This window comes from Pseudoalteromonas sp. CH_XMU1449-3, from assembly GCF_037027245.1.
Classification (GTDB): Bacteria; Pseudomonadota; Gammaproteobacteria; order Enterobacterales; family Alteromonadaceae; genus Pseudoalteromonas; species Pseudoalteromonas shioyasakiensis.
In genome coordinates, this window is sequence record NZ_JAYMDY010000021.1 from 1 (window position 1) to 57,671 (window position 57,671).

Here is a 57,671-nt window from a genome sequence, read left to right on the forward strand (position 1 = left end):
GCGCGTCATGAAATCAACACCCAAAGAGCAGACATACACATCACCAACATACCCCACCGCTCAGCTAAAAACTGACAGCTGAAGGCTGACAGCTCCTAAACAACGCGCGAAATAAATTTCACGCCTACAACAACACGTCGGCATGAAAAGGTGTAGATGGATTATGTTGGGTTTCGCTCCGCTCAAACCAACCTACCCGAAGAATAAACAAAGCATGTAACGTCGTAGGCTTCACACTTACTTGACGCGTCATGAAATTCCCCCCCTACGAGCAGACAAATATATCACCAACATACCACTCGGCTTGGAACTTTACTCTCGCTAACTTGCAGCTGACAGCTATAAAAAAAGCCACTCATAAATGAAGTGGCTTTGGTTGAGTCGATTTTTTACTTATAACTTAATTTGGTTCACGCAGATGGAACACTTGGCACTTGTTACCTAAATCCGGTTGTTGTGCGAAGTTAGTGTTTTCAGCTAAACCACAGTTACTTAAGCCAAGCGCTTGTTTTGTGTAGCGGTTGATAAGCATCACACCACCACCTTCTACTGGCGCAATGCGCCACTGTGCTGTTTTCGCCGCACAATAAGCCATCTCTACGTTGGCACCTGGTACTAAGGCGTTATCAGCTACCGCAGCACAGAACTCGCTGTCAGCGCTTTGTTTAAGACTTACATAGCCTGTATCTGTTGGTGTGAAGAACCATTGCTGTGCATCTTTATGCGTGTAAGCTTGTTGCTCAACATTGGTACCTGCTTTAACTGTATCTGCCACGCTAAGTGCTTTACCACTTTGTTGGCTTAATACTACAACACTACCCATTGGGCGTAATTGCCAATCACCACACGCTGTTGCCTCGCTTTGCTGTAAAACAGCTTGGTTTTGCGCAGCAGAACAACCAGCAACCGCTAATGGTTTGCCTGTGTAACGGTTAGTAATAGATACATTACCATCTGTGCTTGGTGCTACTTTCCATTGCTGGCAGAAGTTATTACGCCATGCTGCAGATTGTACTTTAGCGTTATCTGCGTCATTACAGCTTTCAAGCTCTAAGAACTTGCTGTCTTCACGGTTAGCTAAACGAACAAAACCATCTGTTGTTGCATCAATAACCCATTGACCATTGGTGCTTGCGCACTGACGTTGTACTGCACGTGCATCTTGTGGATCAGCTGCAATGTCTAAACATAAGCCGCTTGTTGCATTCACTAATTGGTAACGTTGACCTTGCACTCGCGTTACCAGTGGGCCGTATTCACCTGATGGCGGAGCTACTTCAACGCCTGGTGTTAATGGTTTACCAAAGCTTGGTGTGCCATCGTCGTTCCAAGTGAATTTTTGCGCACGTAATGAACGAGTCGCACTACAACCGTGCTCTACCGAATCATTACCGTGATAAACTAACCAGTCTTCTGTGCCGTCTGGCGATGTGAAAAAGCCGTTGTGACCTGGACCAAACACTTCTTCTGTACGCTCAAATACTGGCTTGTCGTATTTTTTCCAGCTGCTAGCTTTAAGTGGGTCGTCACCAACAAGCTCAAGCATACCTAGTTTGTAATCTGGGGTATTACAGAAGCTTGCTGAGTACGTCATAAACGTACGGCCATTGTGCTGTAAAATTTCAGCGCCTTCGGTTACTTTACGACCACTGATTTCCCAATCTAGCTCAGGACGCGTGATCACCGTATGCGGTGAGTTCTCTTTCAGTGTCCACGGATCTTCCATTTCAGCAATAATGTTTAATTGCTGATCGCCTTGCCATTGTGAGTAGATCACATACAGCTTGTCTTTGTATGTTAGGTAGTTACCGTCGATGTTCCATACGTTAGGCATTAATGCGCCCTTGTATTCATATGGACCCATAGGATCGTCACCAGCACTTTCTAATACATTTAAGTGTTGGTTATCTAAAGTGCCATCAGTACCAGCTGTGTACATCATGTACCAACGGTAGCCGTTTGGCCCTTTTAGGCGGTGGAACTCAAACGCCCAGAAGTTACAACAACGCTCAGGGTTTGAATCAGACCAAACATTGACAGGTGTTGCATCAGCAAGGCCAGCTAGTGTTGGTGATTTACGCATCACTAACTCAGATGTCCATGTTGTTGTGGTTAGGTAATAGTTACCATCCCAGTATTCAAGCCATGGATCGGCGCCATTAGGAAAAAGTGGGTTGGTAAAAATACCATTATCTTGGATTGGCGCTTTTTCTGTGGCTGCCACGTCAGTTGTTTTAGCTGTGTTGTCTTCAGCTGTAGCCTGACAACCAGTCAGAGCACCAAACGACAAGGCAAATACGCTGGCTAAGCCAGCCTTTTGCATTGCGCTTTTAAGCTTTGTTGTTTTCACGATTGTGTTCCTTTATTTTGTACCAAATTCGTACACGATGCGTGTTGAATACACGTCACCCGGTAATAATGTTGTGCTTGGGAACGTTGGCTGATTTGGTGCATCAGGGAAATGCTGTGGCTCTAAACAAAAACCACTTCTGAAATTATGCACTAAGCCAGACGCTTGCTGAGTACTACCGTCTAAGAAGTTACCTGAATAAAACTGTACTGCAGGCTCTTCTGTGTAAACTGTTAACGTACGGCCAGAGTTTGCTTCGTAAACCGTCGCTGCTTCAATAAGCTCATTGCTTGGCGTGTCTTTAAGCACAAAGTTATGGTCATAACCTTTACCAAGTTTCAGTTGTTCATTGCTAGCTTTGATGTCTTGACCAATTGCTTTAGCAGTACGGAAGTCAAACGGTGTGCCTGCAACATCCATCAACTCACCAGTTGGGATCAAGCCGCCATCCACAGGGGTAATTGCTTTTGAGTTAATTTGCATTTGGTGATCAAGAATGTCGCCTTTACCTGCTAGGTTGAAGTAGCTGTGTTGCGTCATATTGATGATGGTAGGCTTACTTGTTGTAGCAATAAACTGCATATCTAACGTGTTGTTATTCGTTAGCGTGTAAGTTACTTCAGTCGTCACTTCACCCGGGTAACCTTGGTCACCATCAGGGCTCACTAAGCTTAAGGTAACACCAGCACTGTTTTGCGTCGTGAACGGTGTCATGTTCCATACTTTCTTATCGAAACCTTGCACACCACCATGTAAGTGGTTGTCACCATCGTTAGTTGCTAATTGGTATTCAGTGCCATTTAGCGTGAATTTACCGTTTGCGATACGGTTACCAAAACGACCGATGATTGCACCGTAGTAAGTTGTCGCTTTTGTGTATGCTTCTAGGTTATCTAAACCCAGTACAATATTACCCATTTCGCCTTTTGCATCAGGTGTTTCAATACGCGTGATAATGCCGCCGTAGTTGATTACATCAACGCTAATACCATTGCTGTTAGTCAACGTTACTTGATTAACCGGCGTTTGATCAGCAAGTACGCCATAGGCCGTCATTGATGCTGAAGGGGAAGTAGTCATATTGTCTCCTTGATGAGCACAAGCTGGTGTAAGGGCAATCCCACATGTCACCAACAATGCATAAAGCCCGCGCGACTTTTTCGTGTTCGAACTGGCTGTTTGATGAGTTGTTTTTAAACCTTGGAAAACACATTGCAATGACATATGAATAACCTTTTTGTAATTGTATTTATAGTTTTATAATACAAATAAGGGTGTCATTGCAACTTTAATCGCTAAAGTTGGATTTTTCCGTCTTTCACCATGATGCAATCCATTCCCGCACTTTTGGCAGCTTGATAACCAATTTGCGTGTCTTCAAACACCACACATTGGCTTGGCTCAACACCTAATTGCTCTGCTACTTTTAAGAATGTTTCTGGGTTTGGCTTGCCTTTACTTACATCACTGGCAGTCACTAACGCACCAATTTTATTTATTAAATTGGTATCAGTTAGATGATCAATTGCATGTTCGCGGTCAGCACCTGTGCCCACACCCATTGGCAATACACCATGGTACTTTTCAAGTACAGCAACGGTTTCGTCAATCACCAGCGGTTGGTGCTGTAAATCAACCCAAAACTGGTGTTTATCTTTTGCCACAACTAGAGGGTCGTGTTCTAAACCAAATTTTTCGTTAAGCATTTCAATTGTTTTAACGGTCGGAATGCCACCTAAGCTGTACATGTAGTCGTAATCGAATGGGTAGCCATAGGCTTCGCAAGCTTTTTGCCATGCCTGTAAGTGACTGCCCATTGAGTCAATTAAGGTGCCATCCATATCAAAAATAATGCCTTGGTAGGCGCTTAAATCGATCATATCTACTCCTAAAATGTTTCGCTTCACAATAGCATAAGCCAGCGAAGAGCGAGGCTCATCACTGGCTTAATCGACAACAAAATTTGGGGTGAACGTGCTCACACACAGCACGTTCTAGTACATAAAGTACTAATTCTTACAGGCCACGTTTTAGCATGTAGTAAGCTGCGTTATGACGAAGCTCTGTTTTGAAACCACGGATCGTCGTATCGTTATCGATGATCATAGTTTCAACGCCAGCCATTTCAGCAAAATCGATAATCATATCGGTTGTTACTGCTTGGCTGTATGCAGTGTGGTGTGCACCACCGGCGTGGATCCATGCAGCTGATGCTACAGATAGATTTGGTTTTGGTTCCCAAAGCGCTGAAGCAACCGGTAAGTGAGGTAAATCAGCTGGCGGAGCCACTGTATCTACTTCGTTGATTAGAATACGGAAACGGTTACCCATATCAATTGGTGATACGTTGATTGCAGCACCCGGTTTTGCAGTAAACAATAAACGACCTACATCACATTTCACACCGATAGTGTGCTGGTGAACTTCAAGACGTGGTTTTTGTGCTGCAATTGAAGGACACACTTCTAACATGTGCGCGCCAAGTACTTGGTCAGTCTCACCCATGTTGTAAGTGTAATCTTCCATGAATGAACAACCACCGTCACGGCCTTCACCCATTACTTTCATGATGCGAACCATAGCAGCTGTTTTCCAGTCACCCTCACCACCGTAACCATAGCCTTTCGACATTAGGCGCTGTGTAGCAAGACCTGGAAGACCAGAAAGACCTGATAAGTCTTCAAAACAGTTAGTGAATGCTTTAAAGCCGCCTTTCTCTAAGAAACGCTCCATACCAAGCTCTAAACGTGCTTCGTTGCGTAGCATTTTCACTGCGTAATCGTCTTGTAGAGTTTCGTCAGCAATTACGTAGTCTTGCTTATAAAGCTCTAACTGTGCATCAACTTCTTCTTCAGTGATAGTATCAACCACTTTTACAAGCTCAGCGACACCAAAGGCGTGTACTTCATAACCAAAAGTAATTTGCGCTGAAACTTTGTTACCTTCAGTAACTGCAACTTGACGCATGTTGTCGCCAAAACGCGCAACTTTAAGTGTTTGGCTTTCTGCCCAACCTTTTGCCGCACGACACCAGTCATCTAACTGCTGTTGTACGTCAGCACGTTGCCAGTGACCTGCAACAACTTTACGCTCTTTACGCATTACAGTACCGATGAAACCGAACTCACGGTCACCGTGTGCACTTTGGTGCGTATTCATGTAGTTCATGTTGATGTCAGACCAAGGAAGGGCTGCATTGAACTGAGTATGAAGGTGTAACCAAGGCTTACGTAATTCGCTTAGGCCAGCAATCCACATTTTCGCAGGTGAGAAAGTGTGCATCCATAAAACTAAGCCAACACAGTTAGGATCCGTATTTGCCGCTTGGCAAACAGCGTGAATTTCTTCAGGTGACTTAACGGTAGGCTTACATACCAAGTTTACTGGTAGATTAGCTTCGCTGTTTAAGCCCGCTACAATTGCTTCGCTGTCTTTGGCAACCGTTTCTAACACCTTAGGACCATAAAGATGTTGTGAGCCGGTAACAAACCAGACTTCTTTCGTCATCGTCGTCATGTTAATAATCCTCTAAATTCTTGCTATTTGCTCTGACCGTAATACGCGTTTTTACCGTGCTTACGTAGATAATGTTTATCCATCACTGCTTTTTTAAGTTCAGCTGCGTGTGGATCTAAAGTGCGTGTTAAATACGCCATGCGTGCAATCTCTTCGAGTAGCGCGGCATGGTATACAGACTGAGCGGCATCTTTACCCCACGTGAAAGGCGCATGACCCGCAACAATCACCATAGGTGCAGCTTTCGGATCGCGGTCTTGATACGCATCAGTAATTTGAATACCGGTTTCTAATTCATAATCGCCATTCACTTGCTCATCGGTTAACTCACGAGTACAGGTGATGTCACCGTGTACATAGTCAGCGTGAGTTGTGCCAAGGCAAGGAATGCTTTGTTTTGCTTGCGCCCATGCAGTTGCATAGGTCGAATGCGTGTGTGTTACACCGCCAATTGAATCAAAGTGGCGATATAAATGAACATGTGTTTTTGTGTCAGAAGACGGACGCATAGACCCTTCAACAATGTTGTTTTCAAGGTCAACGATCACCATGTCGTCGGCTTTCATTTGGTCGTACGAAACACCACTTGGTTTAATCGCAATCACGCCTTTGTCGCGGTCGATTTGCGATACGTTACCAAAGGTATAAATTACTAAGCCACGACGTTGCAGCTCCATGTTCGCTTCATAGACTTCACGTTTTAGTTCAGTAAAACTCATGCTTTGTCTCCGTTTACATAGCTTGCAAGTGCTTGGTAGTTGGCATAAAGCTCGTCATACACAGCAACGCGCTCTGGGTTTGGTAAATACTGATGACATACAGACGACGCCATCACTTTTTGAGCATCTGCCACTGTTGCGTGCTCACCCGCAGCAACCGCAGCCATAATTGCCGCACCCAATGCACAGCTTTGCTCACTTTCTAAAACGTCGATTGGGCAATTCCAAACATCAGCACAAGTTTGCATTACGTAGTCTGATTTTTTAGAGATACCGCCGATAACGACCACTGACTCGATTGGTACGCCTTCGCTACAGAAACGCTCAGTGATAGCACGTGCGCCAAAGGCAGTTGCTTCAACAAGTGCTTTGAAGAACTTAGGTGCATCAGTGCCCATTTTTAAGCCTGTTAATGCCATGGCAACGCTTTGGTCAGCATCTGGCGTACGACGACCATTTACCCAATCAAGCGCAGTTACATCGTTGCTTGTTACAGGCAGTGCTGCCGCTGCTTTTGATAGATCAACTAAGATTGAATCTTCTAGCTTGTTAACTAACGCTTGTTCAGCGTCAGATAGATTTGTAAGTTGGCGAGTTGGCCAAAGTACTAGGTTTTTGAACCATGCGTATAAGTCACCGAATGCAGATTGACCGGCTTCTAAGCCAATTAACCCTGGGATCACTGAGCCATCAACTTGACCACAAATACCTTTAACGCAAGTATCACCTAGTTGTTCTTTAGACGTTACTGTGATGTCACAAGTTGAAGTACCCATTACTTTAGTTAGAACGCCAGGACGAACATTGGCTGCTACTGCGCCCATGTGACAGTCAAATGCACCGTAACCAATCACGATACCTTGTGGTAAACCTAGCTTCTCGGCCCACTCAGCAGTTAAGTTACCAGCAACTTGGTCGCTTGGCTCTGTAGTTGCATTTAACGTATCAACAACACCATCTAATAGTGGATCGATATTGCTGAAGAAACTGTTTGGTGGGAAACCGCCCCACTGCTCGTTCCACATTTGTTTGTGGCCCGTTGCACAACGACCTAGCTTTAATGCTTCAGGGTGTGTTGTGCCGCACATTAGCGCGGTCATCCAATCGCAGTGCTCAACCCATGAATAAGTGGCTGCTTTAACACTGCTATCAACGCGGAAAATATGTAATGCTTTGGCCCAGTACCACTCAGAAGAGTAGATACCGCCCATGTGTGAAAGGTAGTTCACATCATTGTTAGTTGCAGCTTCAGTGATTTCATTTGCTTCTTTAATAGACGTATGGTCTTTCCACAAAATGAACATTGCATTTGGGTTTTCTGCAAATTCTTCAGTTAATGCCAGTGGTGTACCTTGGCTATTAATTGCTACAGGTGTTGAGCCTGTCGTATCAAAGCTCATACCCACTACTTTGTCTGCAGTACCTGCTGGAACTTGTGACCAAAGACCATTAACTACTTCTACAAGGCTATCAATATAGTCTTGTGGATGCTGACGAAACTGATCTTTACTAGGGTCACAATATAAACCTTGTGCCCAGCGCGGGTAGTTTACTAAATGGCTGGCAAGTTCTTCACCAGTCGCAACATCAACGAGTAATGCTCTTACCGAGTCCGACCCGTAGTCTAATCCCAACGTATAACGAGACATAATTACCTTTCACTAATTGCTTACTAACATTGTTAGTCATTATCTTTATTTGTATGATAATATCAACAATACCAGATTGTAAAGGTATTATAAAAATATTATTAACAGGATTATTTGCTGCTGGCGGGCGATTTATTGCGCAGTTTCTCTGGTAGATTAGATTGTTTTTTCAGCACAAATAATAGGTTAAAGCCACTACATTAACTTTTGTATGATAAGAATGGGATAACTATGTCTAGTCAATTAGAACAACTTAAAGCAGTGACAACCGTTGTTGCTGACACGGGTGATTTTGAAGCAATCAACGAATATAAACCGCAAGATGCAACAACAAACCCATCACTAATCTTAAACGCGATTCAAATTGAGAAATATCGCCCACTTGCTGCCGAAGCCGTATCATGGGCAAAAGCACAAAGCAGTGACGCAGCTGAAGTTGTAACAAAAGCAGCCGACAAGCTAGCGGTATTAATTGGCTCTAAATTAATGGAGCAAGTGCCAGGTTTAGTTTCAACAGAAGTGGATGCGCGTTTATCATTTGATACTCAAGCAACTGTTGATAAAGCACTTGAGCTTGTTGCTTTATATAAAGAGCAAGGTATCGACACATCGCGCGTGTTAATCAAAATTGCTTCAACATGGGAAGGTATTCAAGCAGCCAAGGTACTTGAAGCACAAGGTATCCGTTGTAACCTAACGCTGGTATTTGCATTTGCTCAAGCACGTGCTTGTGCCGAAGTGGGTGCTTACCTAATTTCACCATTCGTTGGTCGTATTCTTGACTGGTACAAAGCACAAGATGCAAGCGCTGATTTCGACGGTGCTAACGATCCGGGCGTTAAGTCAGTAACGCATATCTACAACTACTTCAAAAAGCACGGCTACGAAACGATTGTAATGGGCGCAAGCTTCCGTAACATCGGTGAAATCCAAGAATTAGCAGGTTGTGACCGTTTAACTATCAGCCCTAAGTTACTTGCTGAACTAGCTGCAACTGACGCACCATTAACTCAAAAACTATTACCAGCAACAGAAAAAGCAGAAGCGCCAGCTGCAATGACTGAGCAAGCTTTCCGCTGGGAAATGAATGAAGATGCCATGGCTACTGAAAAACTAAGCCAAGGTATTCGTCAGTTCGCAATTGACCAAGAAAAACTAGAGTCAATCTTAAGCGAATTAGTTTAAACCGATTGTTTAAGCAGCAAAAAGCCCGCAAACCAAAGTTTGCGGGCTTTTTTATTGCCTGCACATCATCACAAAGGCAGGCTTATCGTGTTGCGATTACGATAATTTTTAGCCAGTCACATTATTCAGCAAGTAATGCGTTTGCTTTTGCAACTAGGTTTGCCACTGTGAAACCAAAGTGCTCAAGCAGTACTGCGCCAGGCGCTGATTCACCAAATGTGTCCATGCCTAGTACATCACCATCTTGGCCAACATACTTGAACCAGAAGTCACGGTGTGCAGCTTCAACAGCAATCTTAGGTGTACCCGCTGGTAACACGCTTTGACGGTATGCTTTATCTTGGCTATCAAACTGATTCGTTGATGGCATAGATACCACGCGAACTTGCTTGCCTTGTGCTTTTAGCTCAGCAGCAGCATTCACAGCTAACTCTACCTCAGAACCCGTTGCAATAAGGATAAGCTCTGCAGCTTGTTCGCTATCAACAAGTACATAACCCCCTTTTGCAATGTCAGCAACTTGCTGTGCATCACGTGCCATTGCTTTGGTACCCTGACGGCTGAAGATAAGTGAACTTGGGCCTGTCTCTTTTAATAACGATTGACGCCAAGCTACTGCTGTTTCAGTTTCATCACACGGACGCCATGCAGTCATATTTGGTGTCATACGAAGGTTAGCGATTTGCTCGATTGGTTGGTGAGTAGGACCATCTTCACCTTGACCGATTGAGTCATGGGTATACACAAAAATGCTTTGCGCTTTCATTAATGCTGCCATACGTACTGCATTACGTGCGTATTCCATAAACATTAAGAAAGTTGCGCCAAATGGGATAAAGCCACCATGCAATGCAATACCATTCATGATTGCGCTCATACCAAACTCACGTACGCCATAGAATACGTAGTTACCATCAGCTGCATCTTGTAAACCTTTTGCTTCTGGCCATAAGGTTAAGTTAGAACCGGCAAGGTCAGCAGAGCCACCCATTAATTCTGGAAGCTGGTTAGCAAAGAAGGTGATCGCATTTTGTGATGCTTTACGTGTCGCAATGTTTTGCATATCGGCTTGGCATTTAGCAATGTACTCATCAGCTAATTCAGCGAAGTTAGCTGGTAATGCTTTTTCAAGAACACGACGTGTATATTCTTTTGCAAGTTCAGGATGTGCTTTGCTATAAGCTGCAAATTTTTGCTGCCATGCACCTTCAAGCTCTTGGCCTTTCGCTTGATTATTCCACTCGTTATAAACTTCTTGTGGAACTTCAAATGCAGGGTGCGGCCAGTTTAGCTGCTCACGTACTGCTGCGATTTCGTCGTGACCCAGTGGTGCACCGTGACAGTCGTGGCTACCTGATTTATTTGGCGAGCCAAAACCAATCACTGTTTTACAACAGATTAGTGTTGGTTGCGTAGTGTTGCTTTGTGCCGCTTCGATTGCACCCGCAATTGCATTCATATCGTGACCATCAACATCACGGATAACTTGCCAACCGTAAGATTCAAAACGTGCAGGTGTATCGTCGGTGAACCAACCTTCTACTTCACCATCGATAGAGATGCCATTGTCATCCCAAAATGCGATTAGCTTGCCTAGGCCTAATGTACCTGCCAGCGAACATGCTTCGTGCGAGATACCTTCCATTAAACAGCCGTCACCCATAAAGCAGTAAGTGAAGTGATCAACAATATCAAACTTTGGCTTATTGAATTGTGCTGCTAAAGTTTTTTCAGCGATTGCCATACCAACTGCGTTAGCAATACCAGAACCTAATGGGCCCGTAGTTGTTTCAACACCCGGAGTATAACCATATTCTGGGTGACCCGGTGTTTTTGAGTGAAGCTGACGGAATTGCTTAATATCTTCGATGCTTACGTCGTAACCGCTTAGGTGTAACAATGCATATTGAAGCATTGAACCATGGCCATTTGATAACACAAAGCGGTCACGGTTAGACCAGTCTGGATTTAATGGGTTATGGCGGTGAAAGTTTTGCCACAATACCGCTGCAATATCAGCCATACCCATAGGCGCACCTGGGTGGCCAGAGTTAGCTTGTTGAACGGCATCGACAGCAAGTATGCGAATAGCATTTGCAGATTGAGAACTAGGCAGAGTCATCTTATTAGCTTCCTGTTAATATTATAATATAAATAATATCGCAAAAACTCACTCAAATAGCAACTTAATAAACCGCCATGCCAGTAATGACGTGTATTTAGGGCCATTTTGTACCGCTAAGCGCAGGTTTTAACACCATTTTATTGTTAATAATTTTTTCTAACTAAAGAAATGACGACACCGCTCAAAATAACCAAACCAAATTAGTGAAATATACTTATTTATCAAGCAATTTCCTTAACTAATTTAGGTTACAAAAACCAGACCTTGCTACAATTTGGTACATTATTTCATTGTTCAAGCCATTAATAACAACTTAATGTTAACAGGATTTTTCATTAAGGTTGTTTATTTGTGACTGTTCTAGGTAGTTGCTCACTTGGGCTACGAGTTTTATTTCTAATTAGTGCATTTTGCCTTTCACCAATGGCAAGCAGCACTGACTCTGCGTATTTAGCAGATGAAGGAGTAAGCCTTGGTTTAAGCTTAGGTTATGGCCAACTCGACAACCCGGTTTATAAAAAAGACGACATTCCTCTTTATGCCCTACCGCGCATTGAGGTATTTGCCGGTGACTTTTCATTTGCAAATACTCAGTTTGCTTGGACACCCGTGTGGGGCGATAACTATCAAGTGTCGTTATTCACCCAACTCAATGAAGATGGGCTGTATTTTGCTAAACACTCAGCAGCACTGACCGCGATTAGAACAACCGGCGGCCGCCCCTCAATGACACCGCCACCACCCGGTTCAGGTATCGAAACACCAGCGGTGACAAAGCGCCGCGGTGATATTACTAAAATATCAAAACGTAAACTGTCTGCCATGAGCGGTATTGAAGCTATCGTTGACTGGCAAAGCTGGCGTTTTAGCGCGCATTGGTCAATGGAGCTCACCAACTATCACAAAGGGTTACAAGGCGCATTATCAGCACAGCGCTTGTTTTTGTTTGATCAGCATCTAGTTTTGCTCGGCGCAGAAATACAACATTTAAGTGCTGGTTTAGTGGATTACTACTATGGCAGCGCACAACAAGAGATACGAGCCGGATTTAGCCCTTTTTTAGGTCACTCTAGTCAAAAGTACAATCTAAAAGCCAGTTACCAATATCAGTTTAATCAACAATGGCAATTTATCAGCGATATAAAATACCAACGCTTATCATCGGGTATTGCCGATAGCCCCCTTATCGATGACAGCAACTTACTGTCTTTTTATGCTGGCTTTGCATGGAATTACTGATGATGTTGCGTACGAAGCTTTTTTCACTCTTATTCATTTGTAGCCTCGCGTTTGTTGGCAGTACATTCGCACAAGCCGGTTATATCGAGGCAACACCAGAAAACTGTGTAACGATAGAGCAAGACTGCGTGATGGATGTATCGATTAATTGGTATACCGAAGTCAGCAAAACGGTGTGCATTCGCGTTACTGATCAACAAATTAGGCTGTTCTGCCAAAAGCCAAATCAAGGGCAGAACTTTGCAATCACAGTGCAAAACAATCGCAACATTGTATTAGAGCTACTTAGCGAACAGCTAGAGCCATTAGAAAGCACTGAAATTAGTTTATTCCACCAGCATGTTAAAAAACGCCGACGTGATATCGCATGGAGTATTTTTTGATGAGCCAGCATACTATTTTATACATTGAAGATGATTTAAAACTTGCCCAACTAGTCTCTAATTATTTAACTGATCATGGCTATACCATTGAACACTTTGAAAGTGGTTGCCATGCCTGTTACCAAGCAAGCTGCAAAAAATATGACCTAATTTTGCTTGATATCGGATTAGGATCAGAAGATGGCTTTGAGGTATTTAAAGAGCTAAAACAATATCAAGATACGCCAATTATTTTTATGACCGCAAGGCAAAGCCAAGTTGATCATATCACTGGCCTTGAGCTAGGCGCCGATGATTACCTTACCAAACCTGTTTCCCCGTCTATTTTATTAGCGCGAATTAACAATACCATTCGCCGCAGCCAGGCTGTTAAGCCAACAAGTACCACCCATAACGCCCATAATATTCGCTTTGGCTCTTTGAGTATTAATACAATTCAGCGCGAGGCTTATTTGCATAGCCAGCCACTAGAATTGACCAGTGCAGAGTTCGAAATACTGATCCAACTAGCTCAATCAGCGGGTCAGTTGGTCAGTCGAGACCAATTATTTGATGGCACCATTGGCCGTAAATACGATGGTCAAAGCCGCACTATCGATGGCCGCATTAGTCGCTTACGCAAAAAGCTCGGTGACGAAGCGGTGCCGGCACAAAAAATCGTCACTGTTTGGGGTAAAGGATATATTTTTTCTCCACAAGCGTGGGGTTAATGCAGTTTGCTACGCCTGTTTTGTTATTTGTATTTAACCCTCGCAGTTTGTCTAGGAAGTGCCGCTTGGTTACTAGAAACCTATTTTCCAAACCCACCGAGTTACAGTACAGAGCAGCAGTTAGCAGAAAACATCTTGAGTATTGCCCCCAATAACCCTGATATTAAACAAACACCTCTGGCGAACTTTTACCTTGGTGAACAATTACAGGCATCTCTTTTAGCAGGTCAGGTAATTAGTGTTAACGATGCCAATAACAACCTTTACTTTCATAAACTTGCCGATGATAGACAGACCTTATTAAGCATTGGCCCCTACAGCCAGCCTGCTGATCAGGGCTATCAGTCTTTAGTGAGCCTTCTATTTTACTCTAGCCTTGCCTTAGCTGTGGTGATTTTTACAGGCCCACTGCTGTTTGACTTAAATAAGCTACGCAAAGCCAGTAGTAAAATTTCAAATGCCGACTTTACAGCACAAGTCCACTTCACACGTTTTAGCTTGCTAAAGAGTATTGGCGATACTTTCGATAACATGGCATTAGCGCTTCATAACCGCAATCAAAGCCAACGCGAATTGATCAATGCTGTTTCTCATGACTTTTTAACGCCTATATCGCGGGCTAAATTCGCCCTCGAAGCAGTCGTTGATAACAACGCTTATCGGCACAGTGTGTTGCAAGACATTATTGAACTTGAGCTTTTAGTCGAAGAGTTTTTAACCTATGCCGAGCTTGAACAATGCGAACCCACCTTGTTAGTGAAAGACTACTGCCCAGAAGAGCTATTACAGCCCTGCATTACTAAGTTTCAAAGCTATAGCCCTTTGGCTATTCGCCTTGATTGCGAATTAACAACAATTTGCGTTGATAAACAAAGCTTTCAACGCTTATTGCAAAACTTACTCGGCAACGCGGTTCGCTTTGCTAAAACGCAAATTCATATCAGGCTTTCACAATACGAAAGCGGCACTTTGCTAGTGATTGAAGATGATGGCCCAGGGATCCCAGAACACATGCGCGCCAGCCTCATGCAACCATTTTCTAAAACCGCTTCGGTGCACCAAACAGGCTACCAAGGTGTTGGCCTTGGCTTATCAATCGTTAAGCAACTATGCCTATGGAATAACGCAAAATTTAGCTTAGATAACGCACAAACCTTAAGCGGAGCAAGAGCAAGCATCTTGTTTCGATAAACAGTTTTTCGGTAAAAATGTACCAAGCTGTAACAGTGTGTGCCAATTGTTTACATTTCATTGATGTTAAAGTCACAACTCAACACTATCCCTACTGATTAAACCGTTCGCCGTTAGCGCGAGCTCATAATTATAATCCTTCGAGGGAAGTTAGATCACATGTTCAATATGAAAAAAGTATCAGTGATGGTCGCATCTGCACTTTACTTAGGTGTAGGTACGTCTGCTGCTGCGCTAAATGACCAGGCATGGCCAGAACAGCCAGCAGGCTATGCGCCAAAGCAAACCGTTACCAATGAATTTGTGTGGGAAGACAAGGTTAATAACACAGTTAAAAAACAAAGCCGCGTTTTCACACCAGAGAAAGATATTAGTGGTATTCAAACTTATATCGTGCAACTGGACGATGCACCAATTTCGACTTACCAAGGTGGTGTTAAAGGGCTTGCGAGCACTAAAGATGTGGTAATGCAGACGCAACAAGCAACAACACGCTCAACGCTTAATATGGCGCAGCCTGCTATCGCAACTTACGCTAACCACCTAGCAAGTAAGCGCCAATCAGTACTGAGTACTGCGATGAGTCAACAAGGCTTACAGCTAAATGTTGAGCGCACATTCAATGTGACATTAAACGGTTTCACCACCCAAATGACACAAGATGAAGCGAAGCGCCTTGCTAAAGTGGCTGGTGTTAAGAAGATCACTCGCTCAAAAATCTACAGCCTAAATACTTTTAATACCATTGAGCAAACCGGTGCTTCTGCTCTTTGGAGCACAAGTGCTAGCAACCCGAGCAGCAACAAAGGTGAAGGCACGGTTGTCGGTATCATCGATACGGGTATCAATACCGATCACCCATCATTTGCAGCTGTAGGTGGCGATGGCTACACTCACACCAACCCTCTAGGCGACAAGTACCTAGGTGACTGTGCAACTGCTGAATTTGCTGATCTGTGTAACGACAAGCTAATTGGTGTGTACTCATACCCTGAGATCACCGCAGCTTATGTGGATTCTGTATTTGAAGAGACTCGCCCAGAAAATGGTGAAGACTATAATAGCCATGGTTCACACGTTGCAGGTACAGCGGCAGGTAATATCCTTTACGATATTCCTTACAAACTGACTGAGTATGAAAGCCAATCATCTGGTTTAGAAACCAATGTAACTTTCCCGCAAGTATCAGGTATGGCGCCACACGCTAATATCATTTCATACCAAGTATGTTGGCCGGGTGGTTCTGGTGACCCTTATGCAGGCTGTCCAACAAGCGCAATCTTAGCTGCTGTTGAACAAGCTGCTATAGATAATGTTGACGTACTGAATGCTTCATTAGGTGGCCTTGAAGAAGACCCATGGAGCGACCCAATTGAGCAAGCGTTCATGAATGCAGCTGAAACTGGTGTATTTGTGGCGGTAGCGGCAGGTAACAGCGGCCCTGAATATTCAACGGCTGACCACTCTTCACCTTGGGTAACCACAGTTGCAGCTCATACGCCTTCAACTAAAGTCAATTTTGGTAACAAACAACTTAAAAACCTAACTGGTGGCGATACTGCAGCGCCAGGACCATTTGCTGGTGCAGGTGTAAACTTTAACGAGCTAACAGGTTTAATCGTTGCCGCAACTGACTTTGAAAATCCAAATGAAAGCTCAAGCTATGCGCTTGCCAACTGTGACAAGCCATTCCCTGAAGGGACATTTGATTTAGTTGATGACCCAGCAACCGCTATCGACGAAAGTGCGCAAGATGTGATTGTCGTATGTAAACGTAGTTCTTACCCGCTGTACTCTAAATCGCTAAACGTAGAGGCAGGTGGTGCTGAAGGTTTAATTATTTATAACCATGTATCATTCTACGATCGCTACACGATTCCTTCAGTCACTTACCCTATCCCTACCATTCACATTAAAAACGTCGATGGTACGAGCTTACTTGACTGGCTAAGCACAGGCGACAGCCACATGGGTACCATTGAAGCAACCGAAGGTACTGTAGATGCTGTAGATAAAGACCGCATTGCTTACTTCTCTGGCCGTGGCCCATCATACTTTGGTTTTGACACCTTACTTGTAGACGTTGCGGCTCCGGGTGTTGATATCTATGCGCCATCATCTGACGATCAACCATTTACTAGCAACCCTGCAACTTCAGACTGGCAATCTATGTCTGGTACATCAATGGCAAGCCCACACGTTGCGGGTGCGGCAGCATTGTTAAAACAATCTCATCCTGATTGGACACCAATGCAAATTCAATCAGCATTGATGTTAACTGCAAACAATCAAGTTGCTTTAGCACAGTACCTAAACAACTACACCGATGATGGCTTTGATGCTGCCCTTGCTGAAATGGGTTCAGGTAAAATGCAAGTTGAGCGTGCTGATAAAGCAGGCCTATTGCTTGATGAAACCATTGCTAACATGAGTGCTGCTAACCCAAGCCTTGGTGGCCGTGAAAAAGCACTAAACACAGCTTACATGGTTGATAATGACTGTGGCTTTAAGTGTACGTTTATCAGAACCTTTACGGCGACAGAAGACGCAAGCTGGACACTTCATACAGAAAACTGGATTGGTAATAGCAAAATTAGTGTTGAGCCAAGCAACTTTGATATTAAAGCAGGTGAGACACAAAGCATTGTTGTTACGGTTGAAGCAAGCCAACAAGCAACACCACAAGAAATTGTTGATTACACAGGTAACCAAGGTCAAATCGTAATGACCTCAAGCAATCCTGAATCACCAATTTTAGAAATGCCTGTATGGACTTTCGCTGGTGATACCGGTTTACCTGAGTATATTCAAATTGATGCTCACCGCCGTTCTGCAACGATGAAAGTGGGTCCATTCAATACTGATGAAATTAGCAACCTAACCACACAATCGTACGGCTTAGTAAAAGGCCAAGTTGAAACAGTACACCTATTCAACGACACCACACCAGGCGACCCATTCGATAGCGTAGAGGTTGAAGGTGAAGGCGAAGCTGTGAACAACAACCACATACAGTGGACGACAGTGCCAGAAGGCGCAAAAATGCTAAGCGCAAGCGTGATGAACGACACGTCACGTGTACTTGTGTTCATGGGTAAAGATAGTAACGGTGATGGCATTGCGTCTTATGAAGAAACGCTATGTATGTCAACGAGCTACACCCTAACTAACTTCTGTAATATTGTTGACCCTGAAGCGGGTGAATACTTTACGTTATACATGAGCCTACAGACTCTATCGTATGGTGAAGTTGATGAAGGTATCGAGGTATCATTTGCGACAGCGGTGACCACTGAAGACAATGGCTCACTCACTGTAACAGGCCCAAGCAGCGTACCAGGTTATGACCAGCTTGAGCTTGACCTTGCTTATAACTTACCTGATATGGAAGTGGGCGATATCTACTTTGGTGGCTTTGATATTGGTAGCAACCCTGAAGATGCGGGTAATCTTGGTTTTGTGCCAGTGATCATCGAGCAAGTTGATAAAGACGTGACCTTTACAGCTAACAAAGACAAAGCATTTGTGGGTGATTTAGTTGACTTCGAAATCAGCGTTATTGCTAATAACGAAGATGAAGCGCGTCAATTTGCACTAAACACTGAGTTCCCTGCGGGCGTAGACATTGTTCCTGACAGCATTGTCGCATCTAACTCAACGCCAGTAACACCAATGTTAGATAACAACGCTCTAGCACTAGTTGGTGTTCAAGAGACGACTAAAAATGTTGAGCGTAATTATAACATTACCACCAACATCACAGACGAAATGTGTTCATTAACATCGGCGCATTCACCAGATCCTCACTACCTAGAACTACGTGAGCTTGGCTGGCGTACACTAGAAGGTGTTGAAGGTCGTTACTACAACGAGTTTGAGTACACATTTAAAGAAATCATGAACACTAATCTTGATGTGTCATTCCCATTCTTTAACAAGTACCACTTTGACTCAATTAAACTTAACCCAGCAGGCTTAGTCACATTTGGTTCGCAAGGCCGTACTACGCCATTCCACGTTGAACTGCCTGAGGGTTACACTCAGCCGCCACCGCCGCCTTACCTAATCGCACCTTTCTGGGTTGGTGACAACACTATCCCAGAGCGTGTTGACGGTGGTTACGGTAACTATGACGCCAACGCCGGTATCACACCAACTTACACGGTATCGCGTGAGTGGTTAGTACTTGAGTGGGATAATATCCAGCGTTCAAGAACTGAAGGCCAATCTGTTGATGTTGAAATGTTCATGCGTATGGGCATTGACTATGAGCCAGGTGAATACGAGCTACTATTTGCTTATGACAACCTAAGCTTAGTTGATGCACAAGGTTCTATCGGCTTGAAAGCTGCTGATGGTCGTGGCTTTATCAGTGGTGATATTCCAATCGATTTAAACATCGGTAACAAGTACGGCTTCGACAATATGGACGAAGTACTACACGACAAACTGGTTGTGTGTCTTGACTACACAGGTCCTGAGATTTCTAAGTTTGACGTGAAATTCCAAGCGTACATTGGTGAGCAAGCGGCGAATCAAACGCATCAACTATCACTTACAAATGGTTTAGTTGGCGCAGATGATGAAACCATCACCCTTGACCTAGAAGTTATCGGTAACCTAGAAATGGCAGCCTTAACTGATATGTCGGTGGCAGAGAACGAAACGATTAGTTTTGACGTGCTTTATGCTGACGAAAACCAAGTGAGCAACCAAATCGAAGTGTTAGGCGAAAACTTCACTTATGAAGTATCTGGTCACACATCAGGTAGCACTGTGACTATCACGCCAGCGGCGCACTTCCATGGTGATATTGATGTAACAGTAAAAGTTAGCGACAGCGTTAACCCAACTGATGCAGCAATGAGTTCATTTGTATTATCGGTGATGTCTGATGGTGAAGAGCTTGGCTGTACTGATAGCTCAGCAACTAACTATGATGAAAGCGCCAATACTGACGATGGTAGCTGTACTTTCCCTGAGGCAGTGATTCCAGAAGCAGAGATTGAAAAAGACAAGAAATCATCAAGCGGTTCATTCGGCTGGTTACTACTAGCAGTTGCCCCACTGATGGCACTTCGTCGTAAAAAACCTCGAATTAACTAAGGATTAGTTAATTAGGATAGTAAGTAGGTAATGCCGATATGCTTAGCATATCGGCATTTTTCGTTATAAATACTTTAACCAAGGCTTGTTAGCCTTACGCTTGTATTCACTAAACTTCTTGGTTGGCCAATAAAGCCCTACTGCCAACAACAAAGTAATAAACCAAATACCTGATATATCACTGACTCCTAAATATTGCCCTTGATTTGCCCCCCAGATCAGCATGCCTATTTGATACATAAATAGCAGTACATAGAGGTGGAAAATATAAAAGAACATAGGCACAGAGCCATATACACGTAGCCCATTAGTAAAGCGGTTTAATGGTCTTTCAAATAACCATAAGCCAACAAACATGCCTGCTAACGTGATCAGCAAAAAGCTCAGTGACGGTGGGTACTTAGTCACGTTAAACACCGACATCATGGTTTCGGTTGTAGTGCTAAACGTTTGCCACGGCAAGGTTTCACCATAGATATTAAAACCACGCAGCAGCGCAAATAATCCCACACATAACAGGGCTAACAGTAGTAATGCTCGTTTACGCGAATCTGCCGATTGAGTGTGTGCATATAAAGGACCTGCATAGTAACCCAACAAAATTACGCCAATCCAAGGCAGCACTGGGTAGCTAATTTTGACGTCGATTAAACCGCCTTGTGATAGATAGCCTCGGTCATGCAAAATCGTCCACAGCGAGTAACCAAACTCATCGGGCGTAAAGCTGATTGGAGTCAGTAAGTTGTGACCAAATACAATAACTAAACCAAGCACCAGCAATAGGTTGCGTGGCAGCTTAATCAATGCTGCTAACACCAGCATACAAAGGCCAATCGCCCACATCACTTGTAGCCAAATGGTGTGATAGTAACCCATCCACGAAAAACAAATCAGTGTCACTTCGAGGGCGATTAAAAAAAGCCCTCGCTTGATTAAAAAGCTTCGTGCTGAGCGCGCCACGCCACTTGCTGGGTGACTATAAAGCCACGCCGACAAACCGGTTAAAAAGATAAAGGTTGGTGCACAAAAGTGCGCGGCAAAGCGGCTCCAAAACAGCCCCGGCGAAGTTGTATCAACAACCATGGGATCGGCCACCTGCATGTGCAAGAAAAATCGCTCTCGCACATGATCAAGTAGCATCAGCAGAATAACGACACCACGCATGATGTCGATACTGTGAATACGGCTTTTAACTTGCTCAGAAGTCATAACTTACGCCAAGTTTAAATTGCGTCGGCGCCCCTGGGTAGGCCCACAATGCATTGTAAGAACTGGCGATATACTGTTCATCAAACACGTTATCAACATTCAATGATACCGTTGTACGTTCAGTCGCTCGCCATTTAGCAAATAAACCAACAGTTTGGTAACTCGGTAAACGAAAAGTGAGATCAGCTGGGTCACCTAAGCGATCAGACACATATTGATAATGACCACCAATCTTTATTTCTTGTGCGAATAGATTTAGGTCATGGTTTAAGCCTATCGAAAGGTTATTCTTTGGTACGTTCACAAGTGGGCTACCTTTAGGAATTGGCACTAACCAATCAACATTTAGACTGTCTGATGCAGTCTCGGCATCAACATAGGCATAAGATAGGTTGTACTCGGTATTGTCACCCAATGAACCTGTTAAATCTAACTCAAAACCTGTGCTATTTGCTTTACCTACAGGTGTTGAATAACCCACATTTACTGGATCTGCCACCAGCATGTTGCTCTTGCTTGCATCAAAATAAGCAAGCGTACCGCTGATATTGGCGTAGCTAAATTTAACACCCACTTCAAACGAGTCACTTTCTTCAAAACCGAATGGATTACCCTCGGCATCGGTGCCGCTCAGTGGTAAAAAGCCTTCTGAATAGCTTGAGTAAAGGTTAATATCGTCATTAAGTGCGTAAACCACACCAAAACGTGGACTAATGCGGTTTTCTTTGCTGTTTGATGCCACACCAGACTTAGTCTCAAAAATATCTTGTTCAATTTCATCAAAACGCAGACCTAACATCACTTTTAAGTTATCGGTTAGATCTAGTTGGTCTTGCAGGTAAATACCGTACGCATTTTGCTGTTCGTTATTTTCGTACTGCATGCCCACTTCAGGGCCTTCAGTAGTGCTGTACTCTGGCTCATAAATATCAATGGTGTAAGTGCCATTACCACCACGGTAGCGATAAAGCCCAGTGCGCAGCTCATAGTCGTAACCGTCAACACCAATCAATACATGGTTGGTGATACCGGCAACATCAAAGTGACCGCTTAATTCAAAACGCAGCGATAAATCATCAGACTCATAGTCACGGTATCTGTGCTGGCGAGTTAAAGTTCTGCCATCATCAAATAATGACTGACGCGATGGTGAAAGCTCAGCATCTGACGAATAACCCGTTAACGTTGCAGTACGGTAACTAGCACCTAATAACAAGCTCCAATCTTGGTTAAGGTCGTTGCTGTAATTTAATTGATGGCCGCGTGAGTGCACTTTGGTTGGTGCATCATTTGGGTTACCTAAAAAGCGTGACTCAGGCACGGTATCAAAATCACCATTTAACACCACAATACCGCGGTCATACATTTGCTGTTGATCAACATACTCAAACTCATAAGTCAGCGATGAGTTATCGTTGATTTGATAATAAAGCGAAGGCGTAATCACGAATTTGTCGTGGTGTACATAGTCTCTGAAGCTGTCACTATCTTGCCATGCGCCATTGATACGAAACGCTAAATCATCGCTTAAACCATTAGTGTAATCACCTTGAATACGCTTGTGATCATCGCTACCGAACTCAGCTTGAAGTTGCCCTTGCTGATAAAACTGTGGCTTTTTAGTAATAATGTTTACTGTACCACCTGGCTCCGAACGGCCATAGAGTGCTGAGCCAGGTCCTTTTAATACTTCGATGTATTCAATGTTTGATACATCACGTGGGCCTGCAAAGCCGCGACCACCACTAAAACCGTTAAGTAAGTACCCAGACGGCATATTTTCGTTACCTGACAAACCACGAATTGAATAGCTATCCCACAGCGCGCCACCATTATTCTTACGGGTAATACTGGCAGAAAAATCCAGTGCATCACGAAACTTAGTAATACCGTTATCAGTCATCATGTCTTTACTTAATGTGGTGATCGACTGCGGTAAATCTTTTGTTGGAATATCACCACGAAACGCCTGTTTATGTTCAATGGTGATCGTTTCGATATCGCTGTTATCAGCTGCATGTGAATTCGCTGCAAACGCCGCAGCTAAGGCTAAACTAAGAGTTGAGTACTTCATAAGGTCTGATTGTAAAAGTTAAGAGAAATGATTTGTTATAAAATAACACAAATAAAAAATAGGTTATAGTATAACAATACATTTATCCCTTAATTTTTAGCCAAGCCTCTAGTTTACAAAGATAATTTTTAACGCTAAATTGGAATAGATTAAAAAACAAACAAGTTAAGGAAGACTATGTATAAATCACTTTTAGCATTAACGCTCGTATGCGCATCAATCAGCTCATTCGCAAACCCTGATTTATCACGTAAATTTCCATTTGTTGATATTCAAGCACAGGTACTCGATACCACAACAGATAAGCCTAGCTGGCAACGGCTGCCACCAATGCACCATGTACAATACCCGACAGGGCTGCTAAATCGACAAGGCAGTGGCTGCGCAATTGTCAACTTTCAGGTAACGCCAGAAGGCAATGTGAAAAACTTAAATATTGAAAATTCAGCACCTAAGCGCTTTAGTAAAGACGTTAGAAAGGCAGCAAGGCAAATAGTGAGAGACTGGCAATGGCCAGAGCGCACGGATGAACAAGTGATTGAGTTAACCATGCGTTTCGACTACTGCTTAACGCACGACTTCGATAAAAAGAGTGAAGCCGTTGCCATGTGCGTTGAGCATTCAGTACAAGCCTGCGAGTAAACAATAAATTTGCCGTGTAGATACTTGAGCCAATGCCAGCTATTGCCTACAATGGCGCACAATTTATTCAATGCAGATCGCAACTATGACTGATACACAAAAACCAGAATTACCAAACCAACTTTCTATCAATCCACGTAGTAAATTTTATGTGGAAGAAGTTTTCGAGCATGAAATTGGTGTAAAACTTAACGGCAAAGAGCGTTTTGACGTTGAAGAATATAATATCAGCGAAGGCTGGATCAAAGTCGCTTCTCCAAAAGCCCTTGATCGCCGCGGCCAACCTTTACTATTAAAAGTAAAAGGCACTGTAGAAGTATTCTACAAGTAATTCAGTTTTGCTGAATTAGCTTGTTGGCCAACACAATGGTTGGTCAACAAGTTTATATCTTTACGAGCTTAGACACTCCTCAGTCCCTCGTTTTTTCCCACACAAGCGAAAGTTAAACCAGTGCCCGGTGACGACAAAGAGCGAACCCAATAAAGTAAGTACTTTTTCGCCAGCCTCACCAATAACATTTTCGCCAAGCAGCACCGCTGCAGACAACAACACCAGCCCTGCACCACCTAGCATCAATAATCGATAACGTTTATGTTTTTTACACCCTAAAAATAGTGCTAATAAGCTGCTTGGCAGTACCGCAACTAACATCCAAAAATGAAATTGCTCGTTACCTAAACCCAGTGCTGCAGCACTTGGTAATAAAACCAATAACACAGGCACAGCTAAACAGTGAATAGCACACATAGCTGATAACCCGATGGCAAACTTGTCCATTATTTCTTGTAATTTCACTGAATAATTCCTACAAAATTGAACACATGAATTATAAAAAGTGCATCAAGCAAGTTTTGCTTGGCACTCATTGCATACTCCCAGCATTTCAAATTGCTTTGTTTGTGAGGTAAAACCTGCATCATCAAAATGCGGGAAAAGCTTTGCAACGTCACTGTGTGAAACCGCTAAAGTCTCAACTTTTTGGCAGTGACGGCAAATCAAAAACAAAGAAGTCTCACGCTTAAAAACCTCACTGTCGGTACCGTAAGCGATATATTTGTTAGCACTATTAAGCCTGCGAACAAGGTTTACCGACTCCAAAAAACTCAAGATTCGATAAACAGACATAACAGATACACTTGAACTTGTGCGCAGCTTGTAGCAACTGGCCAATTCGTAGGCCGATAACGGCACGTCTGTGGTTAGTAATATTTGCAGTATTTGCTTGCGCTGAATGGTGAACTTTCTGCCATGCTCAAGGCAAACCTGCTTCGCTTTATTAAGTGTGCTGGTTAATCGCTGTTTATTCATAGCGGCCACTCAATATAAGGTTTTGTTGCTGTCAGCTCTGCTATCCCTTGCGCTTGCTCTGTGATCCACTGTGCTTCGATAACAGATATTGCTTCAGCCCATGCAAATAAAGTAACTGTGACTTTAGAGACGGGCTTATCACAGTTAAACGAGTATTCAACTTCTAAGTCTTGATGTGAATCATGAGTGTGATGCTCAAATGGGTTTTCAAAATTTGCTTGAGTAAGCTTACATTCGCCGTTAAATGTCACTAGCTGCTGTGAATTTGCTAATTGGGCTAACGTTTGTTTAATGGTTTGCTTTTGCTCAGCTGTTTCGGGCTGATGCTCAAAGCCAAAAATATCTCCAGCCGGTAAAATGAATTTAACCTGCCACTTGTCTTGATCATGAACCACAAAAAGCACTCCCTCACCATGTGAATGATGATGGTGTTGATGCCCTTGAGCTGAAAAGATACATCCAACCATAAAGCATATCACTGCTAATTTTGCTGCTTTCATAACCCCAATCACTCCATTTACCTCACTTTAAACATGCTGTTACAAAAAAGAATAAAACTCATTCGTCGATTCACACTTGATACATTATAACAATTAAAGCACAATTGATATATTATAACATATCTATAATGGTGAATAATGAATAACATCTCAAGAGTGGCTGTCGTCATAGCAGCGTTATTACCAGCCAGTGTTTTGGCACAATCAATCAAAGGCGTTGTTTTAAATAACCAAGGTAAAGCGGTGGCTAATGCCACAGTTGACCTTGAAGGGTCTGATCAAAAAGTAACAACTAACGACAAAGGTGAGTTTGAAATCAGCGGCTTAAATAACGGCTTAAAAGAGCTACATATTTCAGCGCCAGGTTATGCTCACTTACATCGAGATATCACACTTGCCAATGACCAAGACCACAGCACAACTTTTAATCTAAAACGCTCACCGATTGAAGTGATTGATGTTGAAGCAACGCCGATTCATATGTCGGCAATGGAATCTGCCTCACCTGTTAGTGTGTTATCTGGCGAACAATTAAGACGCCAACAAGCATCAACGCTTGGCGATAGCCTCGAAAAGCTGCCGGGCGTTAACACAAACTTTCATGCCAAGGTTGCCAGTACGCCTGTGATCCGTGGTTTGAGCGGCCCACGTGTTTTAATTACGCAAAATGGCTTAGATGTAAGTGATGTGTCACGTGTTGGCCCTGATCACTCAGTGGCATCGGAAGCATCAACAGCGCAGCAAATTGAAGTATTACGTGGCCCAGCAACTCTTTTTTATGGCAGCGGTGCAATTGGTGGTGTCGTCAACGTAGTTGACAGTCGCGTACCAACAGACAGCACAACACGTGGTGAATGGAATCTAGAACATAACTCTGTAGATGAGCAAAAAGTTGCTTCGTTTAATGCCACCACAGGAACAGAGTCATTTGCCTTTTATGCTGATGCATTCTGGCGTGAATCAGACGATTACGAAGTACCTGTTGCCGCCGATATTGACGACACAGAGCACAGCTCAAAGTACGTAGTAGAAAACAGTAATGAAGACTCAGATGGCTTTACTGTAGGCACTAGCTACTTATTTGAGCAAGGTTACCTTGGTGTTGCGGTTGAGCAATTTAACCGCCAATACGGTATTCCTGGCCATACTCATGGTGAAGAAGAAGAGCATGATCACGAAGAAGAGCACAGCGAAGAAGAAGCTGTTTTTGCTGATCTTGAACAAACCAAAGTCCAGCTACTTGGTGAATACAATATCGACAGTGAGTGGCTAAGCAAAATTAACTTACGTGCAGGCCACACTGACTACGAACACGCTGAAATCGAGCACGGTGCTGTAGGCACAACTTTCAAAAATGAAACCAATGAGCTGCGCGTTGACATTTTGCATAGCCAATTTGATGAGTGGAATGGTGGCGTTAGCTTTCATTACAAAAAAAGTGATGTAGAAGCACAAGGCTCAGAAGCATTCACCCCTCCTTCTGTTACTGAAAGTATTGCTTTTGCAATTATGGAAGAAAAGCATTTTGGCGATTTTTTAGTGCAATTAGGTGGTCGTGTTGAGCGAGTTACTATTGATGCTAACAATGTGCTGTTACCTGAGATCGATGCCCATGCACATGATGAAGACGGTGATGAGCACGACCATGATCATGACCACGAAGAACCCGGTTACACACGTGTATTTGATGTTGCCCAAGAGTTTACACCGGTCAGTTTATCAACAGGTGTGGTATGGGATTTTACACCGGGTTATAACCTAGGTTTATCGGTATCGCGTTCTGAGCGCGCTCCGTCTGCTTCTGAGCTGTTATCTTTTGGCCCACACATTGGTACTGCAACTTATGAAGTTGGTGCGCTATTCGACACTCATGATGGTCATTTTGAGCTATCAGAAGAGGCTATCGACTTAGAAACAGCAAATAATATCGACCTGACATTCCGTAAAACCGACGGTGATATTGGCTTTATCTTCAATGCCTTTTACAACCAAGTAGATAACTATTATTACCAGATCAACACAGGCCTATACGCTGAAAGCGGTCATGATCACGACCATGGCGACGAACATGATCACGAAGAAGAGCACGATCATTCATCTGAACTACCGGTTTATTTATTTAAAACAGACGATGTGATTTTACATGGTTTTGAAGCGCAAGTTGCTTGGCAGCTAAGCGACGAATTTAAAGTCGACTTATTCTCTGATTATGTACGCGCGCGCCTAAAAGACGGCGGAGATTTACCACGTACTCCACCACTGCGTTTTGGTACTGAGTTTAGCTATCAAACAGAGAATCTAACGGCAAATATTCACGTTACGCGCTACCAAGAACAAGACCGCATAGCACAAGAAGAAACCACAACAGACGGCTACACCCTTGTTGATGCCAGTATTTCTTATGATTTATCGGTACTGAACCAAGACCTATCGCTTTATTTAAAAGGCACAAATTTAACGGACACAGAAGCCCGCGTTCATAGCTCATTCTTAAAAAATATTGCACCACGTCCTGGGCGCAGTTTTGCGCTTGGTGTTCGCGGCTACTTCTAAAACAAAATTACAAATAAAGGAAACCTACATGACACACTTATTTAGATTAAAACTATTGGCACTAGCAATTAGTAGCACCCTGATCACCGCATGTGGTGACGCAGAAACAAATATTGTTGAGAAAGACCCTATCGAGGTTCCTGACGACAGTGGTGATGACCATGATCATGATGACGGTTATACCATTGACTCAATGGGCCGTTTAGCGGTTTTAGCAGCTGATAGCAACGAAGCGAATATCTTTGATTTAGATGACGACTCATTACTAGAAACGTTTTCGCTTATCCATGATTCAAGCTCACTAAATGTTTCACCAAGCTACCGTTATGCAGTTATTGCTAACCGCAGCCAAGATTACTTAGGCTTTATCGATGGCGGTTTATGGCGTGAAGATCATGGCGAGCATTTACATGATTATAAACAAGGCCCTGCATTTAGTGACTACGAGCTAACAACGGGCAGCCGCCCTACTCACATAGTTAAACATGATGGTCAAATGGCCGTGTTTTACGATGGTAATGCCGATGCAGGTACGGTTGCCTCTGTAGAAGTGTTAACCGATAACGACATTGCTAACGAAACAGAGACGCTTGCTGGTATTCAGTACGACATCAATATGCATGGTGTTGCAGAGCCACGTGGCGAGCACCTAGTTGCAACATTGCGTCGTGCGGATAGCGAAAGCACTTCAAACGCTAAAATCCTGCCGGATCAGGTGGGTGTTTTCCACCTTCATGACGGTGAATATGAGCTTGAACAAACATTTGAAGTTACTTGCCCAGATTTACACGGTGCAGCGCAAAACCATAATTATGTAGCATTTGGTTGTGGTGACGGTGTACTGGTAGCCCACCAACATGACGATGAATACCATGCAGAAAAAATCGCAAATATTGAAGCGGTTGGCGATTTGAGGATCGGTACTTTATATGGTCATGAAGCAAGCGACAGCTTTATTGGCGTTGCATCAGGCCATGGTGGCGGAGCCGCAGTTTTTGTAAATATCAATCCAAGCGAAGCTGAAATGGAAGTACTTGAGTGGCAACTTGATGAAGGCGCAAGTGCTGTATCTTACTCATTCTCAGCAAGCGGTGAGCACTTTTTAGTACTTGATAGCTTAGGCTTTTTAAACGTGCTTGAAGCCCATGAGCACGACGGCCACATGCACTGGGAACTTGCCGGTAAAGTAGATATCACTGAAGAAGACGTAACAATGATGCCAGAGGGCATGAACTTCAGCATGACTGTGTCACAAAATAGTGAGTTTGCTTACGTTGCTGACCCTATCGCTCAGCACGTACTTAAAGTACATATCGAAGACCTTGAAATTGAAGGTGATCTTGAACTGACTTTTGCACCAAGCGCCATCACTTGGTTAGGTATCGCAGAAGAAAGTGACGATCACGACCACTAAGAAGTTATGTTTTATGGTATGACATAGCTCGCAAAGGTTGGCATTTACTGCCAACCTTTTTTTATTCATATTTTGTAACAGACTTTCATCGCATCAGCATCGCTATTTGAAACTGAATAGTTATGATGTAACAGTTCCCAAAATAGGATGTAATCCCATGAAAAAACTAACAACGTTGGCACTGGCCATGGCTGCGACACTGGCACCTTGGGCATCAGCTTACGAAACAAAAGACACACGCTTACTGCGTTTTCCAGATATTCATAACCAAAACGTTACCTTTGTGTACGGTGGCGATATTTACATTGCTAATACGCGAACAGGCGAGAGCAAACGCTTAACCGACCATATTGGCTTTGAAACCTTCCCTAAGTTTTCACCTGACGGTAAACGCATTGCCTTTGCAGCAGAGTACAATGGCAGCCGCCAAATTTACGTAATTAACAGCGATGGTTCTGGCTTAAAACAACTGACCTACTACAACGATGTTGGCCCAATGCCACCACGCGGCGGTTTTGATTATCGTGTTCTCGATTGGACACCAGATGGCAAAAATGTGGTATTTCGTGCTAACCGCACACCGTGGGGTAAACGTATGGGTCGTCCATACATGGTGCCTGCTGACGGTGGCCTTGAGCAGCCTCTGGCTATTCCAGAAACCGGCGGCGGTATGCTTTCGCCAGATGGTAGTAAATATGTTTACACGCCAATTGACCGTGAATTTCGTACTTGGAAGCGTACCCGTGGCGGTCGTGCACAAGATGTCTGGGTTTACGATCTAAAAAACAATACCTCAGAGCAGCTAACCACTAACCGCGCAACCGATCAGCAACCAACCTGGGTTGGCGACAACATTTACTTTGTGTCTGACCGTGATTACACCCTTAACCTGTATCAATACCAAAAAGGCGCTGAGCCGAAAAAGCTAACCAACCATAAAGACTTTGACGTACTGTGGCCATCAGCTGGCCCAAATGCTGTTGTTTATGAAAACGGTGGTTACCTTTATCGCTTTGATCCAAAAACTCAAAAAAGCAGCAAGCTAAGTATTAACATTGCTGGTGTGCGTCAATACGCAATGCCGTACACAAAAAATGTGAGTGACTTTATCGACTCAATGTCGATTTCTCATGATGGTAAACGTGCACTCTTTACTGCCCGCGGTGAGCTATTTAGCGTACCGGTTAAACAAGGCCCAACACGTAACTTATCTTACACAGCAAAAGGCCGCGAAATTGACGCAAGTTGGTCGCCAAATGGCCGTTATATTGCTTATATGAGCGATGAAAGCGGCGAATACGAAATTTACTTAAAAGATCGCAGCGACAACAATGCCACCAAGCAGCTAACCAGCAACGGAACTATTTGGCGTTTTACACCAATTTGGTCACCAGATAGCTCAAAACTGTTATTTGCAGATAAAAACCACACACTCTGGTGGATAGATGCAAAATCAGGTAAACAACACAAAATTGATACCAGCATCTACGATGAAGAAGGCATTCGCCAATATACTTGGTCGCCAAATAGCGAAGACATTGTGTATGTGAAAAACAATGAAAACCGCTATGCCTCGCTGTGGCACTACAATGTTGATAAAAAGAAAGTGACTCGCTTAACGGATGAAATGACCAATGAGCAAAACCCAACTTTCTCTCCTGATGGTCAATACCTGTATTTTAGTTCTGAGCGCGACTTTAACTTAGCCTTCAGCAGCTACGAGTTCGACTACATGTTTAATCGTGCAACGCGTATTTATGCCGCAGCCGTAAATGACAGCATCAAACCACTTATCGCACTACAAAGTGACGAAACAGCGATCGTCAGCGATAAACAAAAAGATGACGACAAGAAAGCGAAAAATACCCTGCAAAGCAGTGACTTTATGCAGCGCGTTACCGCTTTAAATGCACCAGCTGGAGATTATCGCGGTTTAACGGCAGTAAAAGGTGGCGTGCTAACACTGGCTAATGGTGGCCTTCAATTGATAGACACAGCTCACGACAGCGAGCTTGAAACCGTGGCTAAAGGGGTAAGCAGCTACACTATTTCGAGCAACGGTGAGCACCTGTTAGTGCATGCGGGTAACGATTACAGCTTAATTGAGCCTAAAGCAAAACAAGACCTAGCAGCGAATAAGCTAGATCTTAGTAACATGACCTTAAAAATTGAGCCGCAAATTGAATGGCAGCAAATGTATGTTGAAGGCTGGCGTACATTACGTGATTGGTTCTATGATGAAAACCATCACGGCCAAGATTGGGACGCAATTTTAGCTAAGTATCAACCTATGGCTGATGCAATCTCACACCGTAGTGACCTAGATTACATTCTCAGTGAAATCGCAGGTGAAATTAACTCAGGCCACATTTATGTACAGTCGGGTGATATGCCTAAAGCAGAGCGTAAAAAGCACGGCTTATTGGGTGCAAAACTTGCCAGCGATCCATCTGGATACGTAAAAATTGAGCAAATCTTCCAAGGTGAAAACTGGCATGAAGACTTCCGCTCACCACTTGGCACAACAGGGGTAAAAGCACATAACGGCGACTACATCATTGCCGTAAATGGCCGCTCAGTAAAAGACGTCGCTAACTTCTACGAATTACTAGAGAACACTCAAGGTGAGCAAGTTGAGCTAGTCCTTAACAGTAAGCCGCGCAGCAAAGGTGCATGGCAAGTTACCGTTAAGCCTGTAGCCAGCGAGCAAGGTTTGCGTTATTTAGACTGGGTTAACTCTCGTGCAGCCTACGTTGATAAGCTATCAAATGGCCGTATTGGTTATGTTCACTTACCAAATACAGCCTACGAAGGTAACCGCGCCATGTTCAAAAACTACATGCCGCAAACCACCAAAGACGCCATGATTATTGATGACCGATACAATGGCGGCGGCTTTATTCCTGAGCACATGATCACTTGGCTTGCTCGTAAACCGCTTAACTACTGGAAGCGCCGCGGTGTTGAGCCTACGAAAACACCACAATTTGCTCATGATGGTCCAAAAGCCATGCTGATCAATGGTTACTCAAGTTCAGGCGGTGACGCTATTCCTTACTACTTCCGCCAAGCGGGGTTAGGTAAGCTTATTGGTACCCGTACTTGGGGTGGATTAATTGGTATTTCGGGTAACCCAAGCCTAGTAGATGGCGGCCAAGTTATCGCGGCAACATTCCGCATTTTAGATAACGATGGCAACTGGATCATCGAAAACGAAGGTGTCACCCCAGACATCAAGGTGGTTGATCGCCCAGAGCTAATCTACCAAGGTAAAGATCCATCGATTGAACGTGCCGTAGAAGAGCTATTAAAAGAGCTAAAAGACAACCCGAAAAAGCCACTCACCGTGCCACCAGCGCCGACTGACTTTTAATTCTTAACTGGTTGTTAAAAAGCAAAAAAACCCCGCTGCAATGCGGGGTTTATTTTTAATCAAAAGAGCTACCATTTAACTTGTATATACAAGCAATCATCGACTGACTGCTTTAAAGTTTCAATGAGTGCCTCATCCATATATTGGTACTCATCGGGTATATCGAGTACCTGAATCGGCTTGTATTGTAATAAACGGCTAAACTGCGCTTTAAGGCGTTGTTTATGCTTATGTTCCATTACAAAAATTATATCTGCCCAATTAATATCAGCCGTTGTTACCGTGTGCCTTGCTCGTGGGCTTGTGCCTGCAGAGCGGGCTTTAATGCCATTGTATTGGTTGAATACCTTTTCTGCCGTTGGGCTACGCCACTGGTTACGGCTACATATAAACAGTAAGTTTTCCATGTCCTTTTCCTTTGTGAGTCTGGCTAAATTCAGGGCCCTTAAACGTACGAATAGGATTACCCCGTTGCAGCTCATTGTGTTGTTGCCACCGCGACTTTTGCTGCTGGCTTGCAGCCTGCTGAGCTTGCTCTGCCAGTTTTTGCATTAGCAAAGCTCGGGCTAAACGCTTATTCGCATGCTGACTTCTTTCACTCTCTACGCGAACAGTAATTCCTGTCGCAACATGGGTAGCACGAACAGCCGAATCAGTGGTGTTTACATGTTGGCCTCCCGCGCCACTTGCACGGCATTGCTGAAAGCGGATCTCGCTATCAAAAGTTTGCTCTGCTATTTCAAATAGTTGACCGCCAAAGTACCAGTTTTTACGCTTATGCCTTGCTCTGAATGGGCTTTGACAAACCCACAACATCGAGCCATGCCATTGCTGCGCAAACTGTTTTAAAATTTGCGGCTCAGCACCGGTTAATTCAAGCAATAACGATTTGTAGCAGCCTGAAAGCTCAGCTTGCTCTACTGCAAGAGTATTCACCTTAATAGCTAACGCTTTAGCATCACACTCAAGGCGCTTAACAGCCATTGCCACCGCTTTACAGCACTCTAAAGGACCCGCCCCTGACGATAATTGCACTAAGATCATCCGCACGTTCCTTGTGTTTTAAAGGTAAGCACAGGCTTTAATTTGGCAATTACAGTAACCAGCCCAGCATCAACAAGGTCATCAATAACTGTTTGGCAGTCTTTGTAAGCTTGTGGTGCTTCATCATAAAGCAGCGTTTTATCATTACAGATCACCCTGCTACCAAACGCAGTGCGATATAAATCTTCCTTTTTAAACTTGTGACTCAAACGGCCTTGGCATTCTCCACGCTTCCATTTGCGACCAGCGCCATGTGCAAGGGAGCGTAAGTTTACGTTTTGCTCAGCCGTTGGCTTAACTAAGTAACTGTAATCACCGCGAGAGCCAGGGATCATCACAGCCCCTTGATCGCTAGGTGTAGCGCCTTTTCGATGTAACCAGCCTGCTTGTCCTGCAATCTGTGATTGACTTACAAGGTTATGATTTACATCTAAAACCTCTTCGCCACCAGCGCGAATAGCTTGTAAAAAACGCCGTGCGATCAGTTCTCGGTTTAACTGAGCCCAACGCAGTGCTTCGTCATGTTTGGCCATATAATCTGTAAAGGCACCACTTTCTACCTCAAGGCCATCATGGTTATGCTCTGCAATATGCTTAACTAAAATAGCTTGTCCTAACCCTCTAGAGCCAGAATGCACCAATAGCTGCAATTGTTTAGATTGTAGGCCTAAAGCAAGTAACGCTTGTTGATCAAACACCTCTTCAATCGCCTGAAATTCAGCGAAATGATTGCCACCACCTATGGTGCCAAGGGCGCTATCAAAACCAGTTTGTGTGATAGCTAGTTCATGTTTTCGCTCGCTAATCAATGTGTGCCAACTTTCATCTAGCGGCAGTTCAACATCGCTTAAGCGTTTTGCGAGCTTATCTACATTTAACTTGGCTAACTTAGTATTGGTTTGCCAAAGCGACATACCGCAGCCAATATCATTCCCCACTAAAGCGGGGTAAATTCTACCTTCTGTAAAAAAGGCTGCCCCAATGGGGTAACCTCGACCTGGGTGTAAATCGGGCATACCCGCTACAGCGTACATACCAGGTAATTCAGAAGTTTTAATTAATTGTTGTATTGCTAGCCCTTCAATCCACGACTCTTTAGACGCAATAAGGCTAACGTTATCAGTAAGTTTTTGGACGGACTTGCCCATAATACCAATTCCTTTCTCTGCAATAGAAAAATGCTAACGAAAAATGATTTGGCAGGTCTTTGATTAATTGATCAGGCTTAGCTTTGAAAAGCTAATAAAGAAATAGCTTCGAGCTAGGCAAGAAAACGACCTGCAAAGGAACAAGTTGTATAAGTCATATTGTTTACTCCTCTACAGTGTGTGAATGGTTAAAATCGCGGCGATTGTAAACAGCTTAAAAAGTGAAAGCAACTAAAAAATAATCAATCGTTGTTATTTACGCCCTTTTTAAATGTTCATCACAACGTGAAAAATGTGCAATTAAGCGACTATGGGTTGTCATCTAGAGAAAATTTGAGCAATCTAAAAATGTCTTAAAAATAATAACAAGAGTGACTGCAAAGTTACTCAAAAAGGATGCCGCCATGCTCAAACACCGTATAGCTCGCTCACTCATCAGCTTACCACTGTTGATTGCTGCCCATGTCACTAGCGCAGCTGAACTACCAAAAGCGATTGATGCCGCCTTTCAATCGGCGGTGAGTGCGAAAACAGTACCGGGCATTACTGTCGCGGTGGCCGATAAATCAGGAATAATCGCGGCAAAGGGTTATGGTTTTGCCGATATCGAAAACCAAGTTTTAATGAGTCCCGAGCATAAGGTTCGCATTGGCAGTGTCTCTAAGCTTATTGCCACAGCTGCTATGATGCGCCTTTACGACAAGGGATTGATTAACTTAGACAAACCTGTAACCGACTATGTAACTAACTGGCCAGAAAAACACGCAGCTTTAACACTGCGCCAGCTCGCGTCACATACCGCAGGGATCCGCCATTACAAAAAAGGCGCCAATGAATTTTTACTCAACAAATGGTATGGCGATATTGATAGCGCTTTAGCCATGTTTAAAAATGATCCCCTACTGTTTGAGCCGGGCACCAAACAGCAGTATTCAACATTTGCTTGGACATTAGTTAGCGCTGCGATGGAAGGCGCTGATCAGAAACGCAACTTTCGACAAATTATCGAACAAGAAGTCTTCGCGCCACTCAAGTTAAACGACACATATTTTGATGAGCAGTTTACCCTGATCCCACATCGTGCAAGACCTTATAGCGTTGATCAGGGCCGTTTAATTAACTCACCGCAGACCGATCACAGCTATAAATGGGCAGGCGGTGGGTTTATTGCAACACCAAGTGATATCGTCAAGTTTGCAGTAGCTCACACGCAGGGCAATTATCTAAAAGCAGCCACAGTGGATGAAATGTTTACCCCAGCCACACTCAATAATGGTGAACAGGTCGATTTTGGTATTGGTTGGATGACAGGTTTCAAAAACTATCAACAAAGAGAAAAATACCAACATGATACTGAACTACAAGCCTTGATGGCCGACATGCCACACGCAGTGATGCATTCTGGCGGTAGTATGGGTGGCATTACCATGACCATTATGTGTGTTGATCATCAACGCGCGGTGACTGTGGTTAAAAACGTTAATGGTGATAACAGCGCAGATGTATTTGCGCTTGCCCTACAAACCCTAAGCTATTATCACCAAGACCATTGATTTGTTTAAGGCAGCTTAACTATAGCTGCCCTTGTAACCTCGTTTTTGTCTCTTTTAAGTAATCAGGGTAGGGATACGAGTCATCGGCAACAGCGATTGCAGCCTCAATTTGAACTAATGCTTGGCGAGTATTACCTTGCATTTCATAGCCATATGACAAAGCTGACAGTGCATACGCTGATTTTGGGTAGTTTTTGATATTGTACTTAAACACCTCAATAGCCCGCTCAAATTGCTGGTTATCCGTTAAGCTGTAACCCAGCAACCTAACAGCGCGGTCTGATGGCGCTATTTGCTCGCCCCATTGCTGAGATAAACGTTGATAATAAACATCAATTGATGAAACATCATCGCCTAGTGCACTCAAAGGCATATGTTTAGATAAAAATAAGCCATGGTACGCATTAAATGCCCCAGCAGCTGAGGTTAGGTTATGCGAAACGCCTGCAAAGGCGTCGCTCTTAAAGCGCAGATTTTGCACCTTACTATTTTGCATCGTTTGCTGCATATCATCGTATCTTTCGCGCATAATGCCGGCTTCTTCGCCGATATTCATATATACATAGCTGTTAATACTTTTGGCTTTAGTAACAAAGGTATTTAGACTCTTAGCAGGGGCGCCATAGTTCCACCATACCGCAGGGCTATAAGCAATGTGCGCTTGAAATAACTCAGGATCAGCTTGCATTGCGTAAAGAGCAAATACACCCGCAGCAGAGGCTCCTGCGATAACTCTATAATCATGAGTACGATACTGTTTATTAACCAAAGGCATCAGTTCTTGCTCTACGAAAGCTAAAAACTTTGCAGCACCACCGCCTTCACCAACAGGCCCTTGAGGTTCTTTGTTCACTGTAGGATAAAAATCTCTAAGTCGATTAGTGCTTTCAATTGCAACTACAATCACCTCTGGCGCTTGATCATTTTCTTGTAAGCGTTCAAGCACAGCATTAATCAATGGTAAATTACCGGCCCCATCTAAACGGTAAATAACGGGATACCTTTTGTTTGGATGTGTTTGATAGCTTTTTGGCAATTGCACAACGACAGTGCGTTGCTCACTAAGATTACTTGATTCGATAGTATGCGTATGTTGGTTGTAATGTGTAACCGCATCATCTGCAGCGGGTTGAGCCATTACATGACTAGTACAGAGTAAAAAACCACTAATACAGAGTAACTTAAATAGTCGCACGACTTATCCTTAAGAAATATTGGTAATTTTTTAAGCTAACAGAATTGCAGGTACAAACAAAGAAAAAAGAGCACCATTTACTGAGACTTAACCTCCAATCAACAACCAAAGTAGAGTTTTTTATAGAATTTATTCTCAGTTTGCAAAATCGGAAGTAATCCAGCCATTTTTACGATTCACTCACTCAGTACTTTTCTAAATAGTGAAATAAATCATGACAATAAAAAAAATACTCATCGGCTTTGCAGCTGCTTTGCTACTGCTAACTGCAATTGTGTTATTTCGCACTTGGCAATTCAAACCCGCAGCAATCACCCCAATACCTGCAGCAAATATTGCTGTAAACAGTCAGCAGATTGCTGAACACTTATCTCAAGCGGTGCAATTTAAAACGATTTCAAAAGAGCACCGTTCTGATATTGATTACCAGCAGTTTAGCGCATTTATATCTTGGCTAGAGCAAACATACCCCGATGTTCACCAACAACTTGAGTTAAAAAAGTTTAATGATTACACCTTGCTCTTTCGTTGGCGTGGTAGCGAGGCGAATAAAAAAGCGATTTTATTATCTGCCCACTATGATGTCGTTCCGGTCATTGCAGGCACAGAGTCACTATGGAGCCACCCTCCCTTTGCTGGCACCATTGATAGTGAACATGTTTGGGGACGCGGAACACTTGATGATAAAGGCTCTGCAATCACTCTCATGGAAGCAATCACTCATTTACTTGCACAAGACTATCGCCCCAAGCGAGATGTTTATATTGCGCTAACGCATGATGAAGAAATTGGCAGTAAATATGGTGCAGCAGCAATTGCTGATTACTTTGCTGATGCGGCTATTGCCCTTGAGTGGTCACTCGATGAAGGCTCATTTGTACTTGATGGTATGATCCCTGGTGTTGAGCCAAAAGTGGCAAGTATTAATGTCACCGAAAAAGGCTATTTAACCCTTGAGCTAATCGCACATGCTAAGGGTGGTCACAGCTCAATGCCCCCCTCAGAAACGGCTGTGAGTATCTTAGCGCAAGCCATTGTAAACTTAAAAAATGCCCCAGTGCCCGGTGGCCTTGAAGGTATTTCGGCGCAAATTTACGATAAAATGGCTCGCCACATGCCTTTTTCAAGCCGCCTGTTATTTGCTAACAAATGGTTATTTGGCTCACTTATCGAAAATAAAATGAGTGAAATGAACTCTGCTAATGCCATGCTCCGCACAACCACTGCACCGACTATGTTATCGGGCAGTGAGAAATCAAACGTATTACCCATCGAAGCTAAAGCAAAAGTTAACTTTCGAATTCATCCACGCGATTCCGTCGAGAGTATCGTTGCCTACGTTAATGCTGTGATTGATGACCCTCGTATTGAAATTGACATTGTTGAACAATTTGAACCATCACCTGTATCAAGCAGCGAAAGCCCTGCATTTAAACTACTTGCTAATGCAGCACAAAGCATTCATGGCGATCTGGTAGTTGTACCCGGGTTAACCGTTGGGGGAACAGACAGTCGTCGCTACCAACAAGTTGCTGACGATAGCTATCGCTTTTTACCCATGACGCTAACTTCACAAGAGCTAACCGGTTTCCATGGTACAAATGAAAAAATTAGCATCGAGAACTTAACTAAAGCAGTGCAATTTTATAGCTACTTAATCAAGCAAAGTGATCAAAACCTTTAATTAAGCGCTAAACCCATACTGTGGGTTTAGTTTTTTAAACTCACAGTAGTCGCACTATTATTGCTGCGATATTGTTTAGGCGTACAACCTTGATAGTTTTTAAAGTGACTGTAAAAGGTTGAAACCGAGTTAAAACCTGCCTCAAAACCAACTTCAGTCGCTGATAAATGTGCTTTATTAGGATCTTCTAAGATGCGAATAGCGGCTTCTATACGCTGCTTATTAATAAAATCGTAAAACGATAATCCTGCATGACCGTTAATGGTTTCGGATACATGACTCACTGAGACATCTAAACGCTTAGCTAAATCGCTCACCTTTAAACCCGCCTCTAAGTATGGCTTTTCAGTCACCATCAATTGCTGCAGTTGCTGCCAAAGTGAAGCAGCATCGACTTCAGTTAAGCTGCTTGTTTGGTACTTTTTATTGCTGCTCGATACGCTTTCTACTGGCTGGTTTTGAGGCTCTTCATTATCTTCAGCGTGGATTGTTACTTGTCTCACCCCATAATGAGCAATTAGAACGGTTGTCACCAGCATCGCAAGTTCATGCATATGACCACTATTAAATTCATTTCCTAAGAACTGACCAGCTTCAAATAGAATAGCCAAGAGAGTACCGATTATATAACACCAGCAAATCATGGTGACCCAGCGTAAATTGATCTCTTCGATATTAGAAAAACGTCTTTTAATTTGCACTTGGTAAGATTTAAGAATCCCAATGATGATAAAGCCATAAGCTAAATTGCTGACCCAAGCAGCCACCTTATGAAGGTAACGATTTTGTCGATACACATCGCATAACTCATTACTAAAACAAGGTAAAGCCAAGCTGTGATTAAGCTCAACGGGCATTTGCCAATGCCAAATGAGTGTAAAAATGAGTACCGGACTCAAATGCCATAAGTGTGTCGCTTGAAGAGTGAAATTAGGCCTTGTTTGAAACAACACATAAAAATACAGCAAAGGACCCGTTAGCATTTGAATACTGACGAGGTAATACACTTGCCCTCTGAGGGCTGGTATCTCAGCTTGCATGATGACAGCTAAAGCCAACATTGAAATCAATAAACTAACCAAGGCCATGGTATTTTTTGCTCCCGCAGAGCCGGGCCCTGCACGCCACAAAAAAAACGACAAACCAAAGCTAAAACACATACATGCGCCGATAAAAAGAGAGAACGGCTGAATAGTCAAAGGGCTAGATAAAAACGCATTTAATGCCATAGTGATACACTTTTATTATTCTTTTTATTTTAATCTCACAGCTGCCAAAGCAGCTAAATACGGGCTTTTTAATATTACGAATTTGCAAATCAGTAAAAGCTTTAAAACTAATTTCTCTTATTTTGCAAAGCCGGAAGCACTAACAAAACTTATCGCTTAAAAGATTAACTTACCAGAAAAAATAATAATTAATTGCTTCAAAAGGAGAGCTTGGTGGGTCATTTTAAAAAGCACAAACTTGCAAAAACAATAACCAGTTTATTAACCTTGTTGCCTATCGTGAGCCTAGCAGCTGAAACTCAGGATAGTGAACAACAAGAACAATTAGCGCTCGAAAAAATCATTGTGACAGCGCAAAAACGCGGTGAAAACTTACAAGAGGTTCCACTAGCAATATCGGTGCTCGGCAGTAAGCAAATGGACCGCGGAAATATTCAAAATATCCAAGATATTCAGCAGTCTGTTCCTAACTTGAGCATGGTCACCACTTCCCCATTCACAACCACTATCAACATGCGTGGTATTCCATCAAGTCCTAATGGCGTATTTAACTCTGGCACCAGCCCAGGCATGGGTATGTACGTAGATGGTGTGGTGTATTCGCGAGCAACAGGGTTCAACCAAGAGCTCAGTAATATTGAGCGAGTAGAAGTTTTGCGCGGCCCACAAGGCACTTTATTTGGTCAAAATACCAATTTAGGGGTTATTAATATCACAACCAAAAAGCCCTCAGATATGGTGGAAGGTAAAGTAAAAGTCGACTTAGGCAATTATGGCCTTCGTAAAACGAACCTGTATTTAACAGGGCCTCTGATCGAAGACGTACTCGCTGCGAGTATTTCTTTGTTTGATGTTTCTCGAGACGGTTATGTTGAAAATAGTGCCGATGGCAGCGAGTTTTCAACACAGGACCGTCATGGTGGTCGCGCGCAAGTTCGTTACACCCCAACAGATAAACTAACCCTTGATATCAGCGCTGAATATTTAAAAGACAAGAGTATTCCTCTTGCTAATAAACTCACTGACTATGAATTAGGTCTTGGCTATTTAGGTCTTTACCCAAGTGGCATGACACCAGAGGATTTTATTACCGATGATATTCATGAAGTGTTTGTAAACCCTGAGCGCTACTTTGTAAGCCGAGAAAACTGGGGCTTAGATACAACGCTCAGTTACCAATTTGATTCTGGGTTTGAGTTTAAATCCATCACGGCTAAAAAGGTGTACGACTCAACCATTGGTACAGACATGGACTCAACTCCCGTTGATATCGTATTCAGTACCGAAACCGAAAATAACGAACAATTCACGCAAGAGTTTCAGATATTATCCCCAACGGATCAGTCATTACGCTATGTAGCTGGTTTTTTCTATTTAGATAATGAAGCTGTAAATGACCAAAACTTTTTAAGTGGTACTGGGATTTATGGCATTCCAACAGGTTTACCAGAGCCATACCCACAGAGCCTTAACTTACAACCGGGTAGCGGCCCTATCAATGGCGGCACATTACAAACCAAAAGCAGCGCCATTTTTGCAAATGTTAATTATGATTTCACTCAAGCAATTAACGGCTTTTTAGGTTTACGATACTCAGATGTAGAAAAACAAATGAGCTTTTATCAACGCGGCTGGGAAACATCTTTGCCGGGTGTGTACTTGCTCAATTACATTGATATTCCAGCCACAAATCAGACCCTTAAAGATGACTTTTTATCATGGACTGTCGGCTTAAATGGCACAATAAACGACAACAACCACGTTTACGGTAAAGTATCAAAAGGCTATAAAGAAGGGGGGTATAGCTTCCGTCCACAATCTCTACAATCAATTGGTGGCGACCCTTTAAACCCACAGATGAGTTTTGACCGTGAAGCCGTTGTCAGTTACGAATTAGGCCTTAAAAGTGATTTATTTGATCACCGCATGCGTCTAAATATGGCTGCTTTTTACTTAGACTACTCAGATATTCAAACCCGCGTTATTGACGATAATGGCACCAACAGAGTCGTTAATGGCCCATCGGCAACCAGTCAAGGTGTTGAAGCTGAATTGAGCTATCGAGTAACGAAGCAATTAGCTGTGAATGCGGCTATTGGCTATGCTGATGCAACCTTTGATGAATTTGAAAACTGCCATGCCATTGACGACTGTACAGGTAACCAACTTCCGGGAGCCGCAAAATGGACGAACAGCGTCAGCCTAAACTATGAAAACACGCTCACTGAAAATTGGGATCTGTTTGCTGGGGTTGATTATTCGTACCGCGGTAAAGTTCAAAGCGATGCGCGTAACTTATCAGCCACCGAACTTGGTACCAGTAACCTAGTGAATAGCCAGATAGGTATTGTTTCTACAGATGGCACATGGGAAGTCATGTTATGGACTAAAAACCTGCTCGATGAAGAAATTGAGGTTAGTAAAGCAGATAAAGCAACGTCTGAACTGAGTTTCAGTGATGTCATGTATGCTCCCCCAAGAACATACGGTGTTTCATTCACTTATAACTTTTTTTAAACACAAAAAAGCCGGCGAAATAGCCGGCTTTATTATCATTCAATGATTAATAAACTAAAGCGTATGACGCAATATTTGCCCGGCGCTTTTACCCGTCATGCCATCCGGTGATTTAATGACTTGGCCATTAATAATGACGAACTCAATTCCTTCTGCGTACTTATGTGGTGCGCTAAACGTTGATTTATCAGCAACCGTTGCAGGGTCGAGTATGACAATATCAGCAGCATAGCCTTTTGCTATCACTCCTCGGTCAGTGAGGCCCATTCTTGCTGCAGGTAAACTGGTCATTTTACGTATTGCATCAGGTAACGAAATTACCCCTTGTTCACGCACATAATGACCAAGTACTCTGGGGAAGGTGCCGTATCCACGTGGATGGGGGTTGCCCTTACCAAGTTCTGAACCACCCGCATCGGTGGCGATTGCAGTAATTGGGTAAGCCATGATGTACTTAACATCATCTTCATTAATAGCGTGGAAGATCCCCTGAGCACCGCCATTTGCTTGAATTTCCATGGCAAGTTCAGCGGCTTCATCAATACTTTGCGCTCGCCCTTCACGTTTTAATACTTCAGCAAAGGTTAGCCCATCCCATGTTGGGTTTGCCGCATAATGCGCTATTTGCAGCCTTGCGGGGTCACCACCGCCTCTGTCTTCACGGATATTTTTGATCAAGCCTTGTTTTATTTTTTGCCTTAACTCTGGATCTTGTAGGCGCTTTTCAACTTCAGCTTGGCCACCAGCCAATGACCATGCAGGAAATAATATAGCAAATCGCGTAGAAGAAGCCGTGTAAGGATACTGATCGAGAGTGACATCTAAACCCGCTTTACGAGCATCGCGGATCATCTGAATAGTGCGCTTACTCTCACCCCAATTTGGATGACCAATCAGCTTATGATGAGAGATATGTACAGGAATACCGGTCTCTTTTGCAACATCGAGCACTTCATTCATCGCCGTAACAATCTCTGCGCCTTCATCCCGCATATGAGAGGCGAAAAATCCATGCTGAGCATGAGCGGTTTCGGCAAGCACCTTTACCTCAGCAAAGTTTGAGTACACACCTGGAACATATTTAAGCCCAGTCGATAAACCAAACGCCCCCTGCTGCATCGCTTTATCTACCAGTGCTTGCATTGCTTTTAACTCATCAGCAGTGGCAAGTCGTTGCTCTTCACCCATAACAGCTTTACGAACATCATTATGGCCAATTAATAAGGCTAAATTTGGCCCTAGAGGTGAACGCTCGGTTTGCGCAAAAAATTGCTTAAAGTCGACAGGAGAAAAACCACAGTTACCGCCCAAAATAGTGGTGATACCCTGCTGCACTAAATTATCGAGCCGAGGCAGCTCTGCAATTGAGCGCTCAGCATGGGAATGTAAATCGATAAAACCAGGGGCAACAACCTTGCCTTTGGCATCTATAACTTGTTTAGCTTTGTCAGCCTCCAAATCACCAATTTTATTGATCTTGCCACTTTCAATACCAAGATCAGCGCGAACCGCTTTGCCGCCACGACCATCGAGCAACATCGCGTTTTTGATGATGAGATCAAATGATTGTCCATAAGCAATCCCTGAGCTGAGTACTAATACAGACAATCCTATAGAGGTTAAAACACTGCGCTTTTTCATTGTTATTATCCTTCGCCTGAGTGTTTAACCATCCTAATCAATTGCAATACAAATTGCATCAGTGAACAGTAATCAAGCAAATTACAGGCACAAAAAAGCCGGCTAATTAGCCGGCTCTTGATGCTTTAACTTATTCAACCGTCACCGACTTTGCTAGGTTTCGAGGTTGGTCTACATCAGTGCCTTTAATAACCGCAACATAGTATGAAAGTAGCTGTAGCGGAATTGTATATACAACTGGAGCAATCACGTCATCTACATGGTTTACGTTGATTACACGCATTGTTTCGTCAGATTCAAACGCTGAGTCTTTATCTGCGAATACATAGATAATACCGCCACGGGCACGTACTTCTTCTACGTTTGATTTAAGCTTTTCTAGTAGCTCGTTGTTTGGTGCCACAACAATGATTGGCATATCAGCATCAATCAACGCAAGTGGGCCATGCTTAAGCTCACCCGCTGCGTATGCTTCTGCGTGAATGTACGAAATTTCTTTTAGCTTAAGCGCACCTTCCATCGCGATTGGGTATTGTGAACCACGACCTAAGAATAGTGAATGGTGCTTATCAGCAAACTCTTCAGCTAAATCTTCAATGCCCTCTGCAAGTAGTAATGCTTCTTCTAACTTGTTAGGAAGTGTTTTAATTGCATTTACAATCGCACCTTGCTCTAGGCCTTTTTCTTGGGCAATAGATGCTGTTAGCATTAACAAGCCAACAAGTTGTGTGGTGAAGGCTTTAGTTGATGCAACACCAATTTCAGCACCGGCTTTAGTCATAAAGGCTAAATCAGATTCACGTACTAATGATGAACCCGGCACGTTACAAATAGTCATTGACGCCATGTAACCTTGCTGTTTTGCAAGACGAAGTGCAGCAAGCGTATCAGCTGTTTCACCAGACTGAGAAATGGTCACAAGTAAGCTGTTTTCATGTACAAATGATTCGCGGTAACGGAACTCAGAAGCAATCTCAACGTTACAGCTCACGCCTGCGAACTGTTCAAGCCAGTAACGAGCAACCATACCTGAGTGGTATGAAGTACCGCAGGCAATAATTTGCACGTGTTTTACGTCTTTAAAGATTTGCTGAGCACTTTCACCAAAGGCATCAATCGCTACAGTGTCATTAACTAAACGGCCATCAAGGGTGTTACGTACAGCAAGCGGCTGCTCGTAAATTTCTTTCAGCATGTAGTGACGATATTCGCCTTTACCTGATGCATCTTGCGTAATGTTTGATTCAATCACTTCGCGCTCAACTGCATCACCATTTGCATCAAAGATTTCAACACTGTCACGGGTAATACGAGCAACATCGCCTTCTTCAAGGTAAATAAAACTGCGAGTAACAGGTAATAGAGCTAGTTGGTCAGAGGCAATAAAGTTCTCACCAAGACCTAAACCAATCACCAGTGGGCTACCTGAACGCGCTACGATGATTTCGTTATCGTTCGCTTTATCAAAAACAACCGTACCAAATGCACCTTCAAACTGCTTAACTGCAGCTTGCACAGCTGCTAAAAGTGTATCGTGTTGCTGGCGAAGTTGGTGAATAAGGTGCACCATAACTTCAGTATCTGTTTCTGATAAAAACTCATAACCATCGCCTTTTAGGGCATCGCGTAGGCTGGCATGGTTTTCGATAATGCCGTTATGAACGAGGGCAATTTCGCTATTCGAAACATGTGGGTGTGCATTCGCTTCAGTTACGCCACCATGGGTAGCCCAACGTGTATGTGCGATACCTGTAGTACCATTAACTGCTGCATTATTAAGTGCCGCTTCAAGGTTTGCAACCTTACCTACTGCTTTTACAGTGTTAAGCTCAGTACCTTTAAGTAAAGCCACACCTGCCGAGTCATAGCCACGGTATTCAAGGCGCTTAAGGCCTTCAACAAGTATTTTGTTTACTGGGCGTTCTGCAACAGCCCCAACGATTCCACACATAATTTCTCCTTTTGCACATGCCAAAGCGTTCTACTTTGGGTGGTATGTGTTGTCATAAATGATGCGTAATAAGGTGTTGTCGGTCTTATTACGGGTTATTCAATTTCTGCACAGATCAGCTGTACACCACATGCTGTTATCGCCTCGCGCTTATCTGCGCTTAGGTTGTTGTCTGTAATAACAGTGGTTACACGCTGCCAAGGCAGTTCTAAATTCGGTATTCTTCGGCCAATTTTTTCTGACTCAACCAGCACCACTACTTCACGGGCTGCTTCAGCCATCACTTGGCTAAGCCCCACTAATTCATTGAAGGTTGTAGTACCTCTATCAATATCAATGCCATCGGCACCAATAAAGAGCTGGTCAAAGTCGTAAGAGCGTAGAACATTCTCAGCAACTTGGCCCTGAAACGATTCTGAATGCGGATCCCAAGTTCCGCCGGTCATCAAAAGTGTTGGCTCATTTTCTAATGAAAGCAGTCGGTTAGCGACATTAATAGCATTTGTCATCACCACTAAACCGCGCTTTTTGGCAAGCTCAGGGATCATCGCCGCTGTAGTGCGACCGCTATCAATTATGATGCGGTTATGGTCTTTAATAAGCTTTGCAGCCGCCTGTGCGATTGCCATTTTGCGAAGCGAGTCGCTTTTCTCGTTGCTATTTGCAACGATTTCTTGCGGCAGTGCAATAGCACCACCGTAACGGCGTAGCAATAAGCCACTTTTTTCAAGGGCTGTCAGATCTTTACGTATCGTCACTTCAGAAGTTTGAAACTGCTCAGCTAACGCTTCAACAGCAACTTCACCAAGTTCATTCACTTGGCTTAAGATAGTATGGCGACGTTGTTGAGTGTTTCGTTTTGTCATAAAGTGAATTACATAAGTTTCGTTTCGAAAGTTTTGAGATTTTAAACGAAACAATATAAATGGCAAGTGAATGATCGTTAACCTACACAGCTTTATTTTGATCTTCATCACCAACACGCTAAGCTATTGGCAAATATAACCATGAAAATGCCCCATGAAAGAGTTTAATAGCCTCGACAAGTCCTTACTCGAACAACGAAAAAATGCCCATGAAATTTGCCGTTTATTTGCCAAAAGCCCAAGTAAAGGCAATTTAAAACGACTAAAAGGCATGTTTGCTCACTGTGGCGAGCAGGTTGTTATAGAAGCGGGTTTTCATTGTGATTACGGCAGTGGTATTAAAATAGGTGATCGAACCTTCATAAATATTAACTCTACTATGCTCGATGCACCGCTAACTGATGCGCAAATTACGATAGGCGATGACTGCTTAATAGGCCCTAATGTGCAAATACTCGCGGTATCGCATGCAGTAAACCCAACCGAACGTTTAGCAAAAGCTAACTTTGCAGCACCGATTAGCATCGGCAACAATGTATGGATTGGTGCAGGCGCTATTATACTTGCGGGTATTAAAGTTGCTGATAATGCCGTGATTGGCGCAGGGGCTATAGTTACCAAAGATGTCGCGGCAAATACTCTAGTAGCAGGTAACCCTGCGGTGAAAGTCAAAGACCTTTAACTCTCATACCGACGCGCTAAAGCACGTCCTACGTAGGTTGTCATTTATGGCGTCGTATTTAAAACTAAAAAAGCCCAGCTGTATTGCTGGGCTTATAGTTGGGAGTTAGTTAACTGTTATTCATATCGTAAGATAAGTGATGGTCTGGTGCTTGCGGCCTTAAAGGCTAAACTTGCAACAGTAACCCAGGTAATGGCGGCCACCGCGACAGCGGCAACTAAATACACCCATACAGCTTGTTCAATGCGGTCATTAAAGTTTGCTAACCAATCACCTACCAAGAAGTAAGTCACTGGATACGCAATAGCAATACTTACCGCCACCAGCACTAAGAACTCTTTAGCAATGATATTTACGATACTGATGCGTGATGCACCTAGAACTTTTCGAACGGCCACTTCTTTTTGACGACGCACTGTTGCGAACGAAGCCAAACCAAAGGTACCTAAACAAGTTAAGAACACAGCAAGACCGGTAAAGATTAAAACCACATTCGAAATTCGCTCATCACCTTTTAACAGAGTTTTGTAGTTGTCTGCGAGTAAGTTAATTTTTGGCTCATAGATATTGGCTGAGCTTGCTAATACTTCAGCGATCTGAGCTTTAATATAAGGCAAGTTTTGCTGATCAATCGTTAAAATTAATTCTGATACAGGTGATAAAAAGTTAAAGCCACATAAAAACATAATATTTGAGTTGGCATCTTTAGCATTACCTACCTTTACATCTTCAACCACACCCACAACACGCATATCTACGCCGCGACCTGAGTCTTTAATTACCTTACCGATAATGTCACTCATGTTAGTGTAACCCGCTTGCCTTGCAACAGATTCAGTCACAATGGTGCCCGTACTTGTTACTCCATTTGCACGGCTTGCCCAATCACCAGCAAATTCACGACTAAAGTCACGACCAGCAACCAGTTTTAATCCAAGTGTTTTTACAACATCGTAGCTTGCGCCAACAACAGGCGTTAAGCTGCCAGACGCTTCACCATTTGGCCACGTTGGCATAAGTGTATTATTGATTGAAACAGTTAAACGGGTATCAATAATTGTTGTTTGCTGTACGCCTTGAATTGCACTAATACGGTTAACTAAGGCATTTTTTTCTTTTGTGAATACTTCGCCTACAGGTAGCTCTGAAATAACCAATCTTTGTGTTGTTTCATAGCCTAAAGGTAAGCTTTGTAAGTAAGTTAATTGCTTTAACAAGGTAATAGAGGCAATGATTAAACCTATTGCTAGTGAAGCCTGTAAGGTTAGTAAGCTCTTACGAACCCATATTGCAGTATTACCTCGTTGTAAGTCTCCACTTAAAACGCGTTTTGCACTGAATGACGAAATAAAGAATGCAGGATAAAGCCCAGCTAATATGCCCACAGCAATTGCGACCACAATAATTGCAATGCCAAATTCAGAGGCATAATTCACGACCAATTCGCGGTCTACTAGTTGGTTAAAGCTTGGTAAAAATAGTTCCACTAAAGCACATGCAATCACCATTGAAAGCATTGATACCAACACAGATTCAGATAAAAACTGCGTTACTAATTGACCTTTACTTGCACCAAGCGCTTTACGCACACCCACTTCTTTTGCACGTTTAGTCGATTGAGCGACGGTCATATTGATAAAGTTAAAACCTGCAATAAGAATAAGTAACACGCTTAAACCAACACAGATCATCACCACTTGTTTAGCACCACCCGCTTTCATCTCAAACGGTGATTTAGCTGTTAGGTGCAAATCAAGTAATGGATGCAGCTCTAAACTAACTTGCTCCAACATAGAACCGCTAAAAAAGCGCTCTGTTAAGGTTTTAGCTAATGCATCTGTATCGGTGCCCTCAGCTACACGCATATAAACATAACTACTGTTGATATCTATTTCGCTTGGATCATGCTTAACATAAACAAGATTTTTAAAGGCAAAGTGAGTGTTGTCTGTTAAGTCTGCAAACACGGCACGCACTGTATACTGTCCTTGTTCATGCGTAAGTGTTTCACCAACTACATCGGTGCGACCAAAAATGCGCAGTGCTTCTGATTCACTTAAAGCGAGGCTATCTGGTGTACTCATTGCTGTTGTTAAGTCACCCGCAATCGTCTTCATAGCAATAAAGTTTTCAATATTTGCTGTTGCACCATATAAGGCATTTAACTTATAGCCTTGGTTGCGGTAACTCACATCCACCATGGCTTCACGGGTCAGCTCGACCATAGTTAATCCGAACACTTCTTCAACTTGGCTGTAATCTTCAGCCTGCTTTGACTGCACATAATTAAAAATAGGCACCACAGCTAAACCAAGTTTTGAGAAGTCTTGGCCAACGCGATAAACACGCTCCGCATGAGGCTGTTGGCTATCGTACGAAAGCTCATTTTTTGCAAACAAAGCAACTAGAATTGCCGCAGCTAAGCCCACACTTAAACCCAGAACATTTAAAATAAAGTGCTGCTTTTGGTTTTTAAACGCACGCAGCGCGGTGATCAAATAACTTAAAATCATGTTATGCCACCTCTGCTGTTTGTTGAACACGGTTAGCTTTATCTACCATCACTTGGCCATCAAGTAAGCGCACTAAACGGTCAGCATAGTTGCCTTCTTTTTCTGAGTGGGTAACCACAATTACCGTGGTACCTTCACGATTTAGCTCACGCAGCATCGCCATGACTTCATCACCATTTTTTGAATCAAGGTTACCCGTAGGCTCATCCGCTAAGATTAGCTTTGGATTAATCACCAGTGCTCTGGCTACTGCTACACGTTGCTGCTGACCACCCGATAGCTGCTGTGGTAAGTGATCTGCTCTATGGTCGATTGCAACACGTTTTAAAATTTCTTCTACTCGCTGTTTACGTTCACTTTTTGAGATATTTTGATACTGTAATGGCAGCTCAACGTTTTCAAATACTGTTAATTCATCAATTAAGTTAAAGCTTTGGAAAACAAATCCAATTGACGCTTTTCTAAGTGCCGCTAATTGCTTTTCACCAAACCCTGCGATGTCTTCACCTAAAAATTCAAAACTGCCTGCCGATGGCGAATCCAACATACCTAAAATAGAGAGTAATGTTGATTTACCACAGCCTGATGGCCCCATAATGGCAAGAAACTCGCCTTCGTTTACATGTAAGTTAATGCTATTAAGCGCTGTTGTTTCAACATCTTGAGTACGGAATACGCGTGATAAGTTAGTTAATTTAATCATTGTTTTTATCCTTAAAATTGTAGTTGTTGTGCTTTATCAAAGTTGCTGTAGCTAGAGGTGATCACGCGATCTCCGGCGCTTAGGCCACTTAACACTTCATAATAGTTTTGATTCTTTTTGCCAAGCCGAATGTCTTTTCGTACTGCACGGTTGCCATCTTTTTCCATGACATAAACCCAGTTACCCCCTGAGCTGGTAAAAAATGCGCCGCGTTCAAGTAATAAAGCAGTGCCTTTGCTATCACCTAGCATCAGTTGCACATCAAGGCTTTGCCCACGTTTTATGTTGCTCGTGCCATTGGGTAAATCGACTTCAACCTGAAACTGTGATTGCTGAACACGGCTATCAATTTTGCTAACTGTTGCCGCAATTTCGCCTTGCTCGTGTTCAATAAGCACTTGCATACCTGTTTGAACTTGGCTCAGGTAAAACTCATCTAGTCTCACAACTAGCTTGTATTCATTAGGAATATCAATCTGCCCTAGGCGAGCACCACGGCCTTTTGATTCACCAATTTCAACATCAAGTTCACTTAAATAACCATCAGCAGGTGCTGTTACGAGTAGGTTTTCAAGGTTCTTACGCGCAAACTGAAGGTTTTTCTCTAACATGTCGGCACTGTCTTTTAACTGGGCTACTTGAACTTCACGAATGCTGTTTTCTTGCTTTTGACGCTCAAGGGTTAGTTCTTTTCGAGCTTTGTAATACGCTAAGTCTTCTTGAATTTCAGATAATTGCTCTTGTGCTAACACACCCGTTTTCACTAGCGGCTGAGTTTGTTTTAAGCGACGCGATAAATGCGTAATTTTAAGATCGATTTCAAGCAAATCACGACGTAAGTTTAAACGGCTGGTTTCCATATTCATTTGCGTGTTACGTAAAAAGTTAAGCTGCTCAGTCACCTGTGCTTCACGGCTCATGACATCAAGCTGCAAATTGGTATTGCTTAAACGCACAAGTGGTTGGCCTTTTTTAACAAATTCACCCTGCTCAACAAGTCGCTCTTCAACTTGGCCTCCGGCAATAGTGTCGAGGTAAATAGTAGTACGAGGCATAACCTGACCACGAAGACTTAAAGCATCAACAAATTCACCTTGTTGTACTGTGCTAATCGTTAAGCTTGTCGCGGTTACTTGCTGACTACGACCTGTTTGCTCAGTTTGTGTGAAACCATAAGCTGCTGCCGCAACAGCTAAACATGCTGCTGCAATTACTGATTTCTTAAAAAATGCTTTGTTATTTGAGCGTGTAATTTTCTTATCCATGTTGACGCCTTTAAGTTATCTAGGTGCTAATTACCTATAGATAAAACAACTCTTGTGCCAACTTTTATTTTCATTAAATTACAGCAACTTACATTAAAGCGAATAAAGATACATATAATCAAGTGTCCGCTTATAGAACACTTCACAGTCCATATATCGTCCATAAATGGACACTGTTACTATTTTCAATTAGTCTTAGTGTTCCCATAAAGGAATAATAATAAATAGCTATGAAACAAGCAGGATCAATTCTTATCGTCGATGATAACCCCGACGTACTTATCGCCGCACGATTACTTTTAAAGCAGCATTATCAGGTTGTAAAAACCACAGATAACCCCTTTGATATCGAAGCTATCATTAACGCACAGCATGAAGCGGATCAGGCCATAGATGTTGTGTTACTCGATATGAACTTCACGCAAGACTCAATTAGTGGCAAAGAAGGATTCTACTGGCTAAAAAAAATCATGAGTCAAGACGCTAACATTGCGGTACTGCTTATGACGGCCTACAGCGATATTCAGCTAGCGGTCGAAGCAATTAAGGCCGGTGCCTCTGACTTTATTGCTAAGCCTTGGCAAAATGAGCAATTACTCGGAGCTGTAGCGGCGGCATTTTCACACGCTAAAGACAAACAGCAAGTTGGTAAGCTCACAAAACAAAAGCAGGCCTTGCAGCAGTCAATCGGCAATCAACCATTTGAGTTTTTAGGCCAAAGTGATGCCATGCAGCAGGTTTTTTCGGTTATCGACAAAGCAGCCAACACAGATGCCAACATATTGATTAGTGGCGAAAGTGGCACAGGTAAAGAACTCACTGCCCATGCAATCCACAATGCAAGCCAGCGCCAAAGCCAACCCTTCATAAGCCTAGACATGGGTTCACTAGCCGAAAGCCTGTTTGAAAGCGAACTATTTGGCCATAAAAAAGGTGCGTTTACTGGCGCGAAAGAAGATCGCATTGGCCGATTTGAGCTGGCCCATGGTGGTAGTTTATTTTTAGACGAGCTAGGTAATTTACCGCTTAACCAACAAGTTAAACTGCTCGCAGCACTACAAAACAGGCAAATAACACCGGTTGGTGGTTCAAAAGTCATCGATATTGATATTCGTTTGATCTGTGCAACGAATGAAAACCTCGAACAAGCAGTTACTGAAGGCAAATTTAGACAAGACTTACTGTACCGTGTTAATACCGTAGAGATCCGTTTGCCAGCTCTGCGCGAGCGCAGTGAAGACATTCCATTACTGTGTAACTACTACTTGCAGCACTTTGCACATAAATACAAACGTGAGCTCTCGATTGCGGCATCTGATATGACACGTTTAAGTCAGTATCATTGGCCAGGCAATGTCCGTGAACTTGCCCATGCAATTGAGCGAGCAGTCATCCTCTCAGAAGGCTCAGAGCTCGATATAAGCTCAGTGATAAGCTCACCAAGTGCTGCTGTTAGTACAAGTGAGCTCTCTTCAAGCGCCACTGACTACGACACTTTTGATCTCGAAATCATCGAGCAGAGAACCGTTCGTGCAGCTTTAAAGCATTTTCAAGGGAACGTGAGTCATGCAGCAAAAGCGCTCGGCCTAACACGCGGAGCCATGTATCGTCGTTTAGAAAAATACGGACTGTAATCGATGCGAAATTTTATTAGCTTAGCCTGCCTATTAGCTGCATTAATCGGTTTATCAATTGCTTTGTTTTGGCAAGTAGAGCAAAGCGGGTTTTCTGCAATTTCGGCACTTTTAGTTATTTTAAATTTGGTATGTGCTGCGCAAATTTTTAATTTATTTAAACGCCAAACAAGGCGTGAAGATATGGTATTTCGCGCTTTAGCGAATGGAGACAGCACATTAGGCTTTGGCGACCAACACCCTATGCAGCAGCAATTTGAGCAGGTTAAACAACAAATTCAGGCTGCGCGTTTTAATGCAGAGCAACAAGCCCAGTTCTTACAAGCGCTATTAATTCATATCGATTTAGCAGTATTAGTATGTGACGAACAAGGCACTATTATTGAAAGCAATCCGGCGGTCAGCCGTTTACTTGGAAAAGCTGTAAAGCACATCGATGATTTAGGTGTAATAGCCAACCTAGTCCAAGACGCAAAGCAAAATAGCCGTAATACCGTGCCATGGCAAAATGGTGAGCAGCACGATACGTTATCTGTGCAGATCAGTATTGCAGAAATCCAAGGTAAAGTTCGTAAAGTGATCAGTTTGCAATCGATTCATGATCAGCTGCAATTAAAAGAGCAACAAGCTTATAAGCGACTTACCAAAGTACTAACCCATGAAATCGCTAATTCGATTACGCCACTTTCTTCTTTAGCACAAACTTGTACGGCACTGCTGCCAACTGAGCTTAGTTTTGATGATCAGGAAGATAAACAAGACTTGCAACTCGCCCTAACAACACTCGCATCACGAACCGAGCATTTAGGGGAATTTATAGCGCAATTTAAAAAGGTTAGTAGCTTACCCGCCCCACACTTACAGCCACATATTCTGGCAGATCTTGCCAAGCAAGTTGTCGCTCTGCACTCACAACAAGCTAAGCAGCTTAATATTACGTTGAATTTATCGGTGCAAAGCCAACAGCTAGTAATGATAGATAGAGGCCAAGTTGAACAAGTAATAATAAACCTGCTTACCAATGCCATTGATGTCCTTAAGCAGCTAAACAATCCAGAGTCAGCAAAGTACATTGAGGTTAGCATTGCACAAAATGCTAATCAGCAACTGTATTTAGAGGTCAGCGACAATGGTACAGGTATCAGCGATCATGTGATTGAGATGATTTTCGTGCCATTTTTTACTACCAAGCAACAAGGCTCAGGAATAGGCTTAAGTTTATCGCGCCAGATCATGCTCAATCATGGCGGCGATCTGGTTTATATCAAACGCCAGCAAGGAGCCTGCTTTCGCTGCGTGTTCGGTTAGCTTACATAGTTAGAACAATTACTTACAATTTGCTAAGGCGCCGTTTGGTATCATGTACCCATTAACGTTTAATGGACTAATCAATATGCGATACCTTGCCTTAGCACTGTTTTCATCACTTGCCTTCATTCCTGCTACAAGCTTTGCTGGTATTTATGACAGCCCTAATATGAACCTGTTTGTTAAATCAGAGCATAATAGTACTGATTCAATCACCTCAGCCGGCATCGAAGTTATGGCTAAAAATAACTACAGTAATTTCGGCGCAGCATTTACAACGGCACTAGGCTCAGCAGAAGTATTTACTAAAAAAGGTGATCGGGAGACATTTCTCACCTTAGATAGCGGCATCAAATTTGGTTATTTCAGCGACTTTTTTGTCTATGGCGAAGTGGGCTTAGATTTAATTGAGCTTGCTGTATACGACGACCGCGATGACCACGACTACAGAGACCGCTATGATGACGACCACAATAATATTGATGGCTATGTTGGTGTAGGCATGGGCGTGGACTCAAAGCCATTCAGAATAGAGATCTATGCCAGAGCCCGAGAAATAGACAGCCGCTATTGGGAAGCACAAAACCATGGTTATGCTGGGTTACAAGTTAGTATTTCGTTTTAATTTCAATTGGGTGAGTAAGTTAGCGAGCTGTTAATCTAATGGTCATTTTTAGCTCACCCTATGTTAAGCTTAGGCGCTTTAGTTTACCCGCACCTAAGTTAACGGAGTATTTTAATACGTGTTTTTAAATCGATTTTTAGGCCTTGTTGTTGTTTCTCTTATTGTAACAGGCTGTCAGACTGCCCCTGAGTCACTTCCCGAAAAGAAGCCTACCATCAAAGCCAATCCAGGCACTGTGGTTGCAGAAGCTAAAACAGCACAAGTAGACGCGGTGACACCGCTCAAACCAAGTGAACTTGATGACGTATGGCAGCGTATTCGCATTCAACTACAGTTTAGCGATTCAAGTCACCCAGATGTGCAAAAGCGCATTGCTTGGTACCTTACTCATCCTAATTACATGGAAGAAATAAGCCGCCGTGCAGAGCCGTATTTGTATCATATCGTTACAGAAGTAGAAAACCGTGACTTACCAATAGAACTCGCTCTAATGCCGCTTATAGAGAGCGATTTTGATGCCAGTGCCTATTCGCACAAACATGCATCGGGTTTATGGCAACTCACCCCCTCAATCGCCAAATACTTTAAAGTAAAAATTACCCCTTGGTATGATGGTCGCCAAGATGTGATCGACAGCACCCGCGCAGCTTTGGATTTTATGGAATACCTTTATAAACGCTTTGATGGCGATTGGTATCATGCTATTGCTGCCTACAATATTGGTGAAGGGCGTGTATTACAGGCAATTGCTCGTAATAAAAAACAAGGTAAGTCGACGGACTTCTTTAGCTTAAAGCTACCATCGCAAACCAAACAATACGTGCCTAAGCTACTGGCCGCAGCACAATTATTAAAACACCAAAAAA

Annotated in this window: 42 protein-coding genes (1 of these 42 running past the window's edge); 19 read left to right on the plus strand and 23 right to left on the minus strand. The window is 43.2% G+C overall.

What is annotated here, in order from left to right:
* Window positions 1-400: 400 nt before the first annotated feature.
* From WA256_RS18550 to WA256_RS18575, 6 genes are all read right to left on the minus strand, one after another.
* Window positions 401-2,350, minus strand: coding sequence for a family 43 glycosylhydrolase (locus WA256_RS18550; RefSeq protein WP_335992813.1), 1,950 nt, complete (start codon window positions 2,348-2,350; stop codon window positions 401-403).
* Between the two features lie 12 nt (window positions 2,351-2,362).
* Window positions 2,363-3,430, minus strand: a complete 1,068-nt coding sequence (locus WA256_RS18555; RefSeq protein WP_235591851.1) for an aldose epimerase family protein — start codon at window positions 3,428-3,430, stop codon at window positions 2,363-2,365.
* Window positions 3,431-3,645: 215 nt separating this feature from the next.
* Entirely contained in the window at window positions 3,646-4,230 is a 585-nt protein-coding gene (locus tag WA256_RS18560) for an HAD family hydrolase (RefSeq protein ID WP_130167336.1), read from the minus strand.
* A gap of 136 nt (window positions 4,231-4,366) precedes the next feature.
* Window positions 4,367-5,866: an L-arabinose isomerase gene (gene araA, locus WA256_RS18565; RefSeq protein WP_055198523.1), complete on the minus strand. Its 1,500-nt coding sequence runs from the start codon at window positions 5,864-5,866 to the stop codon at window positions 4,367-4,369.
* 23 nt (window positions 5,867-5,889) lie between these two features.
* Window positions 5,890-6,585 (minus strand): L-ribulose-5-phosphate 4-epimerase, encoded by a 696-nt coding sequence (locus WA256_RS18570; RefSeq protein ID WP_063528078.1) that lies wholly within the window; start codon window positions 6,583-6,585, stop codon window positions 5,890-5,892.
* Complete coding sequence (locus WA256_RS18575; RefSeq protein WP_335992817.1) at window positions 6,582-8,234, minus strand: ribulokinase; 1,653 nt, start codon at window positions 8,232-8,234, stop codon at window positions 6,582-6,584. Before WA256_RS18575 ends, WA256_RS18570 begins: the two co-directional genes overlap by 4 nt.
* A gap of 231 nt (window positions 8,235-8,465) precedes the next feature.
* Here WA256_RS18575 and tal point away from each other — a divergent pair, with 231 nt between their 5' ends.
* Window positions 8,466-9,419 (plus strand): transaldolase, encoded by a 954-nt coding sequence (gene tal / locus WA256_RS18580; protein ID WP_062566356.1) that lies wholly within the window; start codon window positions 8,466-8,468, stop codon window positions 9,417-9,419.
* A 121-nt stretch (window positions 9,420-9,540) separates the two neighbouring features.
* Here tal and tkt read toward each other — a convergent pair whose 3' ends face one another.
* Window positions 9,541-11,541, minus strand: coding sequence for a transketolase (gene tkt, locus WA256_RS18585; RefSeq protein WP_062566357.1), 2,001 nt, complete (start codon window positions 11,539-11,541; stop codon window positions 9,541-9,543).
* Between the two features lie 354 nt (window positions 11,542-11,895).
* Here tkt and WA256_RS18590 point away from each other — a divergent pair, with 354 nt between their 5' ends.
* From WA256_RS18590 to WA256_RS18610, 5 genes are all read left to right on the plus strand, one after another.
* A complete protein-coding gene (locus tag WA256_RS18590; protein WP_063527745.1) occupies window positions 11,896-12,783 on the plus strand; it encodes a MipA/OmpV family protein in 888 nt (295 codons plus the stop codon).
* On the plus strand, window positions 12,783-13,166 hold the full coding sequence (locus WA256_RS18595) for a DUF3019 domain-containing protein (RefSeq protein WP_062566359.1): 384 nt from the start codon (window positions 12,783-12,785) through the stop codon (window positions 13,164-13,166). Before WA256_RS18590 ends, WA256_RS18595 begins: the two co-directional genes overlap by 1 nt.
* The gene (locus WA256_RS18600) at window positions 13,166-13,876 is read left to right on the plus strand and encodes a response regulator transcription factor (protein ID WP_063528816.1); all 711 of its coding nucleotides are present in this window, start codon (window positions 13,166-13,168) and stop codon (window positions 13,874-13,876) included. Before WA256_RS18595 ends, WA256_RS18600 begins: the two co-directional genes overlap by 1 nt.
* Window positions 13,877-13,882: 6 nt before the next feature.
* Window positions 13,883-15,067, plus strand: a complete 1,185-nt coding sequence (locus tag WA256_RS18605; RefSeq protein WP_335992820.1) for an ATP-binding protein — start codon at window positions 13,883-13,885, stop codon at window positions 15,065-15,067.
* A gap of 159 nt (window positions 15,068-15,226) precedes the next feature.
* Window positions 15,227-20,173 (plus strand): S8 family serine peptidase, encoded by a 4,947-nt coding sequence (locus WA256_RS18610; RefSeq protein ID WP_335992822.1) that lies wholly within the window; start codon window positions 15,227-15,229, stop codon window positions 20,171-20,173.
* Between the two features lie 63 nt (window positions 20,174-20,236).
* On the opposite strand, the gene WA256_RS18615 is transcribed toward WA256_RS18610, so the two are convergent.
* On the minus strand, window positions 20,237-21,382 hold the full coding sequence (locus WA256_RS18615; RefSeq protein WP_335992824.1) for a DUF1624 domain-containing protein: 1,146 nt from the start codon (window positions 21,380-21,382) through the stop codon (window positions 20,237-20,239).
* Complete coding sequence (locus WA256_RS18620) at window positions 21,372-23,456, minus strand: TonB-dependent siderophore receptor (RefSeq protein ID WP_335992825.1); 2,085 nt, start codon at window positions 23,454-23,456, stop codon at window positions 21,372-21,374. Before WA256_RS18620 ends, WA256_RS18615 begins: the two co-directional genes overlap by 11 nt.
* A 177-nt stretch (window positions 23,457-23,633) precedes the next feature.
* On the opposite strand from WA256_RS18620, the gene WA256_RS18625 reads away from it, so the two are divergent.
* Window positions 23,634-24,098, plus strand: coding sequence for an energy transducer TonB family protein (locus WA256_RS18625; protein WP_269408189.1), 465 nt, complete (start codon window positions 23,634-23,636; stop codon window positions 24,096-24,098).
* A gap of 85 nt (window positions 24,099-24,183) precedes the next feature.
* A complete protein-coding gene (locus WA256_RS18630; RefSeq protein ID WP_171037140.1) occupies window positions 24,184-24,429 on the plus strand; it encodes a DUF3297 family protein in 246 nt (81 codons plus the stop codon).
* A gap of 60 nt (window positions 24,430-24,489) precedes the next feature.
* On the opposite strand, the gene WA256_RS18635 is transcribed toward WA256_RS18630, so the two are convergent.
* The 3 genes from WA256_RS18635 to WA256_RS18645 are packed head-to-tail and all read right to left on the minus strand — an operon-like array spanning window position 24,490 to window position 25,907.
* The gene (locus WA256_RS18635; protein WP_335992830.1) at window positions 24,490-24,894 is read right to left on the minus strand and encodes a MerC domain-containing protein; all 405 of its coding nucleotides are present in this window, start codon (window positions 24,892-24,894) and stop codon (window positions 24,490-24,492) included.
* A 45-nt stretch (window positions 24,895-24,939) separates the two neighbouring features.
* Window positions 24,940-25,407: a Fur family transcriptional regulator gene (locus WA256_RS18640; protein ID WP_055198507.1), complete on the minus strand. Its 468-nt coding sequence runs from the start codon at window positions 25,405-25,407 to the stop codon at window positions 24,940-24,942.
* Entirely contained in the window at window positions 25,404-25,907 is a 504-nt protein-coding gene (locus tag WA256_RS18645; protein ID WP_063530274.1) for a ZrgA family zinc uptake protein, read from the minus strand. The genes WA256_RS18640 and WA256_RS18645 overlap by 4 nt, the downstream gene beginning before the upstream one ends.
* 138 nt (window positions 25,908-26,045) lie before the next feature.
* On the opposite strand from WA256_RS18645, the gene WA256_RS18650 reads away from it, so the two are divergent.
* The 3 genes from WA256_RS18650 (at window position 26,046) to WA256_RS18660 (ending at window position 33,247) form a co-directional block, all read left to right on the plus strand.
* Window positions 26,046-28,460, plus strand: a complete 2,415-nt coding sequence (locus WA256_RS18650; protein WP_335992834.1) for a TonB-dependent receptor — start codon at window positions 26,046-26,048, stop codon at window positions 28,458-28,460.
* A gap of 28 nt (window positions 28,461-28,488) precedes the next feature.
* Window positions 28,489-29,874: a hypothetical protein gene (locus WA256_RS18655; protein WP_063530192.1), complete on the plus strand. Its 1,386-nt coding sequence runs from the start codon at window positions 28,489-28,491 to the stop codon at window positions 29,872-29,874.
* Window positions 29,875-30,031: 157 nt separating this feature from the next.
* Window positions 30,032-33,247 (plus strand): S41 family peptidase, encoded by a 3,216-nt coding sequence (locus WA256_RS18660; protein ID WP_335992837.1) that lies wholly within the window; start codon window positions 30,032-30,034, stop codon window positions 33,245-33,247.
* 68 nt (window positions 33,248-33,315) lie between these two features.
* Here WA256_RS18660 and WA256_RS18665 read toward each other — a convergent pair whose 3' ends face one another.
* Genes WA256_RS18665 through WA256_RS18675 form a run of 3 tightly spaced genes read right to left on the minus strand, consistent with a single transcriptional unit; the run spans window position 33,316 to window position 35,439 of the window.
* Entirely contained in the window at window positions 33,316-33,654 is a 339-nt protein-coding gene (locus tag WA256_RS18665; RefSeq protein ID WP_335992839.1) for a low molecular weight protein tyrosine phosphatase family protein, read from the minus strand.
* On the minus strand, window positions 33,629-34,291 hold the full coding sequence (gene prfH, locus WA256_RS18670) for a peptide chain release factor H (RefSeq protein WP_062566376.1): 663 nt from the start codon (window positions 34,289-34,291) through the stop codon (window positions 33,629-33,631). The genes WA256_RS18665 and prfH overlap by 26 nt, the downstream gene beginning before the upstream one ends.
* Window positions 34,288-35,439, minus strand: coding sequence for an RNA ligase RtcB family protein (locus WA256_RS18675; protein ID WP_062566377.1), 1,152 nt, complete (start codon window positions 35,437-35,439; stop codon window positions 34,288-34,290). The genes prfH and WA256_RS18675 overlap by 4 nt, the downstream gene beginning before the upstream one ends.
* A gap of 404 nt (window positions 35,440-35,843) precedes the next feature.
* Here WA256_RS18675 and WA256_RS18680 point away from each other — a divergent pair, with 404 nt between their 5' ends.
* A complete protein-coding gene (locus WA256_RS18680; protein ID WP_062566378.1) occupies window positions 35,844-36,992 on the plus strand; it encodes a serine hydrolase domain-containing protein in 1,149 nt (382 codons plus the stop codon).
* Window positions 36,993-37,011: 19 nt separating this feature from the next.
* Here the strand turns inward: WA256_RS18680 and WA256_RS18685 are convergent, their stop codons facing one another.
* Entirely contained in the window at window positions 37,012-38,187 is a 1,176-nt protein-coding gene (locus tag WA256_RS18685) for an alpha/beta hydrolase-fold protein (protein ID WP_442961453.1), read from the minus strand.
* A gap of 214 nt (window positions 38,188-38,401) precedes the next feature.
* Between WA256_RS18685 and WA256_RS18690 the strand changes: the two genes are divergently transcribed.
* Window positions 38,402-39,871: a M20 family peptidase gene (locus WA256_RS18690; protein WP_335992843.1), complete on the plus strand. Its 1,470-nt coding sequence runs from the start codon at window positions 38,402-38,404 to the stop codon at window positions 39,869-39,871.
* 26 nt (window positions 39,872-39,897) lie between these two features.
* Here WA256_RS18690 and WA256_RS18695 read toward each other — a convergent pair whose 3' ends face one another.
* On the minus strand, window positions 39,898-41,100 hold the full coding sequence (locus WA256_RS18695) for a helix-turn-helix domain-containing protein (RefSeq protein WP_304637690.1): 1,203 nt from the start codon (window positions 41,098-41,100) through the stop codon (window positions 39,898-39,900).
* A gap of 213 nt (window positions 41,101-41,313) precedes the next feature.
* Here WA256_RS18695 and WA256_RS18700 point away from each other — a divergent pair, with 213 nt between their 5' ends.
* A complete protein-coding gene (locus WA256_RS18700) occupies window positions 41,314-43,617 on the plus strand; it encodes a TonB-dependent receptor (RefSeq protein WP_335992846.1) in 2,304 nt (767 codons plus the stop codon).
* 54 nt (window positions 43,618-43,671) lie between these two features.
* Here WA256_RS18700 and WA256_RS18705 read toward each other — a convergent pair whose 3' ends face one another.
* The 3 genes from WA256_RS18705 to WA256_RS18715 form a co-directional block, all read right to left on the minus strand.
* Window positions 43,672-45,258: an N-acyl-D-amino-acid deacylase family protein gene (locus WA256_RS18705; RefSeq protein ID WP_335992847.1), complete on the minus strand. Its 1,587-nt coding sequence runs from the start codon at window positions 45,256-45,258 to the stop codon at window positions 43,672-43,674.
* A gap of 130 nt (window positions 45,259-45,388) precedes the next feature.
* Complete coding sequence (gene glmS / locus WA256_RS18710) at window positions 45,389-47,209, minus strand: glutamine--fructose-6-phosphate transaminase (isomerizing) (protein ID WP_335992849.1); 1,821 nt, start codon at window positions 47,207-47,209, stop codon at window positions 45,389-45,391.
* 95 nt (window positions 47,210-47,304) lie between these two features.
* On the minus strand, window positions 47,305-48,075 hold the full coding sequence (locus tag WA256_RS18715) for a DeoR/GlpR family DNA-binding transcription regulator (RefSeq protein WP_175080579.1): 771 nt from the start codon (window positions 48,073-48,075) through the stop codon (window positions 47,305-47,307).
* 154 nt (window positions 48,076-48,229) lie between these two features.
* Here WA256_RS18715 and WA256_RS18720 point away from each other — a divergent pair, with 154 nt between their 5' ends.
* Window positions 48,230-48,757, plus strand: a complete 528-nt coding sequence (locus tag WA256_RS18720) for a sugar O-acetyltransferase (protein WP_335992852.1) — start codon at window positions 48,230-48,232, stop codon at window positions 48,755-48,757.
* Window positions 48,758-48,873: 116 nt separating this feature from the next.
* Here the strand turns inward: WA256_RS18720 and WA256_RS18725 are convergent, their stop codons facing one another.
* From WA256_RS18725 to WA256_RS18735, 3 genes are read right to left on the minus strand one after another with little or no spacing between them, the layout of a single operon-like run.
* Window positions 48,874-51,270 carry an ABC transporter permease gene (locus WA256_RS18725; RefSeq protein WP_335992853.1) on the minus strand — a complete coding sequence of 799 codons (2,397 nt, stop codon included), beginning with the start codon at window positions 51,268-51,270 and terminating at the stop codon, window positions 48,874-48,876.
* Window position 51,271: 1 nt separating this feature from the next.
* Entirely contained in the window at window positions 51,272-51,973 is a 702-nt protein-coding gene (locus WA256_RS18730) for an ABC transporter ATP-binding protein (protein WP_251602881.1), read from the minus strand.
* Between the two features lie 11 nt (window positions 51,974-51,984).
* Window positions 51,985-53,238 (minus strand): efflux RND transporter periplasmic adaptor subunit, encoded by a 1,254-nt coding sequence (locus tag WA256_RS18735; protein WP_054552245.1) that lies wholly within the window; start codon window positions 53,236-53,238, stop codon window positions 51,985-51,987.
* 230 nt (window positions 53,239-53,468) lie between these two features.
* On the opposite strand from WA256_RS18735, the gene WA256_RS18740 reads away from it, so the two are divergent.
* The 4 genes from WA256_RS18740 to WA256_RS18755 form a co-directional block, all read left to right on the plus strand.
* Window positions 53,469-54,872: a sigma-54-dependent transcriptional regulator gene (locus WA256_RS18740; RefSeq protein ID WP_335992857.1), complete on the plus strand. Its 1,404-nt coding sequence runs from the start codon at window positions 53,469-53,471 to the stop codon at window positions 54,870-54,872.
* A gap of 3 nt (window positions 54,873-54,875) precedes the next feature.
* On the plus strand, window positions 54,876-56,180 hold the full coding sequence (locus tag WA256_RS18745) for a sensor histidine kinase (RefSeq protein WP_335992859.1): 1,305 nt from the start codon (window positions 54,876-54,878) through the stop codon (window positions 56,178-56,180).
* Between the two features lie 85 nt (window positions 56,181-56,265).
* Window positions 56,266-56,805 carry a hypothetical protein gene (locus WA256_RS18750; protein WP_082389218.1) on the plus strand — a complete coding sequence of 180 codons (540 nt, stop codon included), beginning with the start codon at window positions 56,266-56,268 and terminating at the stop codon, window positions 56,803-56,805.
* Between the two features lie 118 nt (window positions 56,806-56,923).
* On the plus strand, window positions 56,924-57,671 hold the 5' portion of the coding sequence (locus WA256_RS18755; RefSeq protein WP_335992862.1) for a LysM peptidoglycan-binding domain-containing protein. 530 nt of this gene lie beyond the right edge of the window; the window shows 748 of its 1,278 coding nt (coding positions 1-748); it begins with the start codon at window positions 56,924-56,926; the stop codon falls past the right edge of the window.

Coding starts and splice junctions, on each gene's coding strand:
- glmS (WP_335992849.1), bottom strand. CDS start 47,209: ATGTGTGGAATCGTTGGGGCTGTTGCAGAACGCCCAGTAAACAAAATA.
- WA256_RS18640 (WP_055198507.1), bottom strand. CDS start 25,407: ATGAATAAACAGCGATTAACCAGCACACTTAATAAAGCGAAGCAGGTT.
- WA256_RS18600 (WP_063528816.1), top strand. CDS start 13,166: ATGAGCCAGCATACTATTTTATACATTGAAGATGATTTAAAACTTGCC.
- WA256_RS18655 (WP_063530192.1), top strand. CDS start 28,489: ATGACACACTTATTTAGATTAAAACTATTGGCACTAGCAATTAGTAGC.
- WA256_RS18660 (WP_335992837.1), top strand. CDS start 30,032: ATGAAAAAACTAACAACGTTGGCACTGGCCATGGCTGCGACACTGGCA.
- WA256_RS18740 (WP_335992857.1), top strand. CDS start 53,469: ATGAAACAAGCAGGATCAATTCTTATCGTCGATGATAACCCCGACGTA.
- WA256_RS18750 (WP_082389218.1), top strand. CDS start 56,266: ATGCGATACCTTGCCTTAGCACTGTTTTCATCACTTGCCTTCATTCCT.
- WA256_RS18720 (WP_335992852.1), top strand. CDS start 48,230: ATGAAAGAGTTTAATAGCCTCGACAAGTCCTTACTCGAACAACGAAAA.
- WA256_RS18620 (WP_335992825.1), bottom strand. CDS start 23,456: ATGAAGTACTCAACTCTTAGTTTAGCCTTAGCTGCGGCGTTTGCAGCG.
- WA256_RS18595 (WP_062566359.1), top strand. CDS start 12,783: ATGATGTTGCGTACGAAGCTTTTTTCACTCTTATTCATTTGTAGCCTC.
- WA256_RS18680 (WP_062566378.1), top strand. CDS start 35,844: ATGCTCAAACACCGTATAGCTCGCTCACTCATCAGCTTACCACTGTTG.
- WA256_RS18650 (WP_335992834.1), top strand. CDS start 26,046: ATGAATAACATCTCAAGAGTGGCTGTCGTCATAGCAGCGTTATTACCA.
- WA256_RS18630 (WP_171037140.1), top strand. CDS start 24,184: ATGACTGATACACAAAAACCAGAATTACCAAACCAACTTTCTATCAAT.
- WA256_RS18745 (WP_335992859.1), top strand. CDS start 54,876: ATGCGAAATTTTATTAGCTTAGCCTGCCTATTAGCTGCATTAATCGGT.
- tal (WP_062566356.1), top strand. CDS start 8,466: ATGTCTAGTCAATTAGAACAACTTAAAGCAGTGACAACCGTTGTTGCT.
- WA256_RS18665 (WP_335992839.1), bottom strand. CDS start 33,654: ATGGAAAACTTACTGTTTATATGTAGCCGTAACCAGTGGCGTAGCCCA.
- WA256_RS18690 (WP_335992843.1), top strand. CDS start 38,402: ATGACAATAAAAAAAATACTCATCGGCTTTGCAGCTGCTTTGCTACTG.
- WA256_RS18610 (WP_335992822.1), top strand. CDS start 15,227: ATGTTCAATATGAAAAAAGTATCAGTGATGGTCGCATCTGCACTTTAC.
- WA256_RS18575 (WP_335992817.1), bottom strand. CDS start 8,234: ATGTCTCGTTATACGTTGGGATTAGACTACGGGTCGGACTCGGTAAGA.
- WA256_RS18625 (WP_269408189.1), top strand. CDS start 23,634: ATGTATAAATCACTTTTAGCATTAACGCTCGTATGCGCATCAATCAGC.
- araA (WP_055198523.1), bottom strand. CDS start 5,866: ATGACGACGATGACGAAAGAAGTCTGGTTTGTTACCGGCTCACAACAT.
- WA256_RS18705 (WP_335992847.1), bottom strand. CDS start 45,258: ATGAAAAAGCGCAGTGTTTTAACCTCTATAGGATTGTCTGTATTAGTA.
- WA256_RS18560 (WP_130167336.1), bottom strand. CDS start 4,230: ATGATCGATTTAAGCGCCTACCAAGGCATTATTTTTGATATGGATGGC.
- WA256_RS18695 (WP_304637690.1), bottom strand. CDS start 41,100: ATGGCATTAAATGCGTTTTTATCTAGCCCTTTGACTATTCAGCCGTTC.
- WA256_RS18645 (WP_063530274.1), bottom strand. CDS start 25,907: ATGAAAGCAGCAAAATTAGCAGTGATATGCTTTATGGTTGGATGTATC.
- WA256_RS18675 (WP_062566377.1), bottom strand. CDS start 35,439: ATGGGCAAGTCCGTCCAAAAACTTACTGATAACGTTAGCCTTATTGCG.
- WA256_RS18555 (WP_235591851.1), bottom strand. CDS start 3,430: ATGACTACTTCCCCTTCAGCATCAATGACGGCCTATGGCGTACTTGCT.
- WA256_RS18725 (WP_335992853.1), bottom strand. CDS start 51,270: ATGATTTTAAGTTATTTGATCACCGCGCTGCGTGCGTTTAAAAACCAA.
- WA256_RS18715 (WP_175080579.1), bottom strand. CDS start 48,075: ATGACAAAACGAAACACTCAACAACGTCGCCATACTATCTTAAGCCAA.
- prfH (WP_062566376.1), bottom strand. CDS start 34,291: ATGATCTTAGTGCAATTATCGTCAGGGGCGGGTCCTTTAGAGTGCTGT.
- WA256_RS18735 (WP_054552245.1), bottom strand. CDS start 53,238: ATGGATAAGAAAATTACACGCTCAAATAACAAAGCATTTTTTAAGAAA.
- WA256_RS18615 (WP_335992824.1), bottom strand. CDS start 21,382: ATGACTTCTGAGCAAGTTAAAAGCCGTATTCACAGTATCGACATCATG.
- WA256_RS18570 (WP_063528078.1), bottom strand. CDS start 6,585: ATGAGTTTTACTGAACTAAAACGTGAAGTCTATGAAGCGAACATGGAG.
- WA256_RS18730 (WP_251602881.1), bottom strand. CDS start 51,973: ATGATTAAATTAACTAACTTATCACGCGTATTCCGTACTCAAGATGTT.
- tkt (WP_062566357.1), bottom strand. CDS start 11,541: ATGACTCTGCCTAGTTCTCAATCTGCAAATGCTATTCGCATACTTGCT.